This window comes from Nonomuraea sp. NPDC049400 (assembly GCF_044466425.1).
Classification (GTDB): domain Bacteria; phylum Actinomycetota; class Actinomycetes; order Streptosporangiales; family Streptosporangiaceae; genus Nonomuraea.
The window spans coordinates 1-54230 of sequence record NZ_JBITMP010000015.1 but is presented as its reverse complement, the minus strand read 5'-3'; the positions used below and the strand labels follow the sequence as shown (position 1 = coordinate 54230).

Annotated in this window: 61 protein-coding genes, 2 tRNA genes and 1 pseudogene (1 of these 64 running past the window's edge); 39 read left to right on the top strand and 25 right to left on the bottom strand. The window is 70.3% G+C overall.

Annotated elements, in window-relative coordinates; all coding sequences use genetic code 11:
• The 5 genes from ACIBVN_RS24465 to ACIBVN_RS24445 form a co-directional block, all read right to left on the bottom strand.
• Positions 1-862, bottom strand: the 5' portion of a protein-coding gene (locus ACIBVN_RS24465) for a serine hydrolase domain-containing protein (RefSeq protein ID WP_397139965.1). It extends 416 nt beyond the left edge of the window; 862 of the gene's 1278 nt are visible here — the first part of the coding sequence; it begins with the start codon at positions 860-862; its stop codon lies beyond the left edge, outside the window.
• Between the two features lie 85 nt (positions 863-947).
• Positions 948-1568, bottom strand: coding sequence for a hypothetical protein (locus ACIBVN_RS24460; protein WP_397139963.1), 621 nt, complete (start codon positions 1566-1568; stop codon positions 948-950).
• A gap of 115 nt (positions 1569-1683) precedes the next feature.
• The gene (locus ACIBVN_RS24455) at positions 1684-2118 is read right to left on the bottom strand and encodes a VOC family protein (RefSeq protein WP_397139961.1); all 435 of its coding nucleotides are present in this window, start codon (positions 2116-2118) and stop codon (positions 1684-1686) included.
• 113 nt (positions 2119-2231) lie between these two features.
• Entirely contained in the window at positions 2232-2786 is a 555-nt protein-coding gene (locus ACIBVN_RS24450) for a YciI family protein (protein ID WP_397139959.1), read from the bottom strand.
• 60 nt (positions 2787-2846) lie between these two features.
• Complete coding sequence (locus tag ACIBVN_RS24445; protein ID WP_397139957.1) at positions 2847-3326, bottom strand: MarR family winged helix-turn-helix transcriptional regulator; 480 nt, start codon at positions 3324-3326, stop codon at positions 2847-2849.
• A 123-nt stretch (positions 3327-3449) separates the two neighbouring features.
• On the opposite strand from ACIBVN_RS24445, the gene ACIBVN_RS24440 reads away from it, so the two are divergent.
• Together ACIBVN_RS24440 and ACIBVN_RS24435 are read left to right on the top strand one after the other, a co-directional pair.
• Positions 3450-4808: an MFS transporter gene (locus tag ACIBVN_RS24440; protein ID WP_397139955.1), complete on the top strand. Its 1359-nt coding sequence runs from the start codon at positions 3450-3452 to the stop codon at positions 4806-4808.
• An 11-nt stretch (positions 4809-4819) separates the two neighbouring features.
• Positions 4820-5467, top strand: a complete 648-nt coding sequence (locus ACIBVN_RS24435; RefSeq protein WP_397139953.1) for a nitroreductase family protein — start codon at positions 4820-4822, stop codon at positions 5465-5467.
• A 47-nt stretch (positions 5468-5514) separates the two neighbouring features.
• Here the strand turns inward: ACIBVN_RS24435 and ACIBVN_RS24430 are convergent, their stop codons facing one another.
• Positions 5515-6501 carry an alpha/beta hydrolase gene (locus ACIBVN_RS24430; RefSeq protein ID WP_397139951.1) on the bottom strand — a complete coding sequence of 329 codons (987 nt, stop codon included), beginning with the start codon at positions 6499-6501 and terminating at the stop codon, positions 5515-5517.
• A 69-nt stretch (positions 6502-6570) separates the two neighbouring features.
• Between ACIBVN_RS24430 and ACIBVN_RS24425 the strand changes: the two genes are divergently transcribed.
• Positions 6571-7149, top strand: coding sequence for a TetR/AcrR family transcriptional regulator (locus tag ACIBVN_RS24425; RefSeq protein WP_397139949.1), 579 nt, complete (start codon positions 6571-6573; stop codon positions 7147-7149).
• A 54-nt stretch (positions 7150-7203) separates the two neighbouring features.
• A complete protein-coding gene (locus ACIBVN_RS24420) occupies positions 7204-7536 on the top strand; it encodes a YnfA family protein (protein WP_397139947.1) in 333 nt (110 codons plus the stop codon).
• Between the two features lie 15 nt (positions 7537-7551).
• On the opposite strand, the gene ACIBVN_RS24415 is transcribed toward ACIBVN_RS24420, so the two are convergent.
• On the bottom strand, positions 7552-8151 hold the full coding sequence (locus ACIBVN_RS24415; RefSeq protein ID WP_397139945.1) for a helix-turn-helix domain-containing protein: 600 nt from the start codon (positions 8149-8151) through the stop codon (positions 7552-7554).
• A 93-nt stretch (positions 8152-8244) separates the two neighbouring features.
• Here ACIBVN_RS24415 and ACIBVN_RS24410 point away from each other — a divergent pair, with 93 nt between their 5' ends.
• The 3 genes from ACIBVN_RS24410 to ACIBVN_RS24400 are packed head-to-tail and all read left to right on the top strand — an operon-like array spanning position 8245 to position 10617.
• Positions 8245-9222 (top strand): NAD(P)/FAD-dependent oxidoreductase, encoded by a 978-nt coding sequence (locus ACIBVN_RS24410; protein ID WP_397140298.1) that lies wholly within the window; start codon positions 8245-8247, stop codon positions 9220-9222.
• A gap of 43 nt (positions 9223-9265) precedes the next feature.
• Positions 9266-9424: a thioredoxin domain-containing protein gene (locus tag ACIBVN_RS24405; protein WP_397139943.1), complete on the top strand. Its 159-nt coding sequence runs from the start codon at positions 9266-9268 to the stop codon at positions 9422-9424.
• Positions 9421-10617, top strand: a complete 1197-nt coding sequence (locus ACIBVN_RS24400) for an MFS transporter (RefSeq protein ID WP_397139941.1) — start codon at positions 9421-9423, stop codon at positions 10615-10617. Before ACIBVN_RS24405 ends, ACIBVN_RS24400 begins: the two co-directional genes overlap by 4 nt.
• Positions 10618-10636: 19 nt before the next feature.
• On the opposite strand, the gene ACIBVN_RS24395 is transcribed toward ACIBVN_RS24400, so the two are convergent.
• On the bottom strand, positions 10637-11410 hold the full coding sequence (locus ACIBVN_RS24395; protein WP_397139939.1) for a TetR/AcrR family transcriptional regulator: 774 nt from the start codon (positions 11408-11410) through the stop codon (positions 10637-10639).
• A gap of 70 nt (positions 11411-11480) precedes the next feature.
• On the opposite strand from ACIBVN_RS24395, the gene ACIBVN_RS24390 reads away from it, so the two are divergent.
• From ACIBVN_RS24390 to ACIBVN_RS24380, 3 genes are read left to right on the top strand one after another with little or no spacing between them, the layout of a single operon-like run.
• On the top strand, positions 11481-12152 hold the full coding sequence (locus tag ACIBVN_RS24390) for a sulfotransferase family protein (RefSeq protein ID WP_397139937.1): 672 nt from the start codon (positions 11481-11483) through the stop codon (positions 12150-12152).
• Positions 12149-12526: a hypothetical protein gene (locus ACIBVN_RS24385; RefSeq protein WP_397139935.1), complete on the top strand. Its 378-nt coding sequence runs from the start codon at positions 12149-12151 to the stop codon at positions 12524-12526. Before ACIBVN_RS24390 ends, ACIBVN_RS24385 begins: the two co-directional genes overlap by 4 nt.
• The gene (locus ACIBVN_RS24380; protein ID WP_397139933.1) at positions 12523-13758 is read left to right on the top strand and encodes an FAD-dependent oxidoreductase; all 1236 of its coding nucleotides are present in this window, start codon (positions 12523-12525) and stop codon (positions 13756-13758) included. The genes ACIBVN_RS24385 and ACIBVN_RS24380 overlap by 4 nt, the downstream gene beginning before the upstream one ends.
• Before the next feature lie 40 nt (positions 13759-13798).
• Here ACIBVN_RS24380 and ACIBVN_RS24375 read toward each other — a convergent pair whose 3' ends face one another.
• On the bottom strand, positions 13799-14974 hold the full coding sequence (locus ACIBVN_RS24375) for a WD40 repeat domain-containing protein (protein ID WP_397139931.1): 1176 nt from the start codon (positions 14972-14974) through the stop codon (positions 13799-13801).
• A 318-nt stretch (positions 14975-15292) separates the two neighbouring features.
• Here ACIBVN_RS24375 and ACIBVN_RS24370 point away from each other — a divergent pair, with 318 nt between their 5' ends.
• A complete protein-coding gene (locus tag ACIBVN_RS24370) occupies positions 15293-16603 on the top strand; it encodes a M14 family zinc carboxypeptidase (protein ID WP_397139929.1) in 1311 nt (436 codons plus the stop codon).
• Between the two features lie 14 nt (positions 16604-16617).
• Positions 16618-17235 carry a maleylpyruvate isomerase family mycothiol-dependent enzyme gene (locus ACIBVN_RS24365; RefSeq protein WP_397139927.1) on the top strand — a complete coding sequence of 206 codons (618 nt, stop codon included), beginning with the start codon at positions 16618-16620 and terminating at the stop codon, positions 17233-17235.
• 355 nt (positions 17236-17590) lie between these two features.
• On the opposite strand, the gene ACIBVN_RS24360 is transcribed toward ACIBVN_RS24365, so the two are convergent.
• Together ACIBVN_RS24360 and ACIBVN_RS24355 are read right to left on the bottom strand one after the other, a co-directional pair.
• Positions 17591-18529 (bottom strand): RNA polymerase sigma-70 factor, encoded by a 939-nt coding sequence (locus ACIBVN_RS24360; RefSeq protein ID WP_397139925.1) that lies wholly within the window; start codon positions 18527-18529, stop codon positions 17591-17593.
• Complete coding sequence (locus ACIBVN_RS24355) at positions 18526-19542, bottom strand: NAD-dependent epimerase/dehydratase family protein (RefSeq protein WP_397139923.1); 1017 nt, start codon at positions 19540-19542, stop codon at positions 18526-18528. The genes ACIBVN_RS24360 and ACIBVN_RS24355 overlap by 4 nt, the downstream gene beginning before the upstream one ends.
• A gap of 100 nt (positions 19543-19642) precedes the next feature.
• On the opposite strand from ACIBVN_RS24355, the gene ACIBVN_RS24350 reads away from it, so the two are divergent.
• Both ACIBVN_RS24350 and ACIBVN_RS24345 read left to right on the top strand, forming a co-directional pair.
• On the top strand, positions 19643-21163 hold the full coding sequence (locus tag ACIBVN_RS24350; protein WP_397139921.1) for an N-acyl homoserine lactonase family protein: 1521 nt from the start codon (positions 19643-19645) through the stop codon (positions 21161-21163).
• Positions 21160-21846 carry a TetR/AcrR family transcriptional regulator gene (locus ACIBVN_RS24345; protein WP_397139919.1) on the top strand — a complete coding sequence of 229 codons (687 nt, stop codon included), beginning with the start codon at positions 21160-21162 and terminating at the stop codon, positions 21844-21846. The genes ACIBVN_RS24350 and ACIBVN_RS24345 overlap by 4 nt, the downstream gene beginning before the upstream one ends.
• Positions 21847-21914: 68 nt before the next feature.
• Here the strand turns inward: ACIBVN_RS24345 and ACIBVN_RS24340 are convergent, their stop codons facing one another.
• Genes ACIBVN_RS24340 through ACIBVN_RS24330 form a run of 3 tightly spaced genes read right to left on the bottom strand, consistent with a single transcriptional unit; the run spans position 21915 to position 24191 of the window.
• Positions 21915-22523 carry an arsenate reductase ArsC gene (locus ACIBVN_RS24340; RefSeq protein ID WP_397139917.1) on the bottom strand — a complete coding sequence of 203 codons (609 nt, stop codon included), beginning with the start codon at positions 22521-22523 and terminating at the stop codon, positions 21915-21917.
• Positions 22520-23140, bottom strand: a complete 621-nt coding sequence (locus ACIBVN_RS24335) for a helix-turn-helix domain-containing protein (RefSeq protein ID WP_397140296.1) — start codon at positions 23138-23140, stop codon at positions 22520-22522. Before ACIBVN_RS24335 ends, ACIBVN_RS24340 begins: the two co-directional genes overlap by 4 nt.
• Positions 23121-24191, bottom strand: a complete 1071-nt coding sequence (locus ACIBVN_RS24330) for an alpha/beta hydrolase family protein (RefSeq protein WP_397139915.1) — start codon at positions 24189-24191, stop codon at positions 23121-23123. The genes ACIBVN_RS24335 and ACIBVN_RS24330 overlap by 20 nt, the downstream gene beginning before the upstream one ends.
• A gap of 385 nt (positions 24192-24576) precedes the next feature.
• Here ACIBVN_RS24330 and ACIBVN_RS24325 point away from each other — a divergent pair, with 385 nt between their 5' ends.
• Complete coding sequence (locus tag ACIBVN_RS24325; RefSeq protein WP_397139913.1) at positions 24577-25059, top strand: RICIN domain-containing protein; 483 nt, start codon at positions 24577-24579, stop codon at positions 25057-25059.
• A gap of 119 nt (positions 25060-25178) precedes the next feature.
• Positions 25179-26192 carry an ArsR/SmtB family transcription factor gene (locus ACIBVN_RS24320; RefSeq protein ID WP_397139911.1) on the top strand — a complete coding sequence of 338 codons (1014 nt, stop codon included), beginning with the start codon at positions 25179-25181 and terminating at the stop codon, positions 26190-26192.
• 15 nt (positions 26193-26207) lie between these two features.
• Here the strand turns inward: ACIBVN_RS24320 and ACIBVN_RS24315 are convergent, their stop codons facing one another.
• Positions 26208-26735, bottom strand: a complete 528-nt coding sequence (locus ACIBVN_RS24315) for an ArsR/SmtB family transcription factor (protein ID WP_397139909.1) — start codon at positions 26733-26735, stop codon at positions 26208-26210.
• A gap of 91 nt (positions 26736-26826) precedes the next feature.
• On the opposite strand from ACIBVN_RS24315, the gene ACIBVN_RS24310 reads away from it, so the two are divergent.
• Entirely contained in the window at positions 26827-27759 is a 933-nt protein-coding gene (locus ACIBVN_RS24310) for a DUF2218 domain-containing protein (protein ID WP_397139907.1), read from the top strand.
• 48 nt (positions 27760-27807) lie between these two features.
• On the opposite strand, the gene ACIBVN_RS24305 is transcribed toward ACIBVN_RS24310, so the two are convergent.
• Both ACIBVN_RS24305 and ACIBVN_RS24300 read right to left on the bottom strand, forming a co-directional pair.
• Entirely contained in the window at positions 27808-28740 is a 933-nt protein-coding gene (locus ACIBVN_RS24305) for an aminoglycoside phosphotransferase family protein (RefSeq protein WP_397139905.1), read from the bottom strand.
• Positions 28741-28814: 74 nt separating this feature from the next.
• Positions 28815-29585 (bottom strand): sulfite exporter TauE/SafE family protein, encoded by a 771-nt coding sequence (locus ACIBVN_RS24300; protein WP_397139903.1) that lies wholly within the window; start codon positions 29583-29585, stop codon positions 28815-28817.
• A 349-nt stretch (positions 29586-29934) separates the two neighbouring features.
• On the opposite strand from ACIBVN_RS24300, the gene ACIBVN_RS24295 reads away from it, so the two are divergent.
• Positions 29935-30321 carry a hypothetical protein gene (locus ACIBVN_RS24295; protein WP_397139901.1) on the top strand — a complete coding sequence of 129 codons (387 nt, stop codon included), beginning with the start codon at positions 29935-29937 and terminating at the stop codon, positions 30319-30321.
• Positions 30306-31169, top strand: coding sequence for a hypothetical protein (locus tag ACIBVN_RS24290; RefSeq protein ID WP_397139899.1), 864 nt, complete (start codon positions 30306-30308; stop codon positions 31167-31169). Before ACIBVN_RS24295 ends, ACIBVN_RS24290 begins: the two co-directional genes overlap by 16 nt.
• Here the strand turns inward: ACIBVN_RS24290 and ACIBVN_RS24285 are convergent.
• Positions 31065-31448, bottom strand: a complete 384-nt coding sequence (locus tag ACIBVN_RS24285; RefSeq protein ID WP_397139897.1) for a thiol-disulfide oxidoreductase DCC family protein — start codon at positions 31446-31448, stop codon at positions 31065-31067. The two genes, ACIBVN_RS24290 and ACIBVN_RS24285, sit on opposite strands and share 105 nt — an antisense overlap.
• 177 nt (positions 31449-31625) lie before the next feature.
• Between ACIBVN_RS24285 and lepB the strand changes: the two genes are divergently transcribed.
• The 6 genes from lepB to ACIBVN_RS24255 all read left to right on the top strand — a co-directional run bounded on the left by lepB (position 31626) and on the right by ACIBVN_RS24255 (position 38191).
• The gene (gene lepB, locus ACIBVN_RS24280) at positions 31626-32081 is read left to right on the top strand and encodes a signal peptidase I (protein WP_397139895.1); all 456 of its coding nucleotides are present in this window, start codon (positions 31626-31628) and stop codon (positions 32079-32081) included.
• Positions 32082-32092: 11 nt separating this feature from the next.
• Entirely contained in the window at positions 32093-34978 is a 2886-nt protein-coding gene (locus ACIBVN_RS24275) for a BTAD domain-containing putative transcriptional regulator (RefSeq protein ID WP_397139893.1), read from the top strand.
• Between the two features lie 74 nt (positions 34979-35052).
• Positions 35053-35247, top strand: a complete 195-nt coding sequence (locus ACIBVN_RS24270; RefSeq protein ID WP_349452761.1) for a hypothetical protein — start codon at positions 35053-35055, stop codon at positions 35245-35247.
• Between the two features lie 66 nt (positions 35248-35313).
• Positions 35314-35835: a MauE/DoxX family redox-associated membrane protein gene (locus ACIBVN_RS24265; RefSeq protein ID WP_397139891.1), complete on the top strand. Its 522-nt coding sequence runs from the start codon at positions 35314-35316 to the stop codon at positions 35833-35835.
• Positions 35836-35849: 14 nt separating this feature from the next.
• Positions 35850-36350 carry a hypothetical protein gene (locus ACIBVN_RS24260; protein ID WP_397139889.1) on the top strand — a complete coding sequence of 167 codons (501 nt, stop codon included), beginning with the start codon at positions 35850-35852 and terminating at the stop codon, positions 36348-36350.
• On the top strand, positions 36347-38191 hold the full coding sequence (locus ACIBVN_RS24255) for an ABC transporter ATP-binding protein (RefSeq protein ID WP_397139887.1): 1845 nt from the start codon (positions 36347-36349) through the stop codon (positions 38189-38191). Before ACIBVN_RS24260 ends, ACIBVN_RS24255 begins: the two co-directional genes overlap by 4 nt.
• Here ACIBVN_RS24255 and ACIBVN_RS24250 read toward each other — a convergent pair.
• From ACIBVN_RS24250 to ACIBVN_RS24235, 4 genes are read right to left on the bottom strand one after another with little or no spacing between them, the layout of a single operon-like run.
• The gene (locus ACIBVN_RS24250; protein WP_397139885.1) at positions 38152-40146 is read right to left on the bottom strand and encodes a CehA/McbA family metallohydrolase; all 1995 of its coding nucleotides are present in this window, start codon (positions 40144-40146) and stop codon (positions 38152-38154) included. The genes ACIBVN_RS24255 and ACIBVN_RS24250 overlap by 40 nt on opposite strands.
• 42 nt (positions 40147-40188) lie before the next feature.
• Positions 40189-40698 carry an NUDIX hydrolase gene (locus ACIBVN_RS24245; protein WP_397139883.1) on the bottom strand — a complete coding sequence of 170 codons (510 nt, stop codon included), beginning with the start codon at positions 40696-40698 and terminating at the stop codon, positions 40189-40191.
• A gap of 12 nt (positions 40699-40710) precedes the next feature.
• Positions 40711-41454: an ABC transporter permease gene (locus tag ACIBVN_RS24240; RefSeq protein ID WP_397139881.1), complete on the bottom strand. Its 744-nt coding sequence runs from the start codon at positions 41452-41454 to the stop codon at positions 40711-40713.
• Positions 41435-42376 carry an ATP-binding cassette domain-containing protein gene (locus tag ACIBVN_RS24235; RefSeq protein ID WP_397139879.1) on the bottom strand — a complete coding sequence of 314 codons (942 nt, stop codon included), beginning with the start codon at positions 42374-42376 and terminating at the stop codon, positions 41435-41437. Before ACIBVN_RS24235 ends, ACIBVN_RS24240 begins: the two co-directional genes overlap by 20 nt.
• 18 nt (positions 42377-42394) lie before the next feature.
• Between ACIBVN_RS24235 and ACIBVN_RS24230 the strand changes: the two genes are divergently transcribed.
• From ACIBVN_RS24230 to ACIBVN_RS24205, 6 genes are all read left to right on the top strand, one after another.
• Positions 42395-42601, top strand: coding sequence for a hypothetical protein (locus tag ACIBVN_RS24230; protein ID WP_397139877.1), 207 nt, complete (start codon positions 42395-42397; stop codon positions 42599-42601).
• Between the two features lie 35 nt (positions 42602-42636).
• Entirely contained in the window at positions 42637-43158 is a 522-nt protein-coding gene (locus tag ACIBVN_RS24225; protein ID WP_397139875.1) for an AAA family ATPase, read from the top strand.
• Positions 43159-43208: 50 nt separating this feature from the next.
• Entirely contained in the window at positions 43209-44171 is a 963-nt protein-coding gene (locus ACIBVN_RS24220; RefSeq protein WP_397139873.1) for a GH25 family lysozyme, read from the top strand.
• A gap of 75 nt (positions 44172-44246) precedes the next feature.
• Entirely contained in the window at positions 44247-44774 is a 528-nt protein-coding gene (locus ACIBVN_RS24215) for a C40 family peptidase (protein WP_397139871.1), read from the top strand.
• A gap of 72 nt (positions 44775-44846) precedes the next feature.
• Positions 44847-45077, top strand: coding sequence for a transposase (locus ACIBVN_RS24210; RefSeq protein WP_397139869.1), 231 nt, complete (start codon positions 44847-44849; stop codon positions 45075-45077).
• 39 nt (positions 45078-45116) lie between these two features.
• A tRNA-Thr gene (locus ACIBVN_RS24205) sits at positions 45117-45189 on the top strand.
• An 87-nt stretch (positions 45190-45276) separates the two neighbouring features.
• Here the strand turns inward: ACIBVN_RS24205 and ACIBVN_RS24200 are convergent.
• Positions 45277-45780, bottom strand: coding sequence for an HAD domain-containing protein (locus ACIBVN_RS24200; protein ID WP_397139867.1), 504 nt, complete (start codon positions 45778-45780; stop codon positions 45277-45279).
• A gap of 347 nt (positions 45781-46127) precedes the next feature.
• On the opposite strand from ACIBVN_RS24200, the gene ACIBVN_RS24195 reads away from it, so the two are divergent.
• From ACIBVN_RS24195 to ACIBVN_RS24165, 7 genes are all read left to right on the top strand, one after another.
• Positions 46128-46201: transfer RNA gene (locus ACIBVN_RS24195), tRNA-Met, on the top strand.
• 71 nt (positions 46202-46272) lie between these two features.
• Entirely contained in the window at positions 46273-46437 is a 165-nt protein-coding gene (gene rpmG, locus ACIBVN_RS24190) for a 50S ribosomal protein L33 (protein ID WP_019632658.1), read from the top strand.
• A 241-nt stretch (positions 46438-46678) separates the two neighbouring features.
• On the top strand, positions 46679-47128 hold the full coding sequence (locus tag ACIBVN_RS24185; protein WP_349452749.1) for a MaoC family dehydratase N-terminal domain-containing protein: 450 nt from the start codon (positions 46679-46681) through the stop codon (positions 47126-47128).
• Position 47129: 1 nt separating this feature from the next.
• Positions 47130-47558, top strand: a complete 429-nt coding sequence (locus ACIBVN_RS24180; protein ID WP_397139865.1) for a MaoC family dehydratase — start codon at positions 47130-47132, stop codon at positions 47556-47558.
• Between the two features lie 100 nt (positions 47559-47658).
• Entirely contained in the window at positions 47659-48699 is a 1041-nt protein-coding gene (locus ACIBVN_RS24175) for a hypothetical protein (protein WP_397139863.1), read from the top strand.
• Positions 48700-48710: 11 nt separating this feature from the next.
• A complete protein-coding gene (locus ACIBVN_RS24170; RefSeq protein WP_397139861.1) occupies positions 48711-49748 on the top strand; it encodes a UDP-N-acetylmuramate dehydrogenase in 1038 nt (345 codons plus the stop codon).
• A 222-nt stretch (positions 49749-49970) separates the two neighbouring features.
• Entirely contained in the window at positions 49971-50537 is a 567-nt protein-coding gene (locus tag ACIBVN_RS24165) for a TMEM165/GDT1 family protein (protein WP_397139859.1), read from the top strand.
• Between the two features lie 27 nt (positions 50538-50564).
• On the opposite strand, the gene ACIBVN_RS24160 is transcribed toward ACIBVN_RS24165, so the two are convergent.
• Together ACIBVN_RS24160 and ACIBVN_RS24155 are read right to left on the bottom strand one after the other, a co-directional pair.
• On the bottom strand, positions 50565-53420 hold the full coding sequence (locus ACIBVN_RS24160) for an ATP-binding protein (protein WP_397139857.1): 2856 nt from the start codon (positions 53418-53420) through the stop codon (positions 50565-50567).
• Positions 53421-53535: 115 nt separating this feature from the next.
• On the bottom strand, positions 53536-53682 hold the full coding sequence (locus tag ACIBVN_RS24155) for a hypothetical protein (protein ID WP_397139855.1): 147 nt from the start codon (positions 53680-53682) through the stop codon (positions 53536-53538).
• Positions 53683-53868: 186 nt separating this feature from the next.
• On the opposite strand from ACIBVN_RS24155, the pseudogene ACIBVN_RS24150 reads away from it, so the two are divergent.
• A pseudogene (locus ACIBVN_RS24150) lies at positions 53869-54230 on the top strand (deoxyribose-phosphate aldolase); the annotation flags it as partial.

The following is a 54230-nucleotide window of genomic DNA, read 5'->3' as shown; positions in this document are numbered from 1 at the left end:
GCGGCCTGCTGTACTTCCCGTCGGCGGCCTCGTCCCACACCACCAGCTCGCCGGTCTCGGGGTGGTGCGCGTAGCTGGTCGGCAGCCGGTGGATCCGGTCGGCGGGCACGTGGAAGCCGGTGTCCTTCATGCCGAGCGGGGCGAACAGCCGCTCGCGCAGGAACTCCTCCAGCGACTGCCCGGTCACCCTGCCGACGAGCACGCTGAGCACGTCGGACCCGACGTGGTACTGCCACAGCTCGCCCGGCTGATGCATCAGCGGCAGCGTCCCGAGCCGCCGGATCCACTCCTCCGGCCCGAAGCCCGGTGAGGTGGTGTCCAGGCCGAGCTCGCGGATGGCGGTCTGGATCGGGTACGTGTCCGGTGCCGCCAGCACGACGCCGAACCCGAAGGTGAAGGTCAGCAGGTCGCGTACGGTGATCGGCCGGGCCGCGGGCACCGTCTCGTCCAGCGGGGCGTCGATCCGGGCGAGCACCCGGCGGTTGGCCAGCTCGGGCAGCCACTCGTCGACCGGGTCGTCCAGCCGCAGCCGGCACTCCTCGACGAGGATCATCACCGCCGTGGCCGTGACCGGCTTGGTCAGCGACGCCATCCGGAAGATCGTGTCCCGCCGCATCGGCTCGGCGCCGCCCGCGTGCATCGTGCCCATCGCCTCGACGTGCGTGTCGTCGCCCCGGCTGACCAGCGCGACCAGGCCGGGGACCGCGCCGGACTCGACATGGCCGCTCAGCACGTCGCGCATCCGGCGCAGGCCCGCCTCGGACAGTCCGGCGCGCTGGTGCTCCTCCAACCGCCCCTGAGTCTCCCAAGCGCCTTTGTTGTCCCAGGTGCCCTTCATGTCCCAGCTGGTGACCTTCGACATGGCCCAACATCCTTTCCGCGTATGCCGTTCTCGCTATGCGCACACTGTACTCACAGCGGAACGATGTACGCAACCTCGGGCCCTGTCACCGCAGCAGGAGAAGGACCAGCAACCCCACCCCGAGCACCAGGTCCAGCACGCCGCACCACTCGGCGAACGACCGTGTGACGATCTTGTTCGCCCGCCAATGCAGGGCATCCCACGCAGCGTGACCCAGCAGCCCGATCGCCACGAGATAACCCGCAACCGTGGCGGGAACGGAGAGCGCCACCAGACCGAACGCCATGAAGGCGAACGCGCCCGGGGACTGCAGCGCGTACAGGCGAGGCCTGCGTAACGGCCCGTTGAGCAGGCCCACCGCGGCGAGGACGATCACGACGACGGCCAGCGCGGGCCACGGGTCGATGTCGAGCGTGCGCAGGACCACAACCGTCGACATCGCCGCGATCGCGACCACCCACGTGATGCGAGGCCTGTCGACCACGGCGAGAAACAGGTAGCCCGTGGCGGGCAGGACGAACAGGATCAGGTACTCCAGGCCGTCGCCGACGTCGGCAAGGCTGATTGCCGCGCAGGCGAGCGCCAGCCAGGTCGGCCAGCGCCGGCCTGACGCGAGCGCCGCACGTAGCCACCAGGGCTTTCCTGCGACGTCGCCGTCGCCCGTCAGGTCTGTGGCCGCGCCCGGGGCGCGGGAAGGTGGAATCATGGCCAAACTGTGAACCCCACCCGTTCGGCACACCACCATCGCGGCGCGACAGGTCCGAAATTGTGGGATCCCGGTCCTTCGGGCCTGGGTTGGGCGATGGGCCGGCTAAAGATCGCTAGAGGCTGCCGAAATCAGGAAGGGTGATCGAACCGTCCTCGGCGAGGGGGATCCCGGGGTTGTGCGCGATCTCCCAGGCGTGGCCGTCCGGATCGACGAAGGCGCCGGCGTAGAACCCGATGGCGTTGATGGCCGCGGGCTTGGTGACGGTCCCGCCGGCCCCCTCCACTGCCGCGAGCAGAGCATCAACCTCCGCATCGGACCGGACGTTGTGCGCCAGGACGATCCCGCCGAAACCGACCGCCGGCCCAGGCTCCAGGCCGCAGTCCTCCGCCAGTTTGTCGCGGCCCCACAGGATCAGCCCCAGGCCCCCGGCCTGGAAGAAGACGGTCTCCTGGACTTCTTGCCCCCGCCAGCCCAGGGCCTGGTAAAAGCCCTTGGCGCGAGCGAGATCGGAGACCCCCAGCGTGACCAGAGTAATTCGCTGTTCCATGCGATCACGCTACTCCGCGTGGTAATGGCCTACCATGCCCCTGATCGTGGGCTTCGCGGTCCTTTCGCCGCCAGATCGAGAAGCATGTCTTGCGTTCTGACGTCCTGGGGTCATCACCGCCGCCCGCCGAACTCCCAGTTGTGCACCTCGATGTCGGCGTACCGGTCCGGGGTCAGGATGGCGCGTGCCGTGTCCGGGTCCGGCGCCCGGAGCAGCGCCGCCGTGCCAAGCCAGGTGGCGCCGTCGTCGGACAACAGCGGCCCGTAGGCGATCAGCCCGTCCTTGCCGGGCGGCACGGCGAGGTCGGCAGCCGGCCCCGTGCCGAGGCCGAGCACCAGGTACCGGTTGCCGCCGGTCCGGCCGCCGGGGAAATCCCACATGGTGCCCCCCAGGGTGTTGCGCCATCGTCGCAGCAGCACGTCCCGGTAGACGCCGGCCTGGTAGTTCGGCTCGTCGAAGGCGAACGCACGGGCGGCGACGGGATCGGGCAGGTCGACGATGTGCACGCTGCCGGTGGGTGTCTCGCCGTCGCCGGCGAAGGTCGGACCCCGGGCGATCATCTCCTTGGCGTACCGGTCCATGTAGGACCAGTGCTCTTCCAGCAGCTCGTCGCGCAGCGGTACGGAGCCGGGCCGGTCGCGGTGGTAGCAGAAGAACTCCATGCCCATAGTCTCCACCCCGCCGACGGATCGCGTCGCACAAGATCAATGCGCCGTGACGGACGTAGGTCAGCGAGGGTCACCGACGCCGGCCTGCAGGAGTTTGGCGAGGAGCGTGCTCAGCTGGCCGCGCTCGTCGTCGGTGAGAGCGTGGAAGGTGTCCTCAAGGAAGGCTGGGATCGAGGCCTGGGCCGCGGCGAGGCGTTGTCGGCCTGAGTCGGTGATGGTGACGGCGTAGGAGCGGCGATCGTGGGGGTTGCGCTCCCTGCGGACCTGGCCTGCCCGCTCCAGGTCGTCGCAGATGCCCACCATGACGCTGCGATCGATCCGCAGCTCCTCGCTGAGCGTCTGCTGAGAGCAGGGGCCGACGGCATCGAGCATCTGGAGCACGAGGTGTTGCCCGACTCCGAGCCCTTCCCTGGCGGCGTGCACGTCGGCGGCGCGGGCCACGGCGGCCGAGGCCCGGCACAGCGCGATGTCCAGCCGCTCGGCGACGAGTTGCGGAAAGTAGGCCGTCCCGCGGTCCGTCGTCCTGTTCGTCGTCGCCATCGCTCTCCTCTTCCGTGAGCCGTCATTCTATCTCTGCTCAGACTGTTTGACGACAGATGATTTGCTGTCATACGGTCTCGATCGTCTGTCCACCAATTGTTTGCACGCAGATGGAGAGTGATCGTGACCCGAACCGATGGCCGCCGGCAGGCGGCCCTGGTGGTGCTGTGCGCCGCGGTGTTCCTGGACTCGATGGACCTGTCGTTGATGGGCGTGGCCCTGCCCGCCATCGGAGGCGATCTGTCGCTGCCGGAGAGCACCCTGCAGTGGCTGATGTCCGGTTACGCGGTTGCCTACGGCGGGTTCCTGCTGCTCGGCGGCCGGATTGCCGACCTGTTCGGCCGGCGCCGGGTGTTCCTGCTGGCGCTGGCGGTGTTCGCGGCGGCGAGCCTGGCCGGCGGGCTCCTGTCCGCGGGATGGCCGCTGGTCGTCACCCGGGTGGTCAAGGGGGTGGCGGCCGCGCTCACCGCTCCGGCGGCGCTGTCGCTCATCACCACCACCTTCGCTGAGGGCCCGCAGCGCAACCGGGCGCTGGGGGTCTACTCCCTGGCCGGCGCGACGGGATACACCTCAGGGCTGATCGCCTCCGGCCTGCTGACCGAGATCAGCTGGCGGCTGGTGTTCTTCCTGCCGGTCCCGGTCGCCCTGCTTGTGCTGGCCGTGGCACCGCTGGTGCTGCCGCGTGACCCTCAGACGCCGGCGGCACGTGAAGGGTTCGACGCCGCCGGCGCCGTCGCGGTCACCGGCGGTGTGCTGCTGTCGGTGTTCGCGCTGACGGAGAAGAGCTGGCCGGCCGGTGTAGTGGCCGTGTTGCTGCTGGGCGCCTTCGTCGTCATCGAACGCCGGCGGCCCGCGCCGCTCGTACCGCTGGAGGTGTTCAGGTCCGGTACGGTGGGCGCCGCCAATCTCGCGGCGCTGGCCTGGGCGTGCGCGACGATCGGCTGGCAGTTCGTCGCCGTCCTGTATCTGCAGCAGGTGCTCGGCCACACCGCGCTGGCCACGGGACTCGGGATCGTCCCGATGGGCCTGGCCATCGTCATCACCGCCAACCTGGCCGGCAGGCTGATCAGCCGGTGGGGCCTGGGGCGGGTGGCCGCCGCCGGGATGCTGGTCCAAGGGGCGGGCATCCTGCTGTTCCTGCGGGCCGGGGCCACGGGTGACTACGTCACGATGCTGCTGCCTGCGCTGATCGTCCACGGCATCGGCAACGGGCTGTCGTTCCCGAGCCTCAACGTCGCCGCCGTCGCCGGCCTGCCGGATGAGCGGCAGGGCCTGGCCTCAGGGCTGGTCACCTCGGCCGTCCAGATCGGCGCGGGGATCGGCGTGGCGGTGTCGGCCGTCGTCATGACCCTCGGCGATTCCGTGCTGGCCGGTTACCGGCTGGCCTTCCTGGTGGCGGGAGGCTTCTCCCTGTTGGGCGCCTTCATCGCGTACTCCGGCCTGCGCGCACGCCACGCTGCATCAACCACGACCACTGCCTGAGGGAACACATCATGACGCTGGATCTCACCCCCGACGAACTGCTGAGCACCACCCGCGCCGTACGCAAGCGCCTCGATTTCACCCGCCCTGTGCCGCGCGAGCTCATCGAGGAGTGTGTGGACCTGGCCGTGCAGGCGCCGACGGGGCGTAACCGGCAGCGCTGGCATTTCCTGGTGGTCACCGAGCCCCGGCAACGGCGGGCCGTGGCTGACATCTTCCTGCGCGCGCTGCCCTTGGCGACCGGGCAGCCGTTGACCGAACGCGACGTCCGGCGCATGAACTATCACCCCGGCTCCACCGAGCGGGTCTTCGACGGCCTGCGCCACCTGGCCGACAACATCCACCGTGTGCCCGCCTTCGTCATCCCCGGCGTGGAAGGGCGGACGGACCACGCCCCGGCGGCCGTGCAGGCGGGGGCGTGGGGATCGATCCTGCCCGCTGTCTGGAGCTTCATGCTGGCTGCGCGGGCGCGCGGTCTGGGCACGGTGTGGACCACCGCGCAGGGGCCGCTCGAACGAGAGCTGGCCCGGGAGCTCGGGGTGCCGTACGACGAGATCATGCTGGCGGCGTTCATCCCGCTGGCCTTCACCATCGGCACCGACTTCAAGCCCGCTCCCCGTATCCCGCGGGAGGAGGTCCTGCACTGGGACCGGTGGTGAGCGCTCCGCCCTGACCCTGGGTGGAGGCCCGGCAGGCCCGGGACCCGTCACCCGGCGAGGGCGCCCCGGAGGAACTCGACGATCTCCGCCCGCGCGGCCTTGGCTTGCGGCACCACGCCCGGCATGCTGAGGAACGCGTGCGTCGCTCCGGGATATTCGGTGAGCCGCGCGGGCGTCCCGGCCGCTCGCAGCCGTTCGGCGTAACAGCGGCCGTGATCGGCCAGCGGGTCAACGGTCGGCACCACCACGAGCGCCGGGGCGAGCCCGCTCAGGTCGTCGGCATACAGCGGCGACACCGTACGAGGATCCGTTCCCGGCGGAACGGCGAGCCGCTGGAGCAGCCGCATCTGCGTCATGGTGAGGGTCGGGCTGTCGGCGTACCGGCTCATCGAGGCGTGGTCGAACCCCGCCGAGGTCAGGTCGACAGCGGGGTTGACCAGCACCTGCGCCTTGAGGTGCAGGCCGGCCTCTCTCGCCCGGATCGCGGCCAGGGCGGTGACCATCGAGCCGGTGCTCTCACCGAAGACCGCGGTCCGTGCCGGGTCGACTCCCCACTGCTCGGCGTGCCGCACCACGTGCCGGAGCACGTCCCAGCCGTCGTCGACGGCCGCCGACAGGGGAGTCTCCGGGTCGAGGAGGCGGTGCTCCACCGAGACCACGACCGCGGGCAGCCGCGCGGCGAGGCGGCTGTTGACCCAGTCGCTCTGCACCGCAGTGCCCACGAACCCGCCTCCGTGCACGTGGAGCACGAGCGGCAGGCCGGCGCCTTCGCCGCCGAGCCCGGGCGAGGGCCGGTGCACCCGGACCCGGAGCCCGCGGCCGGGCAGCGCCACCTCCCGCCACTGGATCGTGGCGCCGCGGTCCGGAAACCCGGTGATCAGCCGCGCCAGACGGGACGCCCGCTTGCGGTTCACCGCGTCGCGGAAGGCGACCAGGTCCTCGGCCGTCATCGCCGACAAGTCCGGCTCCTTTCCCAGGGCGTGCAGCAACCGGATGCCCAGCGGCGGCCGCTCCGTACCGTTGACCTCGCTCATGTGTGTCTCCTCAGTTTCGCTACCTGAAGTATCGATACCAACGGTAGCGTAATAGGTTAATGTGTGGGCATGACCCGAGCGACCACATCCGCCAGACCACCCGGTCGCCCGCGCTCCGGCGTCAACGCCGTGGTCTTCGCCGCAACGTTGAGCACGGTCCACGAGCTGGGCTACGCGCGTGCCACCGTCGACCGCATCGCCGCCGCGGCCGGCGTCGCGAAGACGACGATCTACCGCCGCTGGCCGTCGAAGGGCGCGCTGATCGTGGACTGCCTCCTAGACGCGTTCGGTCCGGTGCCGCTGGAGGGCGCCAGTCGAGCCGAGCTCGTGTCCTCGGCCGTCCACTGGATCGCGGCGAAGATCGGCGAGCCCGGGGTGGGCGACGCGTTCGCGGGCGTGTTCAGTGACGCCGTCAGCGATCCGGCCCTGCGTGAGGTCCTGTCCACGCGGTTGCAGGACCCGTACCGGCTCGCGCTCCAGGACGCGCTCGGCGAGCCGGAGAACCGGGTCCTGTTCTTCATCGACGTCGTCGTCGGAACCTTGCTCCACCGGATGGGCATGACCGGCGAGCCGATGGTCGACGCCGACGTCGACGCGCTGGTCGAGATGGTTCTGTCGCACTTCGGTGACGGCGCCGGTACGACGTAGACCTGCTGCTCCCGATGAGCGTAGGTCCGCGTTGCCCGCCGGTACAGTCACCCCGTGACTGTCGCGCGTTCCCTGCTCCTGTTCACGGTCGCCGCGCTCGCCGAGATCGGCGGGGCCTGGCTGGTCTGGCAGGGGGTGAGGGAGCAGCGTGGATTGTTGTGGGTCGGGGCGGGCGTGATCGCTCTCGGCGTGTACGGGTTCGTCGCCACGTTCCAGCCGGATCCCCATTTCGGGCGCATCCTCGCCGCCTACGGAGGCGTGTTCGTCGCGGGCTCGTTGATCTGGGGTGTGGTGGTGGACAAGTTCCAGCCCGATCGGTGGGACATCATCGGCTCGGCCATATGCGTCATCGGCGTCCTGGTCATCATGTACGCCCCGCGTGGGTGACCAGAGTTTCAGTGTCTACGAGGCCGTTTCCTGCCGGGCGCGGGGCTTGGCGCGCACGTGCATGCGTTCGCCCTGGCGGCCGAACAGGTTGAGGACCTCCACGGGAGTGTCGCCCGCCGGACCGAACCAGTGCGGCAGGCGGGTGTCGAACTCGGCGGCCTCGCCCGGTCCCATGATCAGGTCGTGGTCGGCCACGATGAGCCGCACGCGTCCGGACAGGACGTACATCCACTCGTAGCCTTCGTGCGTGATCGGCTGAGGCTGGTTCTGCTCGGCAGGGATGATCGACTTCCACGCCTGCAGGGGTCCCGGCTGGGTGGTCAAGGGAAGTACGGTCCGCCCGTTGCGGACGAGGGGCTTGCAGCGGATGCGCGGGTCGCCGACCTCCGGCGCGCCGACCAGCTCGTCCAGCGGCACCTGGTGCGCCTGCGCGAGCGGCAGCAGGAGCTCCAGGCTGGGGCGGCGCTGGCCTGACTCCAGCCGCGAGAGCGTGCTCTTGGAGATGCCGGTGGTCTCGGCCAGTGCCGAGAGGGTCACGCCACGCTGGGTGCGTATGCGCCTGAGGCGGGCGCCGACCTGAGCCAGCGTGGCGCTTATCGAGGATCGCTGCTCCATGGGTCCCATTCCACCTCCGCTGTTCCAGAAATGGCAACAGAAGTTGTCACCGGCTTCCGGCGGGACGCACCATCGGGGCCGGAGGTGATCGTCATGATCAAGGCGATGAACAGCCATGACGCCGACGCGCGGCCTGCGGTCGACGGGAGCCACGACGTGGTGGTTGTCGGCGCCGGAGCGGCCGGCCTGAACGCCGCCCTGCTCCTGGGGCGCGCGCGGCGCAAGGTCGTCGTCATCGACGCCGGGGAGCCGCGCAACGCCCCTGCCGCGCACATGCACGGCTTCCTGTCCCGCGACGGCCTGCCACCGGCCACCCTGCTGGACCTCGGACGGGCCGAGATCGCTCGGTACGGCGTGCGCCTGGTCCGGGGCCGCGTGGCGCAGATCGACCACGGCTTCTCCGTCCGCCTGGAGGGCGGCCCGGTGCTCGGCGCCCGCCGGGTGCTGGTCGCCACCGGCCTGCGCGACGAACTGCCCGACATCCCCGGGGTACGCGAGCGGTGGGGCAAGGACGTGCTGCACTGCCCCTACTGCCACGGCTACGAGGTCGGCGACCAGCCGCTCGCCGTACTCGGCACGCATCCGGGAGCGGTGCACCAGGCCCTGCTCCTGCGCCAGTGGAGCGACGACGTGGTCTTCCTCCCGCACACCCTCGACCTGACGGCGGAGGACCGGGAGCGCCTGGAGGGGCGCGGTCTGCGCATCGTCGAGGGAGAGATCCACCACCTCGTCGTCGAGAGAGACCGGCTGCGCGGCATCGAGCTCGCCGGCGGTCGCGTGCTTCCCCGCACCGCCGCTTTCCTCTTCCCGCGCATGGTGCCGCACGACGCGCTGCTGACCCGCCTGGGCTGCGCCAAGGACGGCAACGGCTGGATCGCCACCGACCGCACGGGCCGTACCAGCGTCCCGGGGGTCTGGGCGGCCGGGAACGTCGTAGACCCGCGCGCCCAGGTCGTCACCGCCGCCGGGATGGGGTCGGCCGCCGCTTTCGCCATCAACGCCGACCTGGTGGACGAGGAAGTCCGCCACGCCGTGGAGCAGCGCCGCGCCTCCGCCGCCGCGAGCAGGTAGCCGGGCGGCACCGCACCATCTCACTCGCAAAGGAGACTCACTCATGCCCACGCACGCTCCCGGCTCGGTGGACAGCGTCACCGAGCAGGCCTTCGCCGAGAGCGTCATCCAGGGGAAACGGCCCGTTCAGAGCCGGCTCTGGGCCGCCTGGTGCGGTCCGTGTCCGACCCTCATCCCGCGTGACGGGAGTGTGGACCGGTGAGCGCCGAGGCCGCGATCCAGCAGGCGCCGGTGGCCCGCGGCAGGCTGCCTCTGGGGGTCTACCTGCTGTCCTTCAGCCTGTTCTCGATGGGCAGCGCGGAGTTCCTGCTCGCCGGAGTCCTGCCGGCCGTCGCCGGAGACCTGGGGATCACGCTGTCCTCCGCCGGAGCGCTGATCTCGGCGTTCGCCGCCGGCGTCGTCGTCGGCGGGCCGCCCCTGGCCATCATGACCCTCCGCTGGCCACGGCGGACGACGCTGGTGGTCACGCAGGCGACCTTCGCCGCCTGCGTGGCGATCGGCATCCTCACGGACAGCTACGCGGTGCTCCTGGCCACCCGCTTTCTCTGCGGTCTCGCCTACGCGGGGTTCTGGGCGGTGGCGGCGGTCACCGCGATCAGCCTGGTCCCGCCCGACCGTACCGCCCGCGCCTCCGGCGTCGTCGTCAGCGGGCTCAGCCTCGCGATGATCGCCGGTGGCCCGGCCGGCGCGTTGCTCAGCTACTTCACCGGGTGGCGTGGTGGCTTCTGGGCCGTGGCCGCCCTCACCGTCGCCGGCGCTGTCCTGACGCTCGTGGCGCTGCCCGCCACGAGCGTGCGCGGCGAGGCGAGCGTGCGGAGCGAGCTTCGCACGATGAGGCGGCCCCAGCTGTGGGTGGTCTACGCCGTCACCGTGCTGAGCACCGCCGCCTACATGATCTCGTTCAACTACCTGGCGGCGTTCCTGACCGACGTCACCCGCATACCCGGGGTCTGGGTTCCGGCGATCCTGACCCTGTTCGGGGTCGGCGCCTTCATCGGCCTGTCCATCGGGGGCAGCATCGCCGACCGGTTGCCCACCCACGCGCTGCTGGCCGGGGCGCTCGGGATCGCGGCCTGCTCCGTCCTGCTGGCCCTACTCGCCCGGCACGCGCCGGCCGTCGTCCCTCTGGTCCTGCTTCTCGGCGTCGCCGGATTCGTGCTGAACCCGGCCGTCTACGGGCGCGTGTTCGCCATCGCGTCCCAGGCGCCCACGCTCGCCGGGGCCACCACCGTCTCCGCCTTCCAGCTCGGCATCAGCCTGGTTCCCGTGCTGGCCGGCGCCGCGCTCGATGCCGGAGCAGAGATCACCGCCATCCCGTGGCTCGGTGCCGTCCTGGCCGCGACCACGACTGTGCCCGTCCTGCTCGACTGGATGTCGTCGCGTCGGCGGGCTTGAGAGCATCGAAGCAGGAGGCTCACGGGGCGGTGGCGCGAATGAACGCCTCGGCGAACGCCCGCGCGACCTCTTCAACCGGGGGGAGTACGTTGCCCAGCGCGTCCTGCAGAACGGGGCGCAACAACATGTGCGCCGCCATCGGGCCGATCATGAGCTGGATGAGGAGCGGCAGGGGGAGTGGCCGCAGCCGACCGGCCTGGATCTGCGCGGTCAGCAGGGTGTCGAGGCTGGCGAACATCCTGGGCAGGTTGGCCTTGAGCATCCGGGCGGCCGTGCCGTCGGGGCGGGTGAACAGGTCGCCGAAGATGGCCGGCAGCACCCGTGGCTGGTGGGCGAACGCCTCGGTCAGAGCGGCGTAGACGGCGTGGACCAGCTCCTCGATCCGCTCGGGGGGATCGGCGGCCAGCGCCTCCAGGTCCAGCACGGGAACGTACCGGTCGAACATGGTGGCGAGCAGGCCGTCGCGGCCGCCGAAGACGGCGTGCAGGCTGGTCGGCGAGCAGTGCGCGGCCACCGCGACGGACTCCAGCGTGACCGCGGCGAGCCCGTCGCGGGCGATCAGCGTGGCCGCGGCCTCGATGGCCCGCTCCCGGACCGGCGGGCGCCCGCCGGGGTCGATCCCGGCATGCCGGACCGCCTCGTCCAGCCGGGTCCGTGACCCGCCGAGCCTCCTGATCAGGGTGCTGCGGGAGATGCCCGCCGCGGCCGCGATCGCGCTGAGCGGCACGTCGGCCACGTCTTTGCCGTGCTGCTCGGCCGCCGACAGTGCGGCCTCCACCAGATCCTGGTCCACGACGTCTCATGGTACTGCTTCCTATCTGAACCTCATCTGTGTATCGTCTCAATAAGAGGCTCATCAAGTGATGAATTATCTGAGAGGCGGCACCATGATCAACGTGCTGGGCGCGGGCCTGCCGCGCACCGGGACCACGTCGCTGAAGGCGGCGCTGGAGCGGCTGGGCTTCGGTCCCTGTCATCACATGCAGGAGATCGGCGTCCACCCGGAGCAGGCGCAACGGTGGCGGCAGACCCTCGACGGGCCGGTCGACTGGAACGGCGTGTTACGGGGCTACCGGGCGGCGGTGGACTGGCCGAGCGCCCACTTCTGGCGCCCACTCGCGCAGACCTACCCCGACGCCAAGGTCATCCTCACCGTGCGCGACCCGCACGCCTGGTACGCCAGCCTCCGCGACACCGTCTTCGCGCTGCTGCGCAACCCCAGCGCGGTGCCCGGCGACCTGCAGCCCGTGGCCATCGGCATGCGACCGCTGCTGGACCGCATGTGGCACGACACGTTCGGCGCGACGCTGGACGACCCGATGCCTGAGGAGCGCCACGCCGTGGAGGTGTTCCAGCGCCACACGGCCGACGTCACCGATGCGCTGCCCGCCGACCGCGTCCTGATCTACCGAACCGGACAGGGCTGGGAACCGTTGTGCGACTTCCTCGGCGTGCCCGTACCGGACGAGCCCTACCCGCGCCTCAACGACCGGCAGTGCGCCCGCACCCGCCTGCGTGGGGAAGCGGACCGATGAATCTCCGCATCCTCCTCACCTTCCACGGCCTGATCACTCTGGCGGCGGGGATGGTGCTCATCGCGGCGCCCGGCCTGATCCCCAGTGCCGTCGGCGTGCGCGTCCCCGCGGACGCCTACCTGGTGTGCTATCTCCTGGGCGCCGCGGAGCTGGCCGTGTCGTTCCTGTCATTCGCGGGCAGAAGCCTCCGGCAATCCGACGGGGCGCGCCTCGTCGCCCAGACCATGATCGTGTTCCACGGTTGCACCGCCGCCGTCGAAGCCTACGCGTTCACGCGCGGCGTCCACGCCGCGATCTGGGCGAACGTCGCGCTGCGCATGGCGGTCATCGCTCTGTTCGCCCACTACGGCCTGCGTCGGAAGGCACTGTCATGACCATCGAAAGCACCGGCGTCCTGGTGTGCGGCGGCGGTCCGGCCGGCATGATGCTGGGACTGCTCCTGGCGCGCGCGGGGATCGAGGTCACCGTGCTGGAGAAGCACGGCGACTTCCTGCGCGACTTCAGGGGAGACACCGTGCACCCCGCCACGGTCCGCCTCATGGACGAGCTCGGCCTCGGTGAGGGCTTCCGCGCCCTGCCGCAAAGCCGCCTGGGCAACCTGGCGCTGCCCGCACCCGACGGCAGCCTCGTGACCTTGGGCGACTTCGAAGCGCTGCCCGCGCCGTACAACTACATCGCGATGGTGCCCCAGTGGGACCTGCTCTCCTTCCTGGCCAAGGCAGCCGGCCAGGAGCCGGGGTTCTCCCTGCGCATGAACACGGAGGCGACCGCGCTGGTCAGAGACGGCGAAAGGATCGTCGGGGCCAGGTACCGTACGGCGGACGGCCGCGAGGGGGAGATCCGCGCCGAGCTGACGGTGGGGTGCGACGGCAGGCACTCCACGCTGCGCCGGGCCGCGGGCCTGGTGCCCAAGGAGTTCCGCGTGCCGTTCGACGTCTGGTGGTTCCGCCTGCCCAGACCGGGCGGCCGGCACGCGCCCGCCAGTGTGACACCGGTCGCGCGGGGTCCCGAGGCGCTGATCTCCCTGGCCCGCGACGACTACTACCAGGTGGCGTACTTCACCGCGAAGGGCTCCGACGCGCGGCTGCGGGCCGAAGGGATCGAGCGGTTCCGTCAACGCGTCGCCCACCTGCGCCCGGACCTCGCCGACCAGGTGGACCACCTCGCAAGCATGGACGAGGTGTTCGTGCTCGACGTGAAGCTCAACCGGCTCAAGCGCTGGTGCCTCGACGGGCTGCTGCTCATCGGCGACGCCGCGCACGCCATGTCGCCCGCCGGTGGAGTGGGCATCAACCTCGCCATCCAGGACGCCGTGGCTGCCGCCACCATTCTGGCCGGGCCACTGCGGCGGCACTCCGTCACCCTCGCCGACCTGGCGGCCGTGCAACGGCGCAGATACCGCCCCACCGCGATCGTCCAGAACGGCCAGCGCATGCTGCAGCGCGTCATGTTCGAGCCGCAGTTCGCGGGTAAGCGTTCAGGGCCACCCCCGTTCCTGCTCTTCCTCACCCGGGTGTTCCCCCGGCTCCGGATGATCCCCGCCCGGTTCGTGGGCTTCGGCCCTCGCCCGGAACACGCCCCCGACTTCGCCCGCAGGACCTCGTAGGAGGAGGCCCGGACCTCGGTATGGCCGCCTTCCGGTACGGCTACTCGACCGCGAAGGGAGGCTGGCTCGGGCCCATGCGGTAGACCATGAGCTGCGACTTGCCGCTGAATGACAGGCCCTCCGCGGTGGGCTCCACGGTGACCGCGAGCCACCGGCCGTCGGGTGACCAGGCCATGGCCTCGACCCAGGTCGTGAGCTGCCGGCCCATGATGATCTTCATGTCGGAGGTCCGCCACACGCAGAGCTCGTGCGGCCGTCTGTCGTCGCGGATGTCCAGGTAGGGCAGCTTGCGGCTGAAGCTGCCCACCGCCAGATAGTCGCCCTCCGGGCTGGCGGCGAGCTGGAAGAGGCGTTCGGATGCCTTCATGACCTTCTCCACGACCTGGCCGGTCGCCGGGTCGAGGATGTAGAGGTTCTCCTGGGCCCCGAGGAACAGGCGGCTGCCGTCGCCCGCGAAGGACTCGCACTGGATCGGGTCCCAGCTGCCGCCCGCGACCGAGGACGGGATGGGTGGACGGCCGGGAGCGCAGATGTCGGACCCGCCGTCCCTGTTGCCGTAGTTGCCGGTCCAGTAGCCGCCGTCGCGCGAGCGTACGCGACCGGGCTGGAACGGGGCTTCGACCTCGGCGCGGGCGTCCACGTCGTAGGCCCACTGCGTCCGGTCGTCGTCGTCCGGTTCCGAACAGTAGTTCTTGAGAGTGATGACGGGTTCGCCGGGCACCCACGCGATCAGGGGCAGGAGCCAGTCCTCCTCGGTCGGGAGGTGGACGACCTGCGACCAGTCGGCGGTGTCGTACACCCAGATCCGGCCCTGGTCGCTGCACAGCCCCAGATACCGGCCGTCGTCGGAGAACTCCGCCTCGATGACGTGCTCGTGCTCGACGTCTCCGGTCGTCACGTCGAACGGGCTCACCGTGAAGACCGGATCGCTGAGGTCCGGGATGTGCGGCGCGTCCTCGGCGGTCCACATGTCCGCGTTGTACGGGTACGCCGTCGTCCCCCAGGCGTCGCCCGCGCGGAACGACTCGATCCAGCGCCGGTCGGTGACGTACACGTCGTAGTCGAACTGGACCAGCAGGTCCTCGTCCTGCCAGGCGCCACCACGCTCGTAGTAGAAGTCGTACAGATCCTTCCACTGCTCCGGGGCGGGGGATGGTTGCGGGTGGCGAGTCGTTCGACGCGTGAGACGAAGCGCCGGGTGTTGGCGTCGACCCACTCGCCGTTGAGGCGCGTTTTGACGTCGATCAGGTCATAGAGGGGTCCGCGCTCCCAGAGGAGGGAGAAGAAGAAGCTGGGATCGTCCGGTTCGGGGCCGTACGTCTGGCTGGCGGTGTCGTAGTAGACGACGAAGATCCGGAACCTGATCCGGAGCTCGTCGGGATCGACGGCCAGGACGCGCGCGCCATAGATATCGGTCGACATCGTTGTCTTCCTCGAGGGGAGCTTGATCGACAGAACGCGTCAGATGATCGCACAAGCCGAGGACATTTACCCCTTGCTACTCTCATAATCTCATTATTACCGTAATCTCATTATGAGAGTTGCGGAGTACATGAGCCGGGTTCCCGGCTACACGGCGTTCCCGTCCGTCGATGCGCTGAAGGCCGAGCTCGACGAGCTCGCCGCCGCCCACCCCCGCCTGGTGCGGCTGCGCGACATCGGCGCCTCTCGGCTCGGCGAGCCGCTGCAAGCCCTCACCGTCGGCAACGGGCCTGCCGACGCGGTCGTCATCGCCGGGCCTCACCCCAACGAGCCGGTCGGCGCCCTCACCGTCCTCACGCTGGTCAAGCTGCTGTGCCAGGACCCAGGACTGCTGGACTTCCGCTGGCACATCGTCGCGTGCGCCGACCCGGACGGCGCCCGGCTGAACGAGGGCTGGTACGGCAAGCCGGGCGATCGCCGCGCGTACGCGGAGCACTTCTACCGCCCCGACCTCGCCGAGCAGGTCGAGTGGACCTTCCCGCTGACCGGCGGGGGCCATTCCTTCGACCGCCCGCTGCCGGAGACGGCCGCGCTGATGGCTCTCATGGACGAGGTACGCCCGTCGCTGGTGTGCTCGCTGCACAACGGCGAATACCAGGGCGCGTTCTTCTACCTCAACCGCCCGGATGCGACGCTGGCAGAGCGGCTGGCCGCCCTGCCGGGACTGGAGGGCCTCCCGCTGCACCACGGCGAACCGGAGGTACCCGGCAGCGTACAGATCGGCCCCGCCGTCTACCTGACCCCGCCCGGGGCGCAGGTGGGCGCGGCCTTCGGCGCGGGCGGCAGCAGCGCCGACTACGCGGCCAGGTACGGCGCGCTCCACCTGGTCACCGAAGTGCCCACCTGGGCCGACGAACGCGTGTCGGACCAGGGCCGCAGCGGCCGCTCCTATGGGGAGGTCGTCGCGGAGGGGGCCGCGGCGCGGCGCGAGCTGCTCGACACGCTGGAGTCGAGCATGCGGGCCGTCTCCGGCGACCTGACCGTGCGCTCGCCGTTCCGCCGCTCGACCGAGGGCACGCTGGAGACCTTCCGCAAGCTCGGCGAATTGGCGGAGGACCTGCCTGATCTCGATCGAGCGGCCACGGTCGCCGAGGAGTTCGGCAACCGCCAGATGCTGCATCTGCTGCGGCTGCGCCTGCTCGGCACTTTCGTGCGCATGCTCGACGCCGAACTCGCCGCCGGCAACGTGACACCGGCGATCCGGGAGCAGCGCCGCCTGCTCGCCGACCGCTTCGACCTCTGGTGCGGCCAGGCCGAAGCCGACTCTCCCGGCCCGCCGATCGAGCCGCGCAAGCTGGTCGCCGTCCAGCTCGCCGCCGTCCTGACCGCCGCCGCGTACGCGGCCACAAGCCTCACCGAATAAGGAAGAGCACCATCATGGACATCAAGACCGCGATCGCGGCCGAACGCCGGGAACTGGCGGCGATGCTGGAGGACCTGCCGCCCGCCGGGTGGGACGCGCCGACCTTGTGCGCCGGATGGCGCGTACGCGAGGTCGCCGCGCACATGTCGATGGGATTCCGCTTCTCGCTGCCCGCGATGCTGCTCGAACTCGTCAAGGCACGGGGCGGCATCAACCGGATGGCCGACCGGCGGGCCCGCCAGGACGCGGCCACCCTGACCACGGCCGACCTGGTCAGCTCCATCCGCGACAACGCACACCACCCCTGGAAACCACCGGTCGGCGGCATCACCGCGGCGCTGGGCCACGACGTGATCCACGGCCTGGACATCACCGTCGCCCTCGGCATCGACCGCCGCGTCCCCGACGACCGCGTACGCCTGCTCCTGGAGCACATCACCCTCAGAACGGCGAAATTCTTCGGCGCCGACCTCAACGGCGTGCAACTGCGCGCCGACGACCTGGACTGGTCCTTCGGCGCCGGCGTCCCGCTGACCGGCTCCGGCCAGGACCTCCTCCTGGTCGCCTACGGCCGCAAGCTGCCGCCCGGCCGTCTCCACGGGCAGGCAAGCGAGCGGTACGTCGCCGCATGAGACGCTGGCCCCAGGTGCCCGCGACCACCACGCCGGGCGCCTGCTCCACACCCTCGGGCAGGAACACGTCGCCGGCCAGTGGCGGCCAAGCCAGGCTCAGCTCGGCCAGGCGGCGCTGGGTCTGCTCGATACGCCGCCGTACCAGCAGATCGACCGCGACGGCAGGGGGGACGGCGGTGAGCGTGCCGTCCACCAGGCCCGGCGCCCGCAGCTCGGCCAGCGCCGGGCCCTCGACGGCCAGGTCCACCGCAGCGATCGCCGAAATCACCGAGGTCCCGCCGCCGCACATGCTGATCCCGAAACGGTGGCCGGTGGCAGCCGCGTTGACGGCACCCCGAGGACAGCAGGAACGCGGTCAGCCCTTGGGGTCGCTGCGGGGGCGGCGGGTCTGGGTTGTCTCGCGGATGACGGCCCAAGCGTCGGCCACGGGGCCCAGGTGAGTGAGCTTGTCGGGGTTGAGCACCGTGTGGATCGCCTGGATCTGCCCGTCGAGGATGTCGAGCGCCCAGATGTTGATGACCTTGCCGTCCCGGTCACGCACGATCGCGCCCGGCTGGCCGTTCACCTGGTGCGGCTCCACGACGCCGCCGATCCGGGCGAACGGCGCGACGAGCGTGGTCAGCGCCCGGGCCACGTTGCCGGCGCCGGCGATGATGCCCGCGCCCCACCGCGGGGCCTTGCCGCCGCTGTCGGCGACCAGGTGAACGTCGGCGGCCAGCAGTTCGGCCAGCCCGTTGACGTCGCCTTCCCTGAGGGCGTGGAAGAAGCGCTCGGCGAGCTCCTCGCGTTCGCGCCGGCCGGCCTCGAACCGGGGCCGGCCCGCGTCCATGTGGCGGCGTGCGCGCACCGCGAGCTGGCGGCACGCCGCCTCCGACCGCCCCACGGCCGACGCGACCTCATCGAAGCCGAACCCGAACACCTCTCGCAGCACGAACACCGCCCGCTCCAGCGGGCTGAGCCGCTCCAGCAGGAGCAGGGCCGCCATCGACACCGAGTCGGCCAGCTCCGCCGTCCGCTCGGGGTCCTGGTAGGGGTCGGTCAGCAGCGGCTCGGGGAACCACGGCCCGACGTACTCCTCGCGTCGGACGCGGGCCGAGCGCAGCACGTCGATCGAGATCCGGGTGACCACGGCCGACAGGAACGCCTTGGTCGAGGCGGGCCGTGTCGAGGACGCCGCATAGCGCAGCCAGGTCTCCTGGACCGCGTCCTCCGCCTCGCTCACACTGCCCAGGATCCGGTAGGCGATCGAGAACAACAGCGGCCGCAGCTCCTGGAACTCCTCCGCCCGGGTCACGCCAGCTCTTCCCTGAAGCCCTGCCGCCACGAGGGGTAGCGCAGCTTCCAGCCCAGTTCCCGCTTGGCCTTGGCGCTGGAGAACCCGCGCCCCTCCGTCATCATCACCACGGTCACGTCTCCGGCCAGCGGCCGGGCCAGCCAGGCGGGAACCCGCATCGGCCGCTTCGCGCCCGCGCACGCCGCCAGATACGGCAGCCACTCACTCGCCGGCGCCGGTTCGTCGTCGACGATGTTGAACACGCCCCTCGCCTTCTTCTCCACCGCCAGGACGGTGGCGCTCGCCGCATCGTCCAGATGCACCCACGAGCAGTGCCCGGCGCCGCTCCCGACGACCGGGAACTGCCGCTTGCGCACGGGCTCGACCAGGTCGTCCATGGCACCGGGCCCGTAGAACCAGCCGTAGCGCAGGACCGCGCCGCCGGCCTTGACGACCGCGTCCTCGACATGGCCCAGCGCCGCCATCCCGGGCTCCGCCGGCGTCCCCGTCATCGGGTCCAGCCCGTCCTGCTCGGTCTTCACCCAGCCGCCCTCGCGGATGCCGTTCCAGGCGCCGTAGCCCTGTGCGACGAAATGGGGGACGCCGGTCGCCTCCGCGGCGGCCAGCAAGTGATCCGTTCCCTCGGTGCGCAGCCGGTTGGTGCCGGCGAACCACCGGTCCATGTGCTTCATGTCGGCCTTGCCGGCGTGCGTCACAGAAATCGCGGTCATCTGGTGCACGATCACCTCCGGCCGGGCCTTCGCCACCACCTCGCCGACCATCGCCGCGTCCAGTCCGTCCATCACGACCGCCTCGGCGCCCAGCTGCTCCAGCAGGCCCAGCCTGGACGTGCTCGTCGTCGTCGCCGTCACCTGGTGGCCACGCGCCACGAGCCGCGGCACCAGCCGCCGCCCCAACGCCCCGGCCCCTCCCGCCACGAACACCCGCATGATCATCTCCTTCTCGCAGTAGGTGTCTGCCCCCGAGACGAACAGCCCGGCCGATTCGTGACATGGCAGTGCGACACCGTCCATCGGCGCGATCAACGAACCCCGGTCGAGCAGGCGCCGGCCGGCCCCCGCTCGGCCTATTATGTAAACGCATCCGTAAGCGTTTATGAAATGAGGTGGCCGAGTGCTGAAGATCCTGGGCAAGATCGGGTTACTCGTCCCTGCCCTCGCGGTGGGCGCTGTCTGGCTGGTTGTCCTGCGGTTGAAGGGCGTGCCGGTCCCGCTGCTGGTGACCTATGGGCTGCTGCTGGCCGGATCGGTGGTCGGGCTGCTCTGGCCTGGTGTGCTCGGCCGGCGAGCCACACGGGGCCGGGTGCTGGCGTTCCTCGGGGTTCCGGTCGGCCTGGGCACGCTGGGGCTCTACCTCGCGGTCGTCTACTACGTCACGGACCTGCCGGTGCTGCTCGCCCTGGCTGCCGCGGCGTGCCTGACCTGGACGGCGGCGCTCTTCCTGCGCGTACGCCGGGCGGCGGGCGACCGGGGTGCCCGGCAGACCAGGCGGGCCTTCCTGGCGGGCGGCGCGGGCCTGGCGCTGGGCGTACTGAGCGGACTCTCCGTCGACCAGGTCGAACGGCGACGCCGCGAGGTGCTGGCGCGCGGCGAGCAGGAGCGGCAAGCGGCGGTGCGCGCTCCGGGCGGGCGGCGGCGGATCGCCGGCGGCGCCGTGCGGGTGTTCCCGATCCACACCGGCGACACCGTCGTCACCTACGGCCAGTTCTACGGCGGTCTGGACGGCTGGGAAGGACTGAACGGCTACGTACGCACCCTCGTCGGCAAGGCGCAGATCACGGTTCCGGTCCACGCCTACCTCATCGACCACCCCCGGCACGGCCTCATGCTGGTCGACACCGGCGTCAACTGGGAACAGGCCCGCGATCACGACGGGTACTACGACATGACCTCCCGCCTGCTGACCGAGCGCGACGAGTACCGGATGAGCCCTGGACAGGATCTGCGAGTCCAGCTGGCCCGGCTCGGCTACGACGCCAAGGAGATCAGCACCGTGTTCCTCACTCACGTCCACGACGACCACGCGGGCGGGCTGCGTTACCTGCCCCAGGCGACTGTGGTGATGGACCGCCGCGACTGGGAGCATGGCGTGCTCTACCCGTACTCCTTCGCCCTGGTCAAGGACAACCTCTCCTTCCCGGCCTTCGACTCCGGCGCCTTCGGCGCCTTCCCCGCCAGCCAGGACCACTTCGGCGATGGCAGCGTCATCCTGCTGCCCACCCCCGGCCACTCGCCCGGCCACATGTGCGTGCTGCTGCGCCTGGACGCCGGAAGCGTGCTGTTCATGGGCGACACCCTCTACACGCTGCCCCACCTGGCTGTCGACCAGGTACGCCAGATGACCATCGGCGGCGCCGACACGATCCACCAGATGGAGGCTGCCCGGCGCATCCAGAACCTCCTGGCCTCCGACCCGCGCATCGTGCCGCTGTTCGCCCACGACAACACCCGCTACCATTCCGACCTGGTCGCCTCCGCGTTCGCCCAGGGGGTGCTCGACGAGGACGGGGTGCGGGAGCTGCGTACACACATGGAGGCCGTCCTCACCCCCGACTGGCGGCTGCGGCCCGGGCACACCCCCCGCTTCGTTCCGCCGGCGTCCGGCACGGGATTGGGTTCGGTGGACTTCCGATGACCTCGACACGACGCACCCGAGGCAGGCCGCGCGACCCCGAGGCCGACGAGACGATCATGAAGGCGGCGCTGGAGCTGTTCGTGGAGCGCGGCCTGGAAGGCGCGAACATCGAGCAGATCGCCAAGCGCGCCGGCGTGGCCAAGGTGACCGTCTACCGGCGCTGGTCGTCGAAGGAGGAGCTCCTCACCCAGGCGATCGAGCAGGCCCGCACCCTCGTCCCCGAGGCCGACATCTGGGCCACCACCGACGCCACGGCGCAGCCGGTCGACGAGCGGCTCATGCACTCCTGGATCCACACCCTCGGCGACGCCCGCTTCCGGGCGATCCTCGCCCAGCTCATCGGCTCCAGCGTCACCCAGCCGTCGCTGCTGGCCACCTACCGCGAACAGTACATCCGGCCCCGCCGCGAGGTGATCCACGCCGCGCTGGAACGCGCCCGCCGCGACGGCCGGCTGGCCGCCGACGCCGACCTCGACACCGTGATCGACATGGTCGTGGGCGCGGCGATGTACCGCATGCTCATCGGGCCGGCCGACCCTGCCGCCACACGCCAGTACCTGGAAGCCGTCCTCCACCAGGCCGACCGCCTGCTGCGCCCCGACGCGCGCCACCGACCCGGAGACCACTGGGAAAAGAGACACGAACCCGCAGGACCGGATACATCGACGTCCAGCAGCCCATGATCCCCGCCGGCGGCTGCCCGCGCCGCGTCTCTCAACGTCTCACCGGCGTCGCCCGTACGGGGATCAGCTCAGTCACGACCAGCCGCTACGCGCGGACCGCGCTCGTCGGCTCGCCGGCGAACCTGTGCCGGATACAGCAGCCTGACGAGGGCCAGGCCGGTCATGCGCCGCTCGCGGGGACGCCGAGGGTCGGCCAGCAGAGTGCGTACGCGGCGTTCGATCTCGTCGCGGATGGGACGTACCGCCTCCACCGACTGGCCGGCGGGATCGGGCAGTCGCCAGTCCGCATACTGCTTGCCGGGGAAGACCGGGCAGGCGTCGCCGCAGCCCATGGTGACGATGACGTCGGCAGCCTGGGCGATCTCGGTGGTCCACGGTTTGGGGAACTCGCCGGTGATGTCGATGCCGCGTTCGCGCATCGCCTCGATCGCGGACGGGTTGATCCGCTCGCCCGGGTCCGAGCCGCCCGACCAGCCGATCGCCCGGTCGCCGGCCAGGTGGGTGAAGAAGCCGAGCGCCATCTGGGAGCGGCCGGCGTTGTGCACACACAGGAACAGCACGATCGGCGTGCCGGTGGTGTCCTTGCCCTCGACGCGGGCCAGGGCGCGCAGGCGCTGGCGGGCGAAGCGTTCGGTCAGCAGGGCGTGCTGTGGATCGATGCTCACGTCATCGGTCATGGTGTGCCCTTCGTCGGTGCGGGGTCATCGGTGAGGGCGGTGGCGAGCCGGTCGACGCGGCCGGCGAGGTCGGTGAAGGTTCGTTCGAAGGCCTCTTCGGTGTCGACGGCGACGGGGTCGGGCACTGACCAGTGCAAGGGCGGGCGCCGGGTGAGGTGTTCGTAGGCGTTGTCGCAGACCGCCACGACCAAGTCGTCGGTGCGGACCAGGTCACGGATGTGGGCTGTGGCCTGCGGGTCCAGCCTCAGACGGTGCCGGCGGGCGGTGGCCAGCGCCCGCGGGTGGACGCGTTCGGCGGGGTGGGTGCCCGCCGAGGCCGCGGGCAGGCGACTGCGGCGCTGCCAGAGCGCGGCGGCCAGCTGGGAGCGGGCGGAGTTGCGGGTGCACACGAAGACCACCCGCGCGGCCGCCAGGGTTGCCGGCACGGGATGGAGTCCTGCCAGCACGTCCGGCACGAGCCGGACGTAGCTGCGCCGCCGGTCGGCCTCCGAGCGTGCCCGCGTCACCAGCCCGGCGTCCTCCAGGACCTTCAGGTGGTGAGCCAGCAGGTTGGACGACAGTCCGAATGCCTCGCTGAGCTCGCCGGGCGAGCGGCCGTCAAGCCCGTGTGTGCTCAGGCGCTGGCCTGCTGGGGTTCTGGAAGGCCACCTCCGGATTGGCGGTGGACGGACCGTTCAGCAGCGGCTGGTGCTTGCCGCGTAGGTGCTGGTCGAAGAAGGCGCCTACATAGGTCGTGGTGATCTCGCCCGATCGCTTTCCTGAGAGCGGGGCGGAGGGGTCGGTCATTCCAGCCTGTCCGCCCAGGATCGGCAGGTCGATGAAGGTGAAGTGACCGGCGTCGGCGACTGTCAGCCAGCGCTTCCAGCCGTCCAGGCGCTGCCAGGCCAGCGGCCAGCTCGCGTCGGTGGAGTCAGGCGAGTGCTGAGCCTTGGTGCCGAGCATGAGGAAGGGCCGCTTGCCGAGACCGGACGGTGGCACCGGTGCGAAGAACGTGCCGTCGAGGTTCGCGCCGGCACGGATGCGACGGTCGGCCGCCATGACAGCGGCGGCGGCGTTGCCGCCCAGCGAGTGGCCGGCGGCGCCGATCCGGTTCCGGTCGATCATTTTCCAGTGCTTCCAGCTGGGAGAGTGGCCGGCAGCGTGGGTCAGCTCGTCCACCACGAAGGAGATGTCGGCTCCGCGCCCGGCCGCGGCCCTGCCCAGCAGTTTCTTCTCCGCCGCATCTGACGGGGCTTTCTCGATCGTCTCGCAGGCGACGCAGGTCAGCGTACGGCCGCCGGGGAAGGTGGTGCCGAACGACTCGTACGCGTGATCCACGAGTGCGACGACGTAGCCCTTCGAGGCCAGTTCCTCGGCGAGCGTCGTCAGCGTGGCGCGGTTGAGCGTGAAGCCGGGCGAGAGCACCACGAGGGGATGCTTGCCGCCGATGGGGCGGGAGCCGACGCGGGCGTTCACGCGGACGCCGGAAAGCTGCTCGGCTTTGAACTTTTTGTCGAGCTTCACCCCTTTGAGGAGGAGCCGGGCCTCGTCGACGGTCATGTATGCGGCGGCCCGGCCGCCGGTTGCCGCTGGGTAGTACATCGACACCATCAGCTCACGCCCGCCCGCGGCCGGCACCCACGGGTCGCGGCGCGTCTTGTCGATGAGGTGCAGGGTGTCGCGCCCCACCGCGTACTGCCCGGTGGGGCGGGGGATCGAAGGGCCCTGGTCAGCGCCTTCCGCAAAGGCTGGAAGCGAGGTCGAGACTGTCGTCGCGCCCCACAGAGGCAGTGTCAGAGCAAGAAGGACGGCCGCGGCTCCACGGCGAGATCTGGTCATGGGCAGGAGCGTAAGAAGGAGCTCACTGTGGCCGACACTCTCGAAAGACCCGTTCGCCTCCTTACTTTCGTAAGGGTCGCCCGGATCGCAACGCGATCGACATTCAGTCGACGGGTGCCGGTCGCGTGGCTGTGAGCTGGGTGTTTCGGCTTCGGCTGAAACACGGTGACCGGCGGGAACGGCGTGTTGTGAACTGGCCTGGACTGATCGCCGACATCCAGGAAGGCATCCTTCGATGATCGAACATGGAAGGCGCATCGCCATCGCCGCTGTGGCGGCCGGGCTCGTCCTGGCCGCGGGCTCCGCCACCGCCGGTGCCACTCCGTCCTCGGCAGCCGCGCCCGTGAAATTCCGTAATCAGGGCAGCAACCACTGCCTCGACAGCAACTCCGGCGGAGACGTCTACTCCATCGCGTGCAACGCCGGCGACTACCAGCGCTGGGTCATCGAGCCTGGCCTCAAACCGGGCTGGTATTTCCTGAGGAACAAGAAGACCCGCCGTTACCTCGAAAAGCGAGGTCTCGGCCCCAACGAAGTAGTGACCAGGCCCAAGAGCCCGAAGTTCGTCAACCAGAACTGGCTGATAGAAAACAATACGATACGCAGCGCGACGGACAAGAACCCTACTCTCTACGACGAGAAGGGGACGAAGGACATTCGTGTGACCCGTGGTTCTGTGAACCCGCCGGCGTACGGGAAGTGGTCTCAGATCGGCTGACGGATCACCGCCCCAGGTGGGTGGACCCGCGTGCGGAGCCACCCACCCGAACGACAGGCTGAGAGCACGCACAACATCATGTTGACCCATCTGCTATCCGGCTGAGTGAGTCTGTCCCCATGGCCATGGGGACCTTGAAGATCGTGTTCACTCCCGAGGATCTGGCCCGCGTCCGGATCGCCCCCCGCCCTGACCCGATGTGGGAGATGGTGCTGAGCCTGCACCTCCTCCAAGCCCGAGGTGGCAGCACCGCGATGACCGCCTGGCGCCGGCAGGTCCGCGACAACCTCGCCGAGATCGGCCTGCTCGCCCAGGTGCGGAACGTGCTGATCCCCCTTGCCCCGTCGGGGCCCTACTTCCCGGACTTCCTCACTCCCGCCGAAGCCCAGATGGGCCTCGACCAGGGCGTCGATGCCCTTGTCACGACTCCGCGGCGGCAGATCCGCCACGAGCTGAACCTCGTACAGACCTACTACGGCCTGCCGCCCGGGCTGGACGGCCTCGCCCGCGGCGATCCGCGCGCCATCCGCGACCTCGGCCGGTTGGCGGCCGGTTACTGCCAGGCGGCGTTCGCCCCCCACCTGCAGCAAATGGAACACGCCCTGGGCCAGGAGCGCTCCGCCCTGGCCCGGTACCTCGCCGACGACGGCGTGGAGCAGATGCTCGACCATCTGCCCCCGATGATGCGCTGGAGGCCGCCGGTCCTGGAGGCCGACTATCCCTCGCGGGCCGCGCAGAACTCCCGGGAGATCCACCTTCGCGGACGGGGTCTGACGCTCATCCCCTCGTACTTCTGCCGGACCACACCTGTCGCGCTGGTCGACCAAGGGCTCCCGCCCGTCCTGGTCTATCCCGCCCGGCGATGGAGCCCGCCGCCGGCCACCGTCAAAGACCCCCTGGTGGAGTTGCTCGGCCGGACCCGTGCTGAGCTGTTCCGCTGCATCGTGGCCACGCCGGACTGCACCACGACGGAACTCGCCCGGCGGACCGGGGCGTCCCTGGCCAGCGCCAGCAAGCATGCCCAGGTGCTGCGGCAGGCGGGGCTGATCGCCAGCACCCGCCAGGCCAACCTGATGCTGCATCAGGCGACCCCACTCGGCATCGAGCTCCTTCGCACGCAATCCTCACGTTGAGGGCGAACGGCGCGATCAGGCCTTGCCGGTGGGTTGATCGGGAAGTGACGGGATGTCCGCCCGATACAGGCTGAGCAGCAAGCCGTACGGCACCGCCTCCGGTTGTCTCTGGGGCCGTTCCGCCAGGACCTCCTTCAGCCGCTCCACCAGCGCGCCGGCCTGATCCGGGGTGAGCCAGAGGTGGTGCAGCGAAGTGGACTCGACGTCCCCGTCACGTGGCGGCGTCATCTCCGCCAGCGCGGCTTTCATCAGGAACTCCGGCCATTCTGCGGCGTCGGACTCGGGCTTGAAAGCGCCGCTGACCAGGCCGAAGCATTGCTGGCTGCCGCCGCGGACGTGCCGGGTGTCCACGACGCGCACCAGGCCCGCCTCCTGGAGCACCTTGACGTGGTACGCGATCGTGCCCTTGACCGCGCCCATCACCTCGGCCAGCTCCGCCAGCGTGGCCGGTCGCTGGCGCAGCACGTTGACCATCCGGTGCCTGACCGGGTGGCCGAGCGCCTTGAAGTGGGCGGGGGTGCTGAGTACGAAAGGGTCTCCCACGGAGGCAAGTGTCTAGAATTTTCAACACTTTGACAAACCGCGCTGCCGTACGAGAAAGTGTCGACGCTACTCGACACTTAAGGTGGTTGGCATGGCTATCTCTGCGGCACCGGTGACGACGGCTCGCGGACCTCGCTACATCAAGCAGCTGGTCTCCCACATGGGCCACAAGGTCACGACAGAGCTGGACGACTCCGGGCGCGGGACCATCACGCTGGGCCACGGCCAGTGCGTCCTCACCCCCGAAGCCGGATATTTCACGATGACGGCCACAGCCGACACCCCGGAACAGCTCGAGCACGTTCAGGACGTCGTCACCCGCCACCTGCTCCGCTTCGCCACCCAGGAGGAGCTGGAGGTGGTGTGGTCGCCCCTGGCGGACCTCGTGCACCCGGCAGTCGCCGACTACACGCTCGCCCACTCCACGCCGGCTGATGCCGTGCTCCGCGAGCTCGCCGCCGAGACCAACGAGGCCACCGGCGGCGCGGCCCTCATGCAGATCACCCACGACGAGGGCGCGCTGCTGACCATGCTCGCCCAGCTCACCGGCGCCCGGCGGGCCATCGAGGTCGGCGTCTTCACCGGGTACTCCTCGATCTGCATCGCCCGTGGGCTGCCCGCCGACGGACACCTCCTGGCCCTGGATGTCAGCGACGAATGGACAGCCATCGCGGCCCGCTACTGGAAGAAGGCCGGGGTGTCCGACCGGATCGAGCTGCGGCTCGGTCCCGCCTTGGACAGCCTCCGCGCCCTCCCCGCCACAGCCGACTACGACTTCGCCTTCATCGACGCCGACAAGGAGAGCTACGCCGCATATTACGAGGAGATCCTCCTCCGATTGCGCCCCGGCGGCGTCATCGTGCTCGACAACGTCCTGCAGGGCGGGCGCGTCCTGGACCCGGTCCACCAGGAGCCGCGCCACGTGATCATGCGCGGGCTCAACGACCTGGTGGCTGGTGACGACCGGGTGGACGCCGTGATGCTGCCGCTCCGCGACGGCGTCACGATCATCCGCAAGCGCTGACCCGCCTTCCGGAGGCACGGCCAAGGGAACGGTGGGCCGTGCGGGCGACTACGGGCGTTCCGTGAGCAACTCCGCCAGGCGGTCTGCGAATTCGGTGAGCCAGTCCAATCGTGGTCCACTGCGGGCAATGCGGAATCCGTGGCGGCGACCCCAGAACGCAGCCTGGACGGCATGGAACTGGGCCCAACGCTGCGCGCGCTCGCGATCGAGCTCCGCGGCCTCGGCGAAGACGTCGAGCGTGCGGTGGAGGGCCTTGCGCAGGTCGTCCGCCTCGAGGAGCGTCAGCGCCCGCGACTTGAGCAGCGTGCCGCCGTCGTACGCGGGGTCGCCCACATGCCCCTTGGGATCGACGGCCAGCCACGGCTCGCGGTCGGCGCGCAGGATGTTCCCGGCGTGGAGATCGCCGTGGACGAGGGTGTCCGGCTGGGCGCGCCCCAGCTCGCGGACGGTCGCCACGGCGGCGTCCACCACGTGACGCGACAGCGTGTGCGTCAGCTCCTCGGCATCCTTGCGCAACTGCTCCTCCCAGGCGTCGGCCCGCTCCCGCAGCCGGGGCAGGCCAGGCGGTGCGGGGACAGCCAGCCGGAGACTGATCCGCCCGGCGACCGTCAGAACCTCCTCGCCGTCTTCGACCTCCGCCAGGGTCGACGTCCGGGCGCGCTCCAGCAGCATGGCGAAACGCTCGTCGTCGCGCTCGTACAGCAGCACGGCTCCGCGCCCACCCCACACCGCGAACGCGTCAGGCTCATGGACGTTGCCGGGGTGCGGAAACGACACCTTCAGCACAGCCGTCCCCTCGGCCCGCCGCCGCACTGGGACGATGACGCCCACGCCCCCGTGCCCGACCTCGCCGTCCGGCACGCACTCCCAGCGCTCAAGCAGCTCTTCGACGATCCCGGGCAGTTCCGCGATCCACGCCGCTCCTGGCTCGCCTTCGCGCTCGATGGTGCTCCGCGCAAACGCCTCTGGTATCCCGATCATTCCGGCACCTTACGTGCCGACCGCACGCGCATGTGGCCGGGAGGCGGAACCTGCCGGCCCAGGCGTGGGTCGGCTCAGCGGACGAGCAGATGAACGATGGCGAGGCCGCCGACCGTTACGATGAGGGCGCGTAGAACCGCGGGACTGAAGCGACGGCCGAGCGCGGCTCCGGCATGGCCGCCCAGGGCGGAGCCGGCCGCGATGAGCGCGACGGCGGTCCAGTCGTAGTGTGCGACGAACAGGAAGAAGATCGCGGCGACGGCGTTGACCACGGCGGCGAGGACGTTCTTGATCGCATTGAGGCGTTGCAGGGTCTCGTCGAGGAGAAGGCCCATCAGGGACACGTAGATGATCCCTTGAGCGGCGGCGAAGTAGCCGCCGTAGACGCTGGCGAGCATGAGGCCGGCAAAGAGCAGGGGGCCGCCGTCGGGGCGGGGCGGACCGCTGGTCGTGTCGCGGCGGCGCTCACGCAGCTTCCTGCTGAGGAGCGGTTGCAGGAGGACCAGGACGAGGGCGAGGCCCACCAGGACGGGCACGATCTTGTCGAACGCATTGGCCGGCAGCGTCACCAAGAGCACGGCGCCCGCGAGGCCGCCGATCAGGGCGGCGAGGCCCAGCCTCAGGAGGAGCCGGCGCAGGCCGCGGAGTTCGCGCCGGTAGCCGATGGCGCCGCTGATGGAGCCGGGGATGACGCCGAGAGCGTTGGAGACCACGGCGGTCACCGGTGGGAGGCCGACGGCGAGCAGAACGGGGAAGGTGATGAGGGTGCCGGAGCCGACAACGGTGTTGACGGCGCCCGCGCCGACGCCCGCCGCGAAGACGGCCAGCATCTCCCACGCTGTCACGTTCTCCCCTTCCTCCCGAATCGGGGCCCGTACCCGGACAAGTTCTACAGCACCCCGAACGACAGGGGCGGGGCGCCCCAGGGCCGACGCTAGACGGGAAATACTTCGACGCTCAGCGAAGGATGGTGTCCCGAGCGGCTCCGGCGTGGCCGTGGAATATGCGCCTTCTTGGGATTAATGTTCTTTGATTGCGGTTTGTCCGCTTGTGGTGGGGATAGTCCATAGGCCCTTCTATGGTGATATATCCGGATTGGCGGCAATCAGGGCTTTCGTTCTGCTAGCTTTGCGGCGCATGGGGGCAACACTTTCAAGGGGAAGTAAGGCGGGACGGTTAATCGCGGCGGGAACTGTGCTCGTCGCGCTCGGCTACGGAACGATCGCAGGCGATGACGATCTGTTCCCATTTGGGCCGATGGTGCAATATGCCTTCAGCGTTCCGCCTGATGGGGAGATCAAATCGCTCTTCATGGAGGTGGAGACCGCGGCGGGCGCGAGGTTCGAGATTCCCATCGAGCCGTCATACGTCGGGATTCGGCGCGCCGAACTAGAGGGCCAGCTGACCCGATATATCAACAATCCGGCGCTACTTCAGGAAATGGCCGAGGCATATGCCCGGCTCCACCCGAAGGCTCCGCGTCTGACGAAACTTCATGTCATCACCAAGGTGATCACGCTGAGGGACCGGCGCCCGGCGTGGACCCGCAACGTTGTGAGGGTGTCATGGTCGGTGCGCTGAAGCGCTGGTGGTTTCCCCCGATCCCGCTGCGGCGGATCGACGTCCTCCGGGTCATCGTCTATCTGTTCCTGCCCCTGGACATGCTGTTGTTCACCGGCAGCGTGTGGGGGCACACGCAGGCCACGTCCGTCTATCAGCCGGTCCTCCTGGCGCGGCTGCTCCACTTACCTGGGGCGACCCAGGCACTGGTCTACCCGCTGTTCGCGATCGTCGTCGTCGCGGCACTGATCGCGACGACCGGTCGGCTGCCCCGCGCGGCGGGGTACGTGGCGGCGCTCGGCTATCTGCAGTGGGCCATGCTCGCCATGTCGTACGGCAAGGTCGACCACGACCACCTCGCACTGATCGTGGCCCTCTTCGTGCTGCCCACGGTGGGCAGGACCAGCGAGGAGGCGGCAGGATGGGCGGTGCGCTGCGTGCAGATCGCGGTCGTGGCCACCTATTTCCTGTCCGCGTACGCGAAGATCCGCCACGGCGGATGGGAGTGGCCGAACGGCGCCACCTTCCAATGGGCGATCGCCCGCCGTGGCACGTTCCTCGGCCACTTCGTGGCGGACATCCCAGGCGCGCTCCTCATCGGCCAGTGGCTCGTCCTGCTCGCCGAGACGGTCTCGCCGGTCGTGTTGTTCCTGCGTGGCCGCGCGCTGTACGCAGGTGTGGCCTTCTTCCTCGGCTTCCACCTGATGACGTGGGCGGTGATCACGATCCACTTCCTGCCGCACGTGATCTGCCTGGCCGCGTTCCTACCGCTGGAGCGTCTGCCCATCCCTGGGAAGCGCGCACGCCGGGGTGCCGCCGGGCAGGCGGCTCCGGTTGTTCGCGGTGAGCCGGTAGAGCCCGTGTCCTAGCCAGCGCATCGGCGGCAGTCGCAGGACCAGCCCCAGCGGGCTCCACGGCAACCCGGCGTCGATCAGCAGCTTGGCCACCGCCTGGGCGCCGCCGTACACGCCGCGTTCGGAGATCCACAGCAGCTCGTACTGGGCACGCTCACGCGTCACGCCGAGTTCGGCGAGGTCGGCGAACTGCCAGGCCGTGATCCGTGCCCGGGTCCGCATACGCCGCTGGATGAACCGGACGCACATCGTGCAGAATCCACAGTCTCCGTCGAAGACGAGTACGGGTCCCATGGGACAGACTGTACGCGCTGCCTCCCGGCGGGCGCTCTCGTCGCGGCCGCCGCGATCGGCTTCCTGTTCCTGTGAGCCCATTCCCTACGACCGAGCTTGGTTGACAGCCGCGAGAGCCAGCGGAGATCTTTACCTGTTAAAGATCACCTTCCCTGGGGGTCGGCGGTGGAAGAGCGGATGAAGCTGATCAGCATGGGGTTGCTCGCCGGTGTCGTCGTGGCGGCGGCCTGCGCATTGGTGGCCCGCCGGCGCTACGTGGTGGTCACCGTCGAGGGGATGAGCATGGCCCCGACACTCAACGACGGCGACCGGGTGCTCGTCCGGCGGCGCCAGATCGACCAGGTGTCCAGAGGCGATGTCGTGGTGCTCGAGCCGCCGCTGGATCCCGCCGGGCGGTTCATGCCCGGACCGCCCGGGGCGGACGGCCGGCACTGGAACATCAAGCGGGCGGTCGCCCTGCCGGGAGACCCGGTGCCGCCGGGAATCGGCGCAGATGGGGACCGCGTGCCCGCGGGTGCGCTGGTGGTCTACGGCGACAACCCCGACAGCGTCGACTCGCGGCAGCGCGGCTTCTTCGAGGCCGATCGCCTGCTCGGGGTCGCGCTGCGACGGTTGGGCGGGTCGGCCCTGTAGGCCGGCGTGACATGAAGTTCCGGCTTCTCGGGCCGCTGCGGGTCGAGGACGGCGGCTCGCCGACGGTGATCACAGCGCCCAAGCAACGAACCGTGCTCGCCATGCTGCTCGCCCGGGCGGGCCACGTCGTCCCGATCCGGTCACTGGTGGCGGAGGTCTGGGACGACCAGCCGCCCCGCTCCGCCGTGGCGAACCTGCGTACCTACCTCATGCGGCTGCGCAAGCTGGTGCCCCCCGCCGCAGACCCGGCCGTCGAGCGCCTGGTCACTTCGGACGCCGGTTACCTGTTGCGGGTCGAGCCCGAGGAATTCGATCTCTTCCAGTTCGAGGCGCTGTCCGCGCACGGTCGCCAGGCGCTGGCCAGGCGCGACCTCAGCGCCGCCCTGGACGCCTACACCCGGGCTCTCGCGCTGTGGCAGGGGATGCCGGCCGAGGACGTGCCGCTGGGGCCGACCCTGAGGGAGGTGGTCGCCCGCCTCAGCGACCACTACCTGAGCGTGGTGGAGGAGCACGCGGAGATCCAGCTCGCCCTCGGCAGGTACGCGACCGTGGCCTCGCGGCTGCGCGAGGTGATCGGGCAGTACCCGCTGCGCGAACGACTGTACGGCCAGCTCATGGTGGCCCTGTACCAGAGCGGCGACGTGGTCGGCGCGCTGGACGCGTTCGGGGCGGCCCGCCGTGTCCTCGCCGACGAGCTGGGCATCGACCCGGGCCCCGATCTGCGTAGATTGCAGCAGTCGATCCTGCGCAGGGACTCCACCCTCCTGTCGGAGGAACCCGTCGACGACGGGCGGCCCCGGCCACGTCAGCTTCCACGGGCGCCGACCGTGTTCGTGGGCCGCTCGGCCGAACTCGCCCGGATCCACACCGTGCTGAACGCCGATGCGGGGCCGCCCGTGCTGGCACTGCACGGCCCCGGCGGGGTCGGCAAGTCGACGCTGGCCTTGAAGGCCGCCTACCGGGTGGCCGACCGGTACCCCGACGGCCACCTCTACGTCGACCTGCAGGGATCGACGCCGGGCCTGTCGCCGTTGCGCTCCGCCGAGGTGCTCGGCCGCTTCCTGCGCGCTCTCGGGGTGCCTCCCGGCGAGGTCCCCGCGGTGCCGGCGGAGGCGGCCGCCCTCTACCAGTCGCTGCTGGCCGACCGGCGCGTCCTGGTGGTGCTCGACAACGCCGTCGGCGCCGCCCAGGTGGCCCCCTTGCTGCCGGCGGGCGGCGGCTGCGCGGCGCTGGTCACCAGCAGGACGGCGCTCACCACGCTGGACGCCGTACCGATCGCCGTGGAGCTGCTCGACGAGGAGCAGTCGGTGCGGATGCTGGCGTTGCTGGCCGGGCAGGGGCGAGTGGCCGCCGAGGCGGAGGCGGCGGCCGAGATCGCGCGCTGGTGCTGCCGCCATCCACTGGCGTTGCGCATCGCCGGCGCCCGCCTCGCGGGCCGGCCGGACTGGTCGCTCGCGAGCTTCAACGAGCGCCTGGGCAACCAGCAGCGGCGGCTGGACGAGCTGCAGGCGGCCGACCTGCGCCTCCGCTCCTGCTTCGAGGTCGGCTACGCGACCCTGACGAGCACCGCGAGGACCGCCTTCCGCCTGTTCGGCGTGCTGGAGGTGCCGGAGGTGGGCGTCGAGCTCACCGCGGCGCTGGTCGACGCCGACCAGAAGGCCGCAGAGGCCGCGCTCGACGAGCTGGTCGAGGCGCGCCTGATCGAGCCGGTCGGCAAGAGCCGGTTCCGCATGCACGACCTGCTGCGGCTCTTCGCGGCGGAGCTGGCCGCCGCCCATGATCCGCCGAAGGAACTGGCCCTGGCCGTGGGGCGCGCCCTGGACTGGTACCTCGGCCTCTGCCACCAGCTGCGCGATCTGCTGCAGCCGCACCTGCGATCCGGCGGCGAGAGCAGGCAGAGCCGGCGCGACCCCGGCCTGGTCCTGGGCGACCCCGCCGCGGCGGTGCGATGGCTGGACGTGGAGCTGCGGTGCCTGGTCGCGGCCGCCGTCCAGGCCGCGCGCGGTGAACCTGACGTGGCGCGCTTCGCCATCGAGCTGATGACCCTGGTCAAGGCCATGGCGATGAAGAGCGGCTACTGGCGCGAGCTCGAGACCATCGCGCGGCTCGCCATCGAGGTGGCGCGGCGCGACGGCGACCGCGCCGCGGAGGCGGCCACGCTCGCGACACTGGGGCTCCTGGAATGGCGGGCCGGCCAGGTCGAGGAGGCCGACAACCTCCTGCGGCGGGCTCCCGGGCTCTGGCGCGACCTGGGGGAGCGCGAGGAGGAAGGGATGGCGCTGCACAACCTCGGCTGGCTGCGCATGCAGACCGGCGATCTCAGCGCGGCCCTCGGCCATATCAGCGCGAGCCTGCGGCTGCTCAAGGCGCACGGGTCGAAACGCGTCGGACTGGTCAGCCACAACCTGGGCGAGGTCCTGCTCCAGCTGGGCCGGTACACCGAGGCGGCCGATCGCTTCGAACGGTGCCTGACGGTCCGCAAGGCCGATCGCGACCTGCCCGGCGAGAGCATCACACTGGCGGCGCTCGGCCGTGCCTACTGCCTGCTCGACCACCGGGACAAGGCGCTGGCCGCGCTGGATGAGGCGCTGGCCCGCTGCGAGCAGACCGGCAACAGGGAGGACGAGTGGGAGGTGCTGCTCAGCAGGTCCGAGATCCGGCTGCGGGACGGTGCTCCCGCCGCGGCAGAGGCCGACCTGGCCAGGGCCCTGGAGCTGACCACCCAGATCGGTGACGCGTACGGCTACGCCGCCTGCACCCGCCAGCTCGCCAGGGCCCGCACGGCGGCGGGCGATCCGCGTGCCGTGGAGGACGCCCGAAGGGCCGAGGAGCTCTTCGCCGATCCGGCGATGCGGCGGAATCCGGTGCTGGAAAGGCTGCTCACCGCCCAGGTATAGAGCGGCTGTATCGGCCGCTGTATCTCCCCCGAATAGCGTTTCGGCCTGACCGCATCGCTACACAAGGAGCGAACATGACTGCTGTCTTGGGCAAGCTCGGCGACAGGATTCTCGACCGGCTGGTGCCGAAGGCGTCCGCCAAGGCGGCCGCCGAGTGGTACGTGCACTGCTACTGCAGGGAGCGTTCCGACTTCAGGAAGATCTGCACGACCGCCGGCGGCACGACCCGCTGCGGGTCCTGCTACGCGTTCAGAATCTGCGGCGGCTAGGCAGCACACGCGAGCCGGCGGCGGCGTCCACCGCCGCCGCCGGCCCCCGAACGCGAGGGTGACGACGTGCTGTATCTCATGATCATGTGCCGGGCGCTGCTGGCGGCCGTCTTCGCGGTCGCGATCGCGGGGAAGGTCCGCGGCCGCTCGGCGTACGACGAGTACGTGTCCTCGATCGTGGTCCTCAAGATCCTGCCGCGAACCGTGTCCGTCATGGCCGCGCACGCCCTGGTGGCGGCGGAGGCCGCGGCGGTCGTCCTGCTGGCGCTCCCGTGGACCGTACCGCTGGGGTTCGCGGCCGCCGTGGGGACGCTCGCCGCACTGACCGGCGGCATCCTCGCCGCCCTGCGCCGGGGGCGGCAGGCGCCGTGCCGGTGCTTCGGCGCCTCCGTCACGCCGCTCGGCCGGCCACACGTGATCCGCAATCTCGTCCTGTTGACGGCCGGCGGCATCGGGCTCGCCGCCTGGGCCGTAGCTGGTGCGTCCCCGGCGCATCCGGCCGGTGTCGCGCTCGCGCTCGTCGCCGCCGCCGTGGGCGCTCTGCTCGTGGTGCGCCTCGACGACCTGTTGGAGCTGTTCACCGCCTGAATAGGGGTTGTCCGATGCCTTTTCTGATCGCCGCCGTCGTGCTGGTCGGCATGCTGTGCCTGTTCGACCTGGTGCTCACGTTGGCCGTGCTGCGCCGGCTCCGCGAGCACACAGCCGAGCTGCAGCGCCTCGCGGGGACGTCGACGACGCTCATGCCGTACGATCCCGGCGTGCTCGTCGGGCGCACGCTGCCGCAGGACATGGCCGGCCCGCGGCTCGTGGGGTTCTTCGACATCAGCTGCGACACCTGTCACGAACGCGCGCCGCAGTTCGCGGTGGAGGCCAAGGACCAGAGCGCCCTGGCGGTCATCGCCGGCGACGCCGGTGAGGCCGGCGACCTGATCGACGTGCTGGGCGGCGTGGCGAGCGTCGTCACGGGCGATGACGCGCTCCGCATCGTGCACGCTCTCGGCATCCAGGCGTTCCCGACGTTCCTGAGGGCCGACCAGGACGGCAGGATCGTGGCCGCCGACACGGATCTGGACGACCTCGCCGCCGTGGTGCCGGCGACGTGACCGAGCCCCCGGACGCCGGGCGCGGCCCGCTGCGGCGCGCCGCGACCCTGGCGCTGCTGTGCTGGCAGGCCGGGCCGGTGCTGGCGCTGTCCCAGCTGGGGGCCACCGTCCTGTCCGGGCTGCTGCCCACGGGCACCGTGTGGGCGACCAAGCTGCTCGTCGACGGGCTGACGACAGGCCGGCCCGAACGCGTGCTGCCGCCGGTCGCAGGACTCGTCGTGCTGGGGCTGGTCGCGGGGGTGCTGCCGCACCTGACCGGCTACCTGCGGGCCGAGTCGGACCGCCGGCTGGACCTGTTGCTGCAGGAACGCCTGTACACGCGGGTGAACGAGTTCCACGGCCTGTCCCGGTTCGAGAACCCGGTGTTCCTCGACGAGCTGCGCATGGCCGCGCAGGCGACGGGCAACGCGATGGGGCCGATCACCTCGGGCCTGTTCGACCTCGGACGCAACGTCATCTCCCTCGCCGGGCTCCTCGTCGCACTCGCCGTGCTGAGCCCGCTCATGGCGGGCCTGGTGGCGCTCGCGGCGCTGCCCATCCTCGCGGCGCGGATGTCCCTGGAGAAGCGGCGGATCAAGATGATCGCCGGGCAGTCCGCAGCGGCTCGGCGGCAGATCTTCTACTCCTCCCTGATCACCGACGTGGAGGCCGCCAAGGAGGTCCGGCTCTTCGGGCTCGGCGACTTCCTCAAGCGCCGGATACTCGGCGAGCTGGCCGTCGTGCAGGCAGGAGAGCGGCGGCTGGACCGGCGGGAGGCGCTCACGCAGTCGGCGCTCGCGGCGCTCTCCGCCGCGGTCAGCGGCGCCGGGCTGCTCTGGGCGGTGTACTCCGCCCTGGCCGGCCGGCTCACCCTCGGCGACGTGACCGCTTTCGCCGCCGCCGTGGCCGGGACACAGGCCGCGCTGGTCGCCACCGTGGACAACGCCGCGAACGCACGCCAGGCGCTGCTCCTCTTCGCCCACCACGAACGGGTGATGGCGCTGCCCGGCGACCTGCCGACGCCCGGGGAACCGACGGCGCTGCCCGCGCTGCGCCGCGGCATCGAGCTTCGCGACGTGTGGTTCAGGTACGACGAGAGCCACCCCTGGGTGCTGCGCGGGGTGGACCTGACGATCCCCCACGGCGCCTCCGTCGCGCTGGTGGGACTCAACGGAGCCGGCAAGAGCACGCTGATCAAGCTGCTGTGCCGCTTCTACGATCCGTCCCGCGGCGCGATCCTCTGGGACGGAGTCGACCTCCGCGACGTGCCACCCGCCGAGCTGCGCGCCAGGATGGGCGTGCTGTTCCAGGACTACATGAGCTACGACCTGACCGCGGCGGAGAACATCGGCGTGGGCGAGATCGAGGCCATGTCCGACCGCGCCAGGATCCAGGCCGCCGCCGAGATGGCGGGCGCGCACGAAACCGTCCAGGCACTGCCCCGGGGCTACGACACCATGCTGAGCCGCATCTTCTTCGGCCCCGAGGACGACGACCCGCAGACCGGCGTGATGCTCTCCGGAGGCCAGTGGCAGCGCCTCGCCCTGGCCCGCGCGCTGGTGCGCGAGCGCCGCGACCTGCTCATCCTCGACGAGCCCAGCTCCGGCCTGGACGCGCAGGCCGAGTACGAGATCCATCGGCGGCTGCGCGAGCACCGCGCGGGCCGCACCAGCCTGCTGGTCTCCCACCGGCTCGGGGCGGTCCGCGACGCGGACCTGATCGTGGTGCTCGGCGACGGCCGGATCGTCGAGCAGGGGACACACCAGGAGCTCATCTCCATGGGCAACCGGTACGCCCACCTGTTCGACACCCAGGCCAGCGGCTACCGGGAGGGCGCCGACGCCGCCCGGCGGACGGGCTGACCGCCGCGGAGCCTGGACTCGTACACCTCGCGGGCCTGCTCATGCAGATCCCGGTGGGCGGCGCGCTGCGCGGCCGAGCTGAACTTGCCGTCCGCTTCCAGCAGCGGCTCCAGGAGATCCAGCCAGCGCAGGCACCACTCGACGTCGGCGCGCCTGGCGACGTGGTCCCCGACGTACACCGGGCTGGTGTGCGCGTAGACGCCCGCGGGATGCAGGGACCGGGGATGCGGCCCGCCTCCCGCCACGGCCACCACGTAGGTCGGTTCGCGCACGGTGAGCTCGGCGGTGAGCAGGTGGGGGCCGCCCTCCGCGATGACGCCGTCGGTGGTCCTGATCTGGAGCCACTCCACCTCGGGGCCGACGGTCCGCGCGGTGATCACGACGGTGTCGCCCTCGGCCGCCCGCATCGTGTCGCCCGGCTGGTGCCCGCCGACGTCGAGCTCGAGCCAGGGTCCCGTGGTGGCGAACGTGCGGCCTCGCCGTACGGCCGCGGCGAAGGAGCCCGCGGTCAGCGGCCCGTCGACTCGCGCGTACACCCGCTCCCAGCCCGGCGGGCTGGAGGCGGTGCCGCGCCGGGAGATGGACAGGACCGCGTCGGTGCCGGCGGTCAGCGCGAGCCGGTTGCCGGCCCCGACGAGCCGGCGATAGACCACGGCGGTCGCCTGGATGGAGGAGTGATTGAGCACGTCCAGGGCGTCGATCAGGCCGAGCGCCGCGTCCACCACGATCTCCCTGCCCGAGCAGTTACGACCGGCGGCGACGGCCCGCTCCGGAGGGTCGGTGTCGCTCAGATCGGTGTGGAACGGGTGGCCGTAGCCGGTGAGCGCGCCCAGGCCGCGCAGCTCCGCCAGCGGTGCGCTGTTGGGATGTGCGTCCGGACTGTCGCCGAAGCCGCTGTGGAAGCGCGTGGGCACGCCGGTGAGGCCGAAGGCGGTGAAGTGTCCGAGCAGGTCATTGCGGTATTCCACGCCGAACCGGGCGACGTGCTGCTCGTCCGACCACGGCAGGTCCCGCCCGGCCCACTCCTCCAGCAGTTCGCGGTCGTAGACCCGCTCGCCCGCCACGTTGCCCGCGACCAGGTTCAGCACGTGCAGGTCCTCGCCGAGCTGCGCGGCGGCGGCCCGGTCCGGGGTCGCCGGCTCGTCGCCCATCCAGTTGAGGTGGACGTGCAGGTCGCCGCCGTACCAGCCGCGGGCGGCCGCGTCGTAGAGGCGTTCGGGCGTCAGTTCCACGGTCAGCTCCTCTCCCGGTGAGGGCGCCACCTCGACCGTGGCGGAGCCGTACTCCATGCCGCGCGTCACGGAGATCGTGAGGCGCTCGGCGGGGACGTCGACCGCCAGGTCGTCGCCGTGGAAATACGGTCTGCGGTGGGCGTCCAGCGCGCGGACCGCGCCCCGTGGATACCAGCCCTGCCCGTCCTCGCTGGTGACGGTCCACCTGCACGGGAACCCGGCGCGCAGCCGCACGCGGGCCGCGGGCGCTCGCCTGGTGAGCCCGGCGAGGTCGATGCGTCGCCCGGCGATCACCGTGCCGGCGCTGGTGATCGGCACCAACTTGGCACCTCCCGGTGGAACGACGTGCGCGACGCCGTCGACCAGCACCGTGACCTCCTCCGCCGTGCTGGAGTCCAGCAGCAGCGTGGTCTGGAGCGGCGTGTCGTCCAGTACGGCCAGCGTCCGAGCCTCCAGCCGGGCTCCTTCGGGAGTGAGGCGTAAGGCCGCCAGGTTGTCCAGGACGTCGCCGCCCAGCGCGTCTCGCACCACGCGGTCCAGGTCGAGCTCGCCCATCCGCGCGTCCATGTCGCGGCGCGCCCCGCCGAGCTGGCGGAAGCACGCGGCCCAGTAGTCGTAGCCGTTCATGAGGTAGGCGCTCGTGCGCACTTCCCCCACGTAGGGGATCAGTGCCTCACCCCACGTCACCCCGTGTCGGTCGAGCAGCCGGCGGTACTCCTGCACGGATTCCTCCCGCAGAGTGTCGGAAGCAGGGCCTGAATGCCCTTATCCCAGAGACTCGGCCGCTCCGTCCAGGAGGGACAGCCAGGTGCGGTCGGGGCAGAGACGGTTGATCTCGGACGGCTGCAGCCAGGCCGCGCTGCTGCTCTCCGAGCCCGCCGGTGGCCGGGTCGGCGGGCCCGGGTGGGGGAGACGGACCCTGAACATCGCCATGTACGTCAGAGACGGGTAACGGTAGTCGGCGGGGGCGGCGTCCAGGAGCTCGATGCGCTGCCAGGCGAAGTGGGACAGGGCGGAAACGGGCAGGCGCAGGCCGGTCTCCTCGTACAGCTCCCGGGCTGCGGCCTCGCTCGCCGTTTCGCCGGGTTCGAGGTGGCCGCCAGGGATGTCCCAGCCCCGGCCCTCCTTGTCCACGCAGGTCATGAGGGTTCTGCCGGTCTGGTCCGAGACGAAGGCGAACGCCGACGTGGTCTTGTCCAGGGGCGGGAGCTTCTGGGAGAGGACCACGTCGAGCCGGTGCCGTACGGGGATCCAGGGGACCGTCAGATGAGTCACCCCTCAAGGGTCTCAGACGCCCTGGCGCATGGCGCGGTTGCCCAGATACAGGCCGATCGCGGCTATCGCGCAGGCGGCGGCGGTCCCGTAGAGGATCGAGGGGCTTGTCAGGTTGCCGGCGAAGAGTGCTCTCTGGGCGTCGACGATGTACGTGACCGGGTTGACGTACCCGAGCCCGCGTAGCCAGGCCGGGGCCGTCTCCATGGGGAGCAGCACCCCCGACAGGAGCAGCAGCGGGAAGAGGACCGACTGGCTGACGACGTAGAAGAGCGTGCCGCTGGGCGCCGACTTGATGGCCAGGACGAACGAGAGCGCGCCCAGGCCGACGCTGAAGACGATCAGCTGGACCAGGCCCGCCAGGACGCCGGCCACGTGCAGGTCGAAGCCCAGGGGGAGGGCCAGGAGGATGATCAGCACGGCTTGCGCCAGGAGCACGACCATGGCCTTCACGGTGCGGCCCACCAGCATCGCCGTGCGGTTGAGCGGGGTGACCAGCATGCGTTCCATCGAGCCGCCGATCAGCTCGACCAGCAGCGTGTAGCCGGCGCCCATGGGGCCCGTCAGGCACATCATGACCAGGATCCCCGGCACGAACCACTGCCACGACGACCCGACGGCCCCGTCGAGCTGCGACCCGAACAGGAACAGGAACAGCAGCGGCTGCCCCATCTCGAAGAGCAGGCCGACGGGCTCGCGCACGACTGGCTTGAACTCGCGGCTGAAGACGGTGGCGGTGTCACGCAGGAATGTCGTCATCGGTGAGGCTTCTCCCGGTAAGAGCGAGGAACACGTCGTCGAGGGTCGGACGGGCGGTCTCAGCGGTGATGACCTTGATGCCGGAGCCGTCCAGGGTTCTGAGGTAGTCGGGGAGTGCGGCGGCCGCGTTGGGGACACGCAGGCGCACGGTCGTGCCCTCCGCGCTGCCTCCGCCGATCCCGGCGGCCCTGCGCGCCTCCTCCTCCGTGCTGGTGGCGATCGTGATGTGGTCGCCGGCCAGGTCGTTCTTGAGCTGCTCGGCGGTGCCGTCCGCGATGATCCGGCCGTTGTCGATGATCACCACGCGTTCGGCCATGTTGTCGGCTTCCTCCAGGTAGTGGGTGGTCAGGAACAAAGTCGTCCCGAACGCCTCCCGCAGCCGGAGGATGTGCTGCCAGATCTCCGCGCGGCTCTTCGGATCGAGTCCGGTCGAGGGCTCGTCCAGGAACAGCAGGTCGGGCCGGTGGATGAGGCCGAGCGCGATGTCCAGGCGGCGGCGCTGGCCGCCCGAGAGCGTGCCGGGCGCCCGCCGGGCCAGCGGCGTGAGGTCGAGCAGGTCGAGCAGCTCGTCCGCGCGAGTGGCGGCCTGCTTGGCGGCGAGGCCGTAGCAGCGGCCCTGGGTGACGAGCTCGTCGCGGACGCGGAAGCTCTCTCCCGCACTGTTGCGCTGGCCCACGTAGCCGATGCGGGCACGCACGCCCGCCGGGTCCTTGGCCACGTCGTGACCCGCCACCGTGGCGGTGCCCGACGTGGGCGGCAGGAGGGTGGTGAGCATGCGCAGCGTGGTGGACTTGCCCGCGCCGTTCGGGCCGAGGAAGGCGACCAGCTGGCCTTCCTCCACGTCCAGGTCGATGCCGCGTACGGCTTCCACCCTCTCCTTCTTGACTTTGAACACTCGGGTCAGTCCCCGGGCATGGATCATGGTCGCCCTCCTCCGGGCATGGCGAAGAAACCCCTGGTCGGGGGCGCGATTGAGGATCGAACCAAGTTTGTGCAGCCCGAATCCGCTTTGGCAAACGCGAACATGACGTTCATAAACCGCGCCCACCTGCGAAAACGCCGTCTCCCGTCGTTGCCGCTGACGGCGAATTTCAGGGCGCTGAGGTGCGGTTTTCCGGTTCCGTGGCAGATTTTCGGCCGCTTCTGACACCATGCTGGGCCATGTGCCGCTTGGTGGTGTTGGTGAACGGGTTGCCTGGGGCGGGCAAGAGCACGCTCGCGCGGGAACTGGGGCGGGCGCTCGGCCTGCCGGTCTTCAGCAAGGACGACCTCAAGGAGACGCTGGCCGACATGCTGGAACGGCCTCCCGGGGTGGCGGAGCGGGAGTGGAGCAGGCGGCTGGGAAGCGCCGCCGGCGAGAGCTTGTGGACGCTGCTTGCGAGCGCCGGGCGCGGCGCGGTGCTGGAAAGCCCGTGGCCGGCGCCGCTGCGACCGGTGGTGCTCGCCGGGCTGGAGCGGGCGGGCGTCGAGGCGGCGACGGAGGTGCGCGAGGTCTGGTGCGAGGTGCCGCCCGAGCTGGCCAGGCGCCGGTACGAGCGGCGGGTGCGGCACGCGATACACGGCGACGCCGAGCTCGGCGACGAGCGGTGGCATGAGTGGGTGGCAGGGGCGCGGCCGTTGGGCCTCGGGGCGGTCTATTGCGTCGATACTTCGAAAGCAGTGGATATTGCGGGACTTGCGGCGTTGTGTGCGGCTCCGCAATGATCTGCCGCGTGAAACGTCTTTGGTTATTCGCGGTAATTGCCGCCTTAGGGATGGGCGGGGTCGCCGAGGCGGCCGATGGCGTTCCCGGGGTCGACGTCAGTAACTGGACGGGCGACGTCGACTGGGAAAGCGTGGCCTCAGGGGGCGGGAAGTTCGCGTTCGTCCAGGCCACCGAGGGGACGAACTACCGGAACCCGCGTTTTGACGCGCAGTACGGCGGCGCCGCGAACGCGGGCCTGGTCCGGAGCGCATATCACTTTGCGCAGCCACACGAATCCGACGGGGCAGCCCAGGCCGACTATTTCCTCCAGAACGGCGGCAACTGGACCAGCGACGGCCAAACACTCCCCGGCGTGCTCGATATCGAGGACAACCCGTACAAGGACAAGAACGGCAAGAACAACTGCTACGACTTGTCCACCGAGGACATGGTCACCTGGATCAAGGACTTCACCAAGAAGTACCGCGAGGCGACCGGCCGCCACGCGATCATCTACACCACCACGAGCTGGTGGCAGACCTGCACGGGCAACTCCGGCAAGTTCAAGTCCAACCCCCTCTGGATCGCCCGCTGGGGCGACGATCCCGGCGAGCTGCCGAAGAGCTGGAAGAGGCACACGTTCTGGCAGTCGGCCGACAAGGGCACGCTGGCCGGCGGTCAGAACTCGTTCAACGGCTCAGAGTCCCAGCTGAAGGAGCTGGCCAACCCTCCGGCCGAGGTCGCGGTCTCAGGGGTGGCCAGGAACAGGAAGACGTACACGGTGACCGTCTCGAACACGGGTCCACACCCCGTCAAGGACGTCAGGGTGTCGGGGCGGACGTTCGGCGGGCAGCGCGTGGTGAAGGCGCCCGGGTGCAAGTTCAGCGGTACGGCGGTGCTGTGCCAGGTCGGGGAGCTGGCGCGGGGGCAGAAGGTGACGTTCACGATCACCACCAAGCCCTCCAGGTCGAAGGGTACGGTCGGGATGCACGTCACGGTGGGGTCGGTGAAGCTCACCCTCAAAGCCGGATGAAACCCCCAAATCGACATAAATCGATATAAGGCATGATGGATTCCTGGGAGCCGTGGAGAGCTGTCGGGGGTCGGGATGAGGCGGTGGCGGTCGGCGGCCGTGGTGGCGGCGCTGGTCCTGGCGGGCGCCACTGCCTCAGTGCCGCTCGGGCTGCACGTGCCGGCGAAGATCGTGCGGATCGCGTACCAGATCGAGCAGCGCGGGATCGTGTACTCGTGGGGCGGCGGCCACGGCGCGGAGCCGGGGCCGTCGACCGGGACCTGCGAGGGTTATCGGGGGAAGATCAGGCCCTGCCCCGCCACGCGGACGCGCGGGCTCGACTGCTCGGGGTTCGCGCGGTGGGTGTACGCGCTGGCACACGGGTCGGACGTGCTGGGGCCGGGGAACACCAACGATCACGTACGGCGGATGCGCCGGGTCTCGGCGGCCATGCCCGGAGATCTGGTCTTCTTCGGGAAAAAGACCAAAACAGGAGTTAAAACGCACCATGTTGGCATCTATCTCGGCGGCGGGAAGATGATGGACGCCCCCGAGACCGGTGCCGTGGTGCGCGTCGACGACATCGCGTGGAGGAAGGACTTCGCGGGCTTCTATCGGCTCTGAACTGATTTGATATGCCGGTAACGCGTGTGGCGTGGCAAAAATTGAGAGACCTGGCGGATACTCTGTGCCGCTATGGAAAGGCGATGGGTCGGCCTTGACGGCTACGAGGTCGTGGGCTTGGTGCATGGCGGGCGGCAGGTGCTGCGGGTGCGCCGGCACGGGTGGGTGGTCGCCGACTGCACCTCTGTCGCGGAGGTCGCCGCGCACGTCGACCTGGCGGATCTGTGCGAGGTCATCGAGTTGCCGGTGCGGCGCCGGGCGGAGGAGCACGCGGAGGCCAGAACGAGTTCGCATCATCGGTGAGTGCCGTGTATGGTTACACCTGTCCGCAGCGCCGGACAGGCCCCTATAGCTCAGTCGGCAGAGCGTCTCCATGGTAAGGAGAAGGTCAACGGTTCGATTCCGTTTGGGGGCTCCCAGCTGAACAGGTAAACGCCCGGGTCCAAGGAATCTTGGGGCCGGGCGTTCGGCTTTGTTAGCGATTTTCGAGCGACGAGGACCCTTAACCAAGCGGGAGGGCGGCAAGCCACTCGGCGGCCTGCCGAATGTGCCGCTCCGTCAGCCCTTTGCGCGGGCCGACATCGATGATGCGGAACGCTCCCACGCCGTCGTGGTCCTTCAGGTACCGGCGGTCGGCGCGGTCGAGGTCGTCGTCGAACCACACGAACGGCCTGCGCGTCACGTACTCGGCGACGGGTGGCGTCTTCGGGTGCACGCCCGGCGCGTCCGGTCCGGAGTTGACCAAGATGACGGGCAGTTCGGGTAACCCCATCAGGGGGCCGATCGCCGTGTTCGCGTGGTGCTCCCACGTCGTCGCCCACACCAGTTCGGCGCCGGTCTCGTGGGCGAGCCGGAGCAGCATCGGGCCGTGCTCCGGGTTGAGGTGCACCTTGAATGTCCCGATGCCGGAGACGGCGTCGTGGGTCTGCCAGTGAGGTCCTTGCCGCCGCCACGGGTTGAGGACGCCATCGACGTCCAGGAGGATCAGCGGGCGCGTCTCAGCCATCGGTGACGGTCTCCTTCGGTAGGGCGGTGCGGAGGACTACGGCGGTGACTACCTGGACAGCTTGGCGCGGAGGAGTGTCCTTGGAGAAGGCGCGCGGGCGGTCGGCATGGCCAAGCACAACGTCGTGCGGGCGCTTCGCGCCCCCCGACGGTCGCTGCTACGCTGACCTTCGCCATGGCTTGAGGCGATCCGGGCCGTTCGGGGGTGGACGGCGCCGGCTGTTAATGGATTTCGGTTGTCGGGGGTTCCTGAGGCATACTGGGGGCACCCCACCCGTTCGGGCGAGTTACGAATGTGCTCGCCGCGTCGGGTATCCTCTACGGGGCTGGGATCCTTACCGGCCCAAAGGCGGAGTAGCTCAGTCAGGCAGAGCAAACGGCTCATAATCGTTGTGTCGCCGGTTCAAGTCCGGCCTCCGCTACTGCCCATCCCCAGGTCGACCGACCTGGGTACGGGCGTGTCCATGTCCCGAACGTAGAAAGGCACTCCCAAGTGGCTGCCACCGACGTTAGGCCGAAGATCACGCTGGCCTGCCAGGAGTGCAAGCACCGCAACTACATCACGCGGAAGAACCGGCGTAACGACCCGGATCGGCTTGAGCTGAAGAAGTACTGCCCCAACTGCCGCTGCCACCGCGCGCACCGCGAGACCCGCTAGGTCTCCGGGCAGGGCTTCCGCCCGGCTTGCCTCCCATATCGCACAACCGGCGTCCCGCCACGGGGCGCCGGTTTGTCGTGTCTGCATATGGGCTTCGCCCCCCACGACCTGGCCGTACGGCGGGGTGATCGGGCGGGGCGAGAAGATCGGCAAAATCAAGATAATCAGCGGCGACAGCCGAACCTTGTTCTGTTACCGTCGGCCTCACCAGCGCTCGTTGGAGACATACGAGGGAGCACTGATGGCCTTGAACCGTGACTTCGTGGGCAGGACCTATCCGCCCAGCGCGCCGTATGAGGTCTGCCGGGTGAAGATCAAGGAATTCGCGGCTGCGATCGGTGACAACAACCCGCTCTACCGGGACAAGGAGGCCGCCCAGGCAGCCGGGTATCCCGATGTGATCGCGCCGCCCACGTTCCCCATCGTGTTCAGCCTGCAGAGCGGCGGCGAGGCGCTGGTCGATCCCGACCTCGGGCTCAACCTCGCCATGGTCGTCCACGGCGAGCAGCGCTTCGAGTACGTGCGACCGGTGTGCGCCGGGGACGAGCTCGTCATGACCGCGACGATCACCGACATCCGCACAGCCGGGCGCAACGAGCTGCTGACGATCAGGAGCGACGTGACGACCGTCGGCGGCGAGCCGGTCTGCGTGACCTACAACACGATCGTCGAGCGCGGAGGGGCCGGTTGAGATGGCTGCCACGGTGAAGTACGACCAGGTGGAGGTCGGGCAGGAGCTCCCGCCCGTGGACTACAACGTGCGCCGGCTCAACCTGGTGATGTATGCCGGGGCTTCGGGCGACTTCAACCAGATCCACTGGAACGAGCGGTTCGCCAAGATGGTGGGGCTGCCCGACGTGATCGCACATGGAATGTACACGATGGCGCAGGCCGGGCGGTTCGTCACGGATTGGGTCGGGGATCCTGGGGCGGTCGTGGACTTCGGGGTGCGGTTCTCGTCGATGGTGGTCGTACCCGATGACGACCAGGGGGCGACCGTCACGGTGAGCGGGGTGGTGGAGGAGAAGCTCGAGGACAAGCGGGTGGTCATCGGGCTCACCGCCAAGTCGGGCGACGCGCAGGTGTTGTCCAAGGCCCGGGCGGTGGTCCAGCTGTCCTGACCGGGATGATATTCCGGGCGGCTATCGGGTAGCGCGTTTGCTTATGAAAGAAGCTGCGCGACAGGTCTGGCCCTCGGTTCGATCGATTCCTGTCTCCGCCGTGACCGATGCCAAGCCGCCCGCGCACCTGCGGCCCCTGCGGGCCGAGCAGGTGGCGGGGAGCTCCGGCACCGGGCGGGACACGGCGGGCGGCGCGGGCGCCGGGACCGGGGCCGGAGAGAACACTGGGGCGACCGGGGTCGGGACGGCGGGTGTGCGGCCCAGAGGTGCCCACGCTCGGCTCAATCCCGCCGCCGAGCTGGGCTTCTCCGGCGACCCCAGCCAACAGGGCGACACGGGTGAGGCCATGGTGCACGCCCAGCGCACCTGGGACGGCACGCTGGCCACCAACCGGCTCGACGCGCTCGGCGTCGACCTGGAACGTCAGCGCATGGAGACCAAGGACGTCACCGTCAGCGTGAGCCTGCTCGTCGACGGCTGGCCCGTGGACGTCAGGAAGAGCGTGCAGTCGGTCATCGACCACACGAACGCGCGGGTGCTCGCCCTCGACCTGGGCGACATCGAGGGCTCCGGCGGCGTGCTGGACGAGCTGGCCGACCGGTATCCGGACCGGATCGCCGTGTGGCACGTCACTGAGCTGCCGCACTGGCGAGGGGGCACGGCGACCTGGGGCGAGTGCCGTACCAAGCTGCTGCGGCTCGACGAGGCGGAAGTCCACGTGCTGATGGACACGGACATCGTGCTGCGCGGCGACGCGCTGACCCCGCTGGTCGCGGCGGTCGCGGAGGGCGCTGTGGCGGCCGGGTGGCGGGGCGTGGAGCTCCCCGAGGGCGCCCGGCGGGGCGTGGAGCTCGCGGAGGGCGCCAGGCGGCAGGCGGCGGAGCCGGGGAAGGCGCGGGCGCTCACCGGGGAGCTCATGGCCGTACGCCGGTCCGCGGCGCTGGGGGCGCTGCCTGAGGACGCCAACTACGGCAGGAACGCCGATCTGGAGCTCTCGCTCGCCCTCCACGGAGAGCTGGTCGTCCCCGAGGAGCCCCTGCCGGTGGCGCGCCTGGGAGCACACGACGTCGACGCCGACTACGAGGAACGGGAGTCCCGGCGCAACTATGACGCCGTGCTTCACATAATGGGCACCTCATAAGCTAGTTGCCCATGGAGATGCTTGCGCCGTACACCACGCTGCGCCTTGGCGGCCCCGCCCGCGACTTCGCCGAAGCGGCTACGGCGGAACACCTCGTGTCCCTGGTGGCCGAGGCGGACATGAACGCGGTGCCCACGCTGGTGCTCGGCGGGGGCAGCAACGTCGTGGTGTCCGACGAGGGGTTCGACGGGCTGGTCATCAAGGTCTCGACCCAGGGCGTGGCCGTCTCGCGCGACGGCGAGCAGGTGCTGGTCACGGTCGAGGCGGGGGAGGACTGGGACCCGCTGGTCGCCCGCGCCGTGGCCGAGGGCTGGTCGGGCATCGAGTGCATGTCGGGGATCCCCGGGCTGGTCGGCTCGACACCCATCCAGAACGTCGGCGCGTACGGGCAGGAGGTGTCCCAGACCGTCCGGTGCGTTCGTGCTTATGATCGCCGCACCCGGCAGGTGGTGGATCTGGAGGCGCGGCAGTGCCAGTTCTCCTACCGTGACAGCGCCTTCAAGCGTGACCTGGCGCGGTATGTGGTGCTGGCGGTGACGTACGCGCTGGATATTTCGGAGATGTCCGGCCCGGTGGCGTACGAGGAGCTGGCGAAGAGGCTGTCCACGGAGGTCGGCGGCCGGGTGCCGCTCGCGCGGGCCCGAGAGGCCGTGCTCGCGCTGCGGCGCGGCAAGGGCATGGTGCTCGACCCGGACGATCCCGACACGCGCAGCGCCGGCTCCTTCTTCACCAACCCCGTCCTCTCGCCCGAGGAGGCGGAGGAGCTGGCGGCACGCGCTCCTGGGCATCCGCGCTGGGAGCTGCCGGACGGCTCGGTCAAGGTGCCCGCCGCGTGGCTGATCGAGCAGGCGGGCTACCCGAAGGGGTACGAACGCGGGCCGGTACGCATCTCCACCAAGCACACCCTGGCGCTGACCAACCCAGACGGCGTCGCCACCACCGGTGACCTGCTCGCGCTGGCGAGGGAGGTCAGGGACGGGGTGCGGGAGAAGTTCGGGGTCACGCTGGTCAACGAGCCCGTGCTGGTCGGCTGCTCCCTGGCGGAATAGGCGCCCGACACGGGCTGTTATGGTTGGTTGGAATTACCGAGGGGGAGTAGTCCCAATCGCGTGATCGACACACTGGCGCTTCCCCGCGCCCGGTCACGCGGGCCTTCACGGGCGGACGAGACCTTCGGCCTGGTAGCCATCTGACAAGACGCTGCCGGGCCGAAGTCGTGCCCGAAAACTCCCCGGGTCCTGCTTCCGGCCAGGCCGCGCGGAAGAGGATCGTTGGAAGCCTTCTGGATCAGTCTCGCCGCCATTTTCGTGGCCGAGCTGGGCGACAAGAGCCAGCTCATGGCGATGACGTTCGCGACCCGTTTCAAGATCTGGCCCGTCCTCGCGGGCATCACGATCGCCACGACCGTCGTGCACCTTCTCAGCGTCGCCGTGGGCGGCCTCATCGGGGACGCGTTGCCGACGACGGCCATCTCGGTCGTGGCGGGGCTGGCCTTTCTCGGGTTCGCCGTGTGGACGTTGCGCGGTGACGAGCTGACCGAGGACGAGGCGAAGAAGGCCCAGCGCACCACCAGGAACGCCCTGGTCGCGGTGACCGTGGCGTTCTTCCTGAGCGAGCTGGGTGACAAGACCATGCTGGCCACCATCACGCTGGCGACGCAGCACGGCTGGGTCGGCACCTGGATCGGCTCGACCGTCGGCATGGTCGCGGCGGACGCGCTGGCCATCCTGGTGGGACGGCTGCTGGGCAAGCACCTGCCGGAGAAGATCATCCGGTACGGGGCCGCCGCGGCGTTCGCGGTGTTCGGCGTCGTGCTGCTCGCCGAGGCGCTCGTCTGAGCCGGGTCGCCGGCTGAGGCGCGCGCCCTAAGAGGACAGCAGGGACAGCCGGTGGGCCGCGGCGGCGGCCTCGCCCCGGGTGGTGACGCCGAGCTTGCCCAGGATGTTGGACACGTGCACGCTCACCGTCTTCGCCGAGATGAACAGCTCGGCCGCGATGTCCCGGTTGGTCCTGCCCTGCGTCACCAGCCGCAGCACCTCCAGCTCGCGCGGCGTCAGCAGCTCGGAAGGCTCCTGCGCCGGCTGGACCCCGCCCACCCGGCGCGACAGGGCCTCGATCTCCTCGATCAGCGGGGTCGCGCGCAGGGCCTGGGCCAGCGGGAGCGCCACCTTCAGCCGGGCCGCCGCCCCCTCGCGGTCGCCCCCGCGGGCGCTCACGGTGGCCGCCCGCAGCAGGGCCTTGGACTGGTTGTGCGGGCGGCTGAGCCGCTCCCACGCCGCCGCCGCGGCGTCGAAGTCGCCGCTGTAGGACAGCCGGTACGCCTCTGCGACAGGACCGATGACCGACAGCTCGGCCGCCACCTCGGCGGCGTGCTCGCGTACCGTCGCCGCCCTGCCGGGCTCGATGGCCTCGGTGGCGTCGCAGACCACGCGGAGCAGGGCGAGCAGCCGCCAGCTCAGCATGGCCTTGCTCGACTGCCGGGGGTGGGCCAGCACCCGCTCGGCCACGGCCAGCGCCGCCCCCGGTTCGCCCCGGAGCAGGTGCCAGCCGATGTGCAGGCGGGCGTTGCTGATGATGTCCTGGACGAACTCCTCCGGGCGGTCCTTCAGCACGCCGAGCTCGGACAGGATGCCCTCGACGAATTGCACCTCACCCCTGGCCAGCGCGATGTCGGCGCGTGTGCGCAGCATGGCGTATCTGTTGCGTAGGACGGGGCCGTGACTGAGCGCGCCTTCGATGATCTCGATGGCCTCGTCCCAGCGGCCGAGCGACTCCAGCACCTCGGCCCAGTTGTTCTTGATGAACAGGCCGCTGCCGCGCAGCCTGCCGTACTTCTTGGCCAGCTTCCAGCCGTGCTGGGCCAGGCGCAGCGCCTCCTCGTGGCGGCCTATGTCGATCAGCGAGTCGATGTTGTTGCCGATCGCCCTGGTGATCAGGCGGCCCGAGCCCTCCGCCGTGCCGATCGCCAGCGCCTGCTCGTTGAGGGCGATGGTGGACTCGATCTCGCCGTTGAGCGAGTGGCCGAGCGCCTGGTTCATCAGCAGGTCGGCTTCGAGGCAACGGTCGCCGTGCTCCCTGACCAGGCGCAGGCCCTCGGCGATCAGCTCGCTCGCCTCCGCGATCTCGCCTCTCAGCATGAGGTGGCGGCTCAGCACCGTGACGACGTCGGCCCGGTCGAGGCCGTTCTCGGGCACGAGCCGCAACGCGTGCCTGAGGTCCTCGATGACGCCGAGCTGGCCCTTGGAGCTCTTGAACGCGGCCCGCCGCACGATGAGCTGCGCGACGCGGACCGGCTCCTTCGACTCGTCCAGCTCCGACAGGGCTGCCTTGACGAACTTCGCGCCTTTGTCCGCGTCGCCGCCGGCGTTCGCGGCCTCGGAGGCCCGTTCCAGCACGGCGGTGTAGTCGGCGCCGATGAGCTCGGGCGCGTCGGGCACCCGGTCCCAGAGCATGAGCACGCGTTCGAGCAGCGGGACCGCCTCGGTGTACGCGAACGCCTTGAACGACTTCTGCGCCGCCTCCCACGCGGAGATCAGCGCCCAGGTGTCGTTGCGGGCGCCGTACCAGTGGTGTGCCAGCTCGACGGCGGCGCGGCCAGGCGGGACGAGCCCGCGGTCCTTGGAGATCTCCTCGGCGAACCTGGCGTGCAGGCGCTGGTGCTCGCCGGGCAGCAACTCGTCGTGCACGGCCTCGCGGATGAGGGAGTGCCTGAAGACGTACGCGCGGGTGTCGGCGATCTGCAGGACGTTGCCCGCGATGGCGGGGCGCAGCGCGGTCTCCAGCTCGATGTCGGACAGGCCGCTCACGGCGGCCAGCAGCTTGTGGCTGACCCGGATGCCGCCGGCGGCGGCGACGCGCAGCAAGCGCTGGGTCTCCTCGGGCAGCCGCTCGACGGAGTTGAGAATGAGGTCCTGCAGGGACTCGGGGAACGTGCAGTCCTCGCCGCCCTCCAGCAGGGCCTCGACGAACAGCGGTATGCCCTCACTGCTCTCGTAGACCTTCTCGACCTTGGCGTATTCGGGCACCATGCCGAGGATGCCGGCCATCTGCTGGGCGACTTCGTCCCTCGACAGGCGGGGCAGGTCGAGCCGGTGCACGCCGTTGACCCTGCCCAGCTCGGCGAGGACCGGCCTGAGCGGGTGCTGGCGGTGCAGGTCGTCGGAGCGGTAGGTCATGAGGATCAGCACCTGCGGGGCGTGCAGGTTGCGGCTGAGGAAGGCGATGAGGTCGCGGCTGGACCTGTCGGCCCAGTGGATGTCCTCGATGACGAGGACGGTGGGGCGGACGGCGGCGAGGCGCTCGAGGAGGGTGAGGAACTGTTCGAAGAGCCGGGCGCGACCGGTGTCGGTCTCGCCGTCGCCGCTCGGCTCGCCGAACTCGGGCAGCAGCCGGGCCAGATCGCGCTCGGCCCCGTCCGGCAGCAGCCCGGCGACGGCCGCCGGACCCTGCTCCCTGACGAGCTGCCGGAGCGCGGCGGTGAACGGCGCGTAGGCCAGGCCCTCCGTGGACAGCTCCACGCACCCGCCGAACAGCACGTGCGCGCCGCCGGCCTGGCACTGCTCGGCGAAACGCTGGACGAGCCTGGTCTTGCCGACCCCGGCCTCGCCGCCGAGCAGGATGGACGTCACCGTGCCTTTTCGGGCCTCGTCGAAGCTTTCAGACAGAGCCGCCAGCTCCTCTTCCCGCCCGACGAAGACGGGACTGACAGAACGTCCCCGCATGTCATCCAGCATGTCATGCCCGTTCGATTACTTTCGACGCTTTTATGGGGCTGCCTTTAAGGAGGCATAGAGGCCCGGCCACAAGGGAGGTGGTGGCCGGGCTCTCGTGAGGTGGTCATGAGGAACGGCGCTTGCCGAAGACCGAGCGGCGCTCGGCCTTGTTGGCCTGCTCCGCCTCGCGTACGAGCCGGTGCTCGGCGGCGGCCTTGCGCAGCTCTCGCATGGTGCTCTTCATGAGCTGGTACTCAAGCTCGTGATGCATGGGGTGTCTCCTGAAATTTCGTGCTTCTTGCTGACACCTTTAAGACTCGGGCTAAGGCCCCGCCTCCCACATCGGGTGGATGCCTTATCTCCGGCGCGGAGCGGCGTACGGCATGCCCTAGGCATGGGCGCCAGGGGTCTAAGGCGGTCCGGTTTGGAGCTCTAGGGCGTGGTCGGCGATGCTGTGATGGTGTCAACTGTGACTACCTCGCTCGCGGACGTGACCTCTTCGGAGGCGGCGTTGCGAGCTTTCCTGCATGGCCTGCCCGGGGTTGACCGGGTGGGCGCGGATCAGCGGGCGGCGATGCTGGGCACCCGTTCGATCAAGACCACGGCCAAGGCGCGGGCGATTGACCTGGCCATCTCCATGGTCGACCTGACCACCCTGGAAGGGGCCGACACGGCGGGCAAGGTGCGGGCGATGTGCGCCAAGGCCGTGCATCCGGGCGGTGGTGCTTCCCGGGTGGCGGCTGTGTGCGTCTATCCCGACCTGGTCGCGGTGGCCGCCGAGGCGGTGCGTGGTTCGGGGGTGAAGGTGGCCTCGGTGGC

Bases quoted from the DNA above. Each gene is read 5' to 3' on its own strand.
- ACIBVN_RS24425 (WP_397139949.1), top strand. From the start codon at position 6,571: ATGACCCGAGCGACCACATCCGCCAGACCACCCGGTCGCCCGCGCTCC.
- ACIBVN_RS24340 (WP_397139917.1), bottom strand. From the start codon at position 22,523: ATGACCGATGACGTGAGCATCGATCCACAGCACGCCCTGCTGACCGAA.
- ACIBVN_RS24415 (WP_397139945.1), bottom strand. From the start codon at position 8,151: ATGGAGCAGCGATCCTCGATAAGCGCCACGCTGGCTCAGGTCGGCGCC.
- ACIBVN_RS24390 (WP_397139937.1), top strand. From the start codon at position 11,481: ATGAATTATCTGAGAGGCGGCACCATGATCAACGTGCTGGGCGCGGGC.
- ACIBVN_RS24200 (WP_397139867.1), bottom strand. From the start codon at position 45,780: ATGGCTGAGACGCGCCCGCTGATCCTCCTGGACGTCGATGGCGTCCTC.
- lepB (WP_397139895.1), top strand. From the start codon at position 31,626: ATGAAGCTGATCAGCATGGGGTTGCTCGCCGGTGTCGTCGTGGCGGCG.
- ACIBVN_RS24275 (WP_397139893.1), top strand. From the start codon at position 32,093: ATGAAGTTCCGGCTTCTCGGGCCGCTGCGGGTCGAGGACGGCGGCTCG.
- ACIBVN_RS24260 (WP_397139889.1), top strand. From the start codon at position 35,850: ATGCCTTTTCTGATCGCCGCCGTCGTGCTGGTCGGCATGCTGTGCCTG.
- ACIBVN_RS24435 (WP_397139953.1), top strand. From the start codon at position 4,820: ATGACGCTGGATCTCACCCCCGACGAACTGCTGAGCACCACCCGCGCC.
- ACIBVN_RS24460 (WP_397139963.1), bottom strand. From the start codon at position 1,568: ATGATTCCACCTTCCCGCGCCCCGGGCGCGGCCACAGACCTGACGGGC.
- ACIBVN_RS24160 (WP_397139857.1), bottom strand. From the start codon at position 53,420: ATGCGGGGACGTTCTGTCAGTCCCGTCTTCGTCGGGCGGGAAGAGGAG.
- ACIBVN_RS24270 (WP_349452761.1), top strand. From the start codon at position 35,053: ATGACTGCTGTCTTGGGCAAGCTCGGCGACAGGATTCTCGACCGGCTG.
- ACIBVN_RS24185 (WP_349452749.1), top strand. From the start codon at position 46,679: ATGGCCTTGAACCGTGACTTCGTGGGCAGGACCTATCCGCCCAGCGCG.
- ACIBVN_RS24230 (WP_397139877.1), top strand. From the start codon at position 42,395: ATGGCGAAGAAACCCCTGGTCGGGGGCGCGATTGAGGATCGAACCAAG.
- ACIBVN_RS24285 (WP_397139897.1), bottom strand. From the start codon at position 31,448: ATGGGACCCGTACTCGTCTTCGACGGAGACTGTGGATTCTGCACGATG.
- ACIBVN_RS24235 (WP_397139879.1), bottom strand. From the start codon at position 42,376: ATGATCCATGCCCGGGGACTGACCCGAGTGTTCAAAGTCAAGAAGGAG.
- ACIBVN_RS24305 (WP_397139905.1), bottom strand. From the start codon at position 28,740: ATGATCGGGATACCAGAGGCGTTTGCGCGGAGCACCATCGAGCGCGAA.
- ACIBVN_RS24445 (WP_397139957.1), bottom strand. From the start codon at position 3,326: ATGGCGACGACGAACAGGACGACGGACCGCGGGACGGCCTACTTTCCG.
- ACIBVN_RS24240 (WP_397139881.1), bottom strand. From the start codon at position 41,454: ATGACGACATTCCTGCGTGACACCGCCACCGTCTTCAGCCGCGAGTTC.
- ACIBVN_RS24180 (WP_397139865.1), top strand. From the start codon at position 47,130: ATGGCTGCCACGGTGAAGTACGACCAGGTGGAGGTCGGGCAGGAGCTC.
- ACIBVN_RS24210 (WP_397139869.1), top strand. From the start codon at position 44,847: ATGGAAAGGCGATGGGTCGGCCTTGACGGCTACGAGGTCGTGGGCTTG.
- ACIBVN_RS24385 (WP_397139935.1), top strand. From the start codon at position 12,149: ATGAATCTCCGCATCCTCCTCACCTTCCACGGCCTGATCACTCTGGCG.
- ACIBVN_RS24220 (WP_397139873.1), top strand. From the start codon at position 43,209: ATGGGCGGGGTCGCCGAGGCGGCCGATGGCGTTCCCGGGGTCGACGTC.
- ACIBVN_RS24370 (WP_397139929.1), top strand. From the start codon at position 15,293: ATGAGAGTTGCGGAGTACATGAGCCGGGTTCCCGGCTACACGGCGTTC.
- ACIBVN_RS24325 (WP_397139913.1), top strand. From the start codon at position 24,577: ATGATCGAACATGGAAGGCGCATCGCCATCGCCGCTGTGGCGGCCGGG.
- ACIBVN_RS24310 (WP_397139907.1), top strand. From the start codon at position 26,827: ATGGCTATCTCTGCGGCACCGGTGACGACGGCTCGCGGACCTCGCTAC.
- ACIBVN_RS24405 (WP_397139943.1), top strand. From the start codon at position 9,266: ATGCCCACGCACGCTCCCGGCTCGGTGGACAGCGTCACCGAGCAGGCC.
- ACIBVN_RS24410 (WP_397140298.1), top strand. From the start codon at position 8,245: ATGATCAAGGCGATGAACAGCCATGACGCCGACGCGCGGCCTGCGGTC.
- ACIBVN_RS24380 (WP_397139933.1), top strand. From the start codon at position 12,523: ATGACCATCGAAAGCACCGGCGTCCTGGTGTGCGGCGGCGGTCCGGCC.
- ACIBVN_RS24345 (WP_397139919.1), top strand. From the start codon at position 21,160: ATGACCTCGACACGACGCACCCGAGGCAGGCCGCGCGACCCCGAGGCC.
- ACIBVN_RS24355 (WP_397139923.1), bottom strand. From the start codon at position 19,542: ATGGACGGTGTCGCACTGCCATGTCACGAATCGGCCGGGCTGTTCGTC.
- ACIBVN_RS24450 (WP_397139959.1), bottom strand. From the start codon at position 2,786: ATGGGCATGGAGTTCTTCTGCTACCACCGCGACCGGCCCGGCTCCGTA.
- ACIBVN_RS24215 (WP_397139871.1), top strand. From the start codon at position 44,247: ATGAGGCGGTGGCGGTCGGCGGCCGTGGTGGCGGCGCTGGTCCTGGCG.
- ACIBVN_RS24320 (WP_397139911.1), top strand. From the start codon at position 25,179: ATGGCCATGGGGACCTTGAAGATCGTGTTCACTCCCGAGGATCTGGCC.
- ACIBVN_RS24455 (WP_397139961.1), bottom strand. From the start codon at position 2,118: ATGGAACAGCGAATTACTCTGGTCACGCTGGGGGTCTCCGATCTCGCT.
- ACIBVN_RS24155 (WP_397139855.1), bottom strand. From the start codon at position 53,682: ATGCATCACGAGCTTGAGTACCAGCTCATGAAGAGCACCATGCGAGAG.
- ACIBVN_RS24430 (WP_397139951.1), bottom strand. From the start codon at position 6,501: ATGAGCGAGGTCAACGGTACGGAGCGGCCGCCGCTGGGCATCCGGTTG.
- ACIBVN_RS24170 (WP_397139861.1), top strand. From the start codon at position 48,711: ATGGAGATGCTTGCGCCGTACACCACGCTGCGCCTTGGCGGCCCCGCC.
- ACIBVN_RS24365 (WP_397139927.1), top strand. From the start codon at position 16,618: ATGGACATCAAGACCGCGATCGCGGCCGAACGCCGGGAACTGGCGGCG.
- ACIBVN_RS24290 (WP_397139899.1), top strand. From the start codon at position 30,306: ATGGTCGGTGCGCTGAAGCGCTGGTGGTTTCCCCCGATCCCGCTGCGG.